At 62.5% G+C, this 55195-nt stretch carries 56 protein-coding genes and 1 pseudogene (1 of these 57 cut by a window edge); 46 read left to right on the top strand and 11 right to left on the bottom strand.

What is annotated here, in order from left to right:
• From queA to BM315_RS19355, 6 genes are all read left to right on the top strand, one after another.
• A protein-coding gene (queA, locus tag BM315_RS19380) for a tRNA preQ1(34) S-adenosylmethionine ribosyltransferase-isomerase QueA (protein ID WP_090504386.1) crosses the window boundary here: on the top strand, window positions 1-125 show its end. The gene continues 925 nt to the left of window position 1, outside the view; the window shows 125 of its 1050 coding nt (coding positions 926-1050); its start codon lies beyond the left edge, outside the window; the stop codon is at window positions 123-125.
• A 14-nt stretch (window positions 126-139) separates the two neighbouring features.
• Entirely contained in the window at window positions 140-1255 is a 1116-nt protein-coding gene (gene tgt, locus BM315_RS19375; protein WP_170862263.1) for a tRNA guanosine(34) transglycosylase Tgt, read from the top strand.
• A gap of 42 nt (window positions 1256-1297) precedes the next feature.
• The gene (gene yajC / locus BM315_RS19370; RefSeq protein WP_090504380.1) at window positions 1298-1630 is read left to right on the top strand and encodes a preprotein translocase subunit YajC; all 333 of its coding nucleotides are present in this window, start codon (window positions 1298-1300) and stop codon (window positions 1628-1630) included.
• A gap of 62 nt (window positions 1631-1692) precedes the next feature.
• Complete coding sequence (gene secD / locus BM315_RS19365; RefSeq protein WP_090504377.1) at window positions 1693-3561, top strand: protein translocase subunit SecD; 1869 nt, start codon at window positions 1693-1695, stop codon at window positions 3559-3561.
• A gap of 9 nt (window positions 3562-3570) precedes the next feature.
• A complete protein-coding gene (gene secF / locus BM315_RS19360) occupies window positions 3571-4476 on the top strand; it encodes a protein translocase subunit SecF (protein ID WP_090504374.1) in 906 nt (301 codons plus the stop codon).
• A gap of 110 nt (window positions 4477-4586) precedes the next feature.
• Window positions 4587-5123 (top strand): glycine zipper 2TM domain-containing protein, encoded by a 537-nt coding sequence (locus tag BM315_RS19355; RefSeq protein WP_090504370.1) that lies wholly within the window; start codon window positions 4587-4589, stop codon window positions 5121-5123.
• Window positions 5124-5210: 87 nt separating this feature from the next.
• On the opposite strand, the gene suhB is transcribed toward BM315_RS19355, so the two are convergent.
• Window positions 5211-6026, bottom strand: coding sequence for a type III secretion system regulator SuhB (gene suhB, locus BM315_RS19350; RefSeq protein WP_090504367.1), 816 nt, complete (start codon window positions 6024-6026; stop codon window positions 5211-5213).
• 145 nt (window positions 6027-6171) lie between these two features.
• On the opposite strand from suhB, the gene trmJ reads away from it, so the two are divergent.
• The 21 genes from trmJ (at window position 6172) to BM315_RS19245 (ending at window position 24929) form a co-directional block, all read left to right on the top strand.
• Window positions 6172-6951, top strand: coding sequence for a tRNA (cytosine(32)/uridine(32)-2'-O)-methyltransferase TrmJ (trmJ, locus tag BM315_RS19345; protein WP_090504364.1), 780 nt, complete (start codon window positions 6172-6174; stop codon window positions 6949-6951).
• Complete coding sequence (cysE, locus tag BM315_RS19340) at window positions 6944-7726, top strand: serine O-acetyltransferase (protein ID WP_090504361.1); 783 nt, start codon at window positions 6944-6946, stop codon at window positions 7724-7726. Before trmJ ends, cysE begins: the two co-directional genes overlap by 8 nt.
• Before the next feature lie 232 nt (window positions 7727-7958).
• The gene (iscR, locus tag BM315_RS19335) at window positions 7959-8450 is read left to right on the top strand and encodes a Fe-S cluster assembly transcriptional regulator IscR (RefSeq protein ID WP_090504358.1); all 492 of its coding nucleotides are present in this window, start codon (window positions 7959-7961) and stop codon (window positions 8448-8450) included.
• A 49-nt stretch (window positions 8451-8499) separates the two neighbouring features.
• The gene (locus BM315_RS19330) at window positions 8500-9714 is read left to right on the top strand and encodes an IscS subfamily cysteine desulfurase (RefSeq protein ID WP_090504355.1); all 1215 of its coding nucleotides are present in this window, start codon (window positions 8500-8502) and stop codon (window positions 9712-9714) included.
• Between the two features lie 41 nt (window positions 9715-9755).
• Window positions 9756-10142: a Fe-S cluster assembly scaffold IscU gene (gene iscU, locus BM315_RS19325; RefSeq protein WP_040261926.1), complete on the top strand. Its 387-nt coding sequence runs from the start codon at window positions 9756-9758 to the stop codon at window positions 10140-10142.
• A gap of 11 nt (window positions 10143-10153) precedes the next feature.
• The gene (iscA, locus tag BM315_RS19320) at window positions 10154-10477 is read left to right on the top strand and encodes an iron-sulfur cluster assembly protein IscA (protein WP_090504353.1); all 324 of its coding nucleotides are present in this window, start codon (window positions 10154-10156) and stop codon (window positions 10475-10477) included.
• A 13-nt stretch (window positions 10478-10490) separates the two neighbouring features.
• Entirely contained in the window at window positions 10491-11012 is a 522-nt protein-coding gene (gene hscB / locus BM315_RS19315; RefSeq protein ID WP_090504350.1) for a co-chaperone HscB, read from the top strand.
• Window positions 11013-11065: 53 nt separating this feature from the next.
• Window positions 11066-12931 carry a Fe-S protein assembly chaperone HscA gene (gene hscA / locus BM315_RS19310; protein WP_090504348.1) on the top strand — a complete coding sequence of 622 codons (1866 nt, stop codon included), beginning with the start codon at window positions 11066-11068 and terminating at the stop codon, window positions 12929-12931.
• A 2-nt stretch (window positions 12932-12933) separates the two neighbouring features.
• Window positions 12934-13272 carry an ISC system 2Fe-2S type ferredoxin gene (gene fdx / locus BM315_RS19305; protein ID WP_090504345.1) on the top strand — a complete coding sequence of 113 codons (339 nt, stop codon included), beginning with the start codon at window positions 12934-12936 and terminating at the stop codon, window positions 13270-13272.
• Between the two features lie 22 nt (window positions 13273-13294).
• Complete coding sequence (gene iscX, locus BM315_RS19300) at window positions 13295-13495, top strand: Fe-S cluster assembly protein IscX (protein WP_090504343.1); 201 nt, start codon at window positions 13295-13297, stop codon at window positions 13493-13495.
• Between the two features lie 153 nt (window positions 13496-13648).
• On the top strand, window positions 13649-14080 hold the full coding sequence (gene ndk / locus BM315_RS19295; protein WP_090504340.1) for a nucleoside-diphosphate kinase: 432 nt from the start codon (window positions 13649-13651) through the stop codon (window positions 14078-14080).
• A gap of 24 nt (window positions 14081-14104) precedes the next feature.
• Window positions 14105-15268 (top strand): dual-specificity RNA methyltransferase RlmN, encoded by a 1164-nt coding sequence (rlmN, locus tag BM315_RS19290; RefSeq protein ID WP_090504335.1) that lies wholly within the window; start codon window positions 14105-14107, stop codon window positions 15266-15268.
• Window positions 15269-15281: 13 nt separating this feature from the next.
• Window positions 15282-16040 (top strand): type IV pilus biogenesis/stability protein PilW, encoded by a 759-nt coding sequence (gene pilW / locus BM315_RS19285; protein ID WP_090504333.1) that lies wholly within the window; start codon window positions 15282-15284, stop codon window positions 16038-16040.
• Window positions 16040-17014: a RodZ domain-containing protein gene (locus BM315_RS19280; RefSeq protein WP_090504331.1), complete on the top strand. Its 975-nt coding sequence runs from the start codon at window positions 16040-16042 to the stop codon at window positions 17012-17014. Before pilW ends, BM315_RS19280 begins: the two co-directional genes overlap by 1 nt.
• A gap of 1 nt (window position 17015) precedes the next feature.
• Entirely contained in the window at window positions 17016-18128 is a 1113-nt protein-coding gene (ispG, locus tag BM315_RS19275; RefSeq protein ID WP_090504328.1) for a flavodoxin-dependent (E)-4-hydroxy-3-methylbut-2-enyl-diphosphate synthase, read from the top strand.
• Window positions 18129-18145: 17 nt separating this feature from the next.
• Complete coding sequence (gene hisS / locus BM315_RS19270) at window positions 18146-19435, top strand: histidine--tRNA ligase (protein WP_090504324.1); 1290 nt, start codon at window positions 18146-18148, stop codon at window positions 19433-19435.
• A gap of 37 nt (window positions 19436-19472) precedes the next feature.
• Entirely contained in the window at window positions 19473-20117 is a 645-nt protein-coding gene (locus BM315_RS19265; protein WP_090504321.1) for a tetratricopeptide repeat protein, read from the top strand.
• Window positions 20110-21261, top strand: a complete 1152-nt coding sequence (bamB, locus tag BM315_RS19260; protein ID WP_090504318.1) for an outer membrane protein assembly factor BamB — start codon at window positions 20110-20112, stop codon at window positions 21259-21261. Before BM315_RS19265 ends, bamB begins: the two co-directional genes overlap by 8 nt.
• Before the next feature lie 128 nt (window positions 21262-21389).
• Window positions 21390-22862, top strand: coding sequence for a ribosome biogenesis GTPase Der (gene der / locus BM315_RS19255; protein WP_090504315.1), 1473 nt, complete (start codon window positions 21390-21392; stop codon window positions 22860-22862).
• 121 nt (window positions 22863-22983) lie between these two features.
• Window positions 22984-24132, top strand: a complete 1149-nt coding sequence (locus BM315_RS19250) for a pyridoxal phosphate-dependent aminotransferase (protein ID WP_090504312.1) — start codon at window positions 22984-22986, stop codon at window positions 24130-24132.
• A 14-nt stretch (window positions 24133-24146) separates the two neighbouring features.
• A complete protein-coding gene (locus BM315_RS19245) occupies window positions 24147-24929 on the top strand; it encodes an amidohydrolase (protein WP_090504309.1) in 783 nt (260 codons plus the stop codon).
• 171 nt (window positions 24930-25100) lie between these two features.
• Here BM315_RS19245 and leuA read toward each other — a convergent pair whose 3' ends face one another.
• Together leuA and BM315_RS19235 are read right to left on the bottom strand one after the other, a co-directional pair.
• The gene (leuA, locus tag BM315_RS19240; protein ID WP_090504305.1) at window positions 25101-26771 is read right to left on the bottom strand and encodes a 2-isopropylmalate synthase; all 1671 of its coding nucleotides are present in this window, start codon (window positions 26769-26771) and stop codon (window positions 25101-25103) included.
• A 319-nt stretch (window positions 26772-27090) separates the two neighbouring features.
• Window positions 27091-28335 (bottom strand): mechanosensitive ion channel family protein, encoded by a 1245-nt coding sequence (locus BM315_RS19235; protein ID WP_090504301.1) that lies wholly within the window; start codon window positions 28333-28335, stop codon window positions 27091-27093.
• A gap of 216 nt (window positions 28336-28551) precedes the next feature.
• On the opposite strand from BM315_RS19235, the gene BM315_RS19230 reads away from it, so the two are divergent.
• Entirely contained in the window at window positions 28552-28983 is a 432-nt protein-coding gene (locus BM315_RS19230; RefSeq protein ID WP_090504298.1) for a DUF6491 family protein, read from the top strand.
• Between the two features lie 63 nt (window positions 28984-29046).
• A complete protein-coding gene (locus BM315_RS19225; RefSeq protein WP_090504295.1) occupies window positions 29047-29589 on the top strand; it encodes a hydrolase in 543 nt (180 codons plus the stop codon).
• Between the two features lie 54 nt (window positions 29590-29643).
• Here the strand turns inward: BM315_RS19225 and BM315_RS19220 are convergent, their stop codons facing one another.
• Together BM315_RS19220 and xseA are read right to left on the bottom strand one after the other, a co-directional pair.
• Window positions 29644-30468, bottom strand: a complete 825-nt coding sequence (locus BM315_RS19220) for a M23 family metallopeptidase (protein ID WP_090504292.1) — start codon at window positions 30466-30468, stop codon at window positions 29644-29646.
• Window positions 30469-30519: 51 nt separating this feature from the next.
• Window positions 30520-31899, bottom strand: coding sequence for an exodeoxyribonuclease VII large subunit (xseA, locus tag BM315_RS19215; RefSeq protein WP_090504410.1), 1380 nt, complete (start codon window positions 31897-31899; stop codon window positions 30520-30522).
• A gap of 134 nt (window positions 31900-32033) precedes the next feature.
• On the opposite strand from xseA, the gene BM315_RS19210 reads away from it, so the two are divergent.
• From BM315_RS19210 to tadA, 5 genes are all read left to right on the top strand, one after another.
• The gene (locus BM315_RS19210) at window positions 32034-32585 is read left to right on the top strand and encodes a sugar ABC transporter ATPase (protein WP_090504289.1); all 552 of its coding nucleotides are present in this window, start codon (window positions 32034-32036) and stop codon (window positions 32583-32585) included.
• Window positions 32586-32713: 128 nt separating this feature from the next.
• A complete protein-coding gene (guaB, locus tag BM315_RS19205) occupies window positions 32714-34183 on the top strand; it encodes an IMP dehydrogenase (protein WP_090504286.1) in 1470 nt (489 codons plus the stop codon).
• Between the two features lie 227 nt (window positions 34184-34410).
• Window positions 34411-35991 carry a glutamine-hydrolyzing GMP synthase gene (gene guaA / locus BM315_RS19200; protein ID WP_090504283.1) on the top strand — a complete coding sequence of 527 codons (1581 nt, stop codon included), beginning with the start codon at window positions 34411-34413 and terminating at the stop codon, window positions 35989-35991.
• 272 nt (window positions 35992-36263) lie between these two features.
• Window positions 36264-37634 carry a multicopper oxidase family protein gene (locus BM315_RS19195; protein ID WP_090504280.1) on the top strand — a complete coding sequence of 457 codons (1371 nt, stop codon included), beginning with the start codon at window positions 36264-36266 and terminating at the stop codon, window positions 37632-37634.
• 55 nt (window positions 37635-37689) lie between these two features.
• The gene (gene tadA, locus BM315_RS19190; protein ID WP_090504278.1) at window positions 37690-38172 is read left to right on the top strand and encodes a tRNA adenosine(34) deaminase TadA; all 483 of its coding nucleotides are present in this window, start codon (window positions 37690-37692) and stop codon (window positions 38170-38172) included.
• A 335-nt stretch (window positions 38173-38507) separates the two neighbouring features.
• On the opposite strand, the gene mltF is transcribed toward tadA, so the two are convergent.
• Window positions 38508-39968, bottom strand: coding sequence for a membrane-bound lytic murein transglycosylase MltF (mltF, locus tag BM315_RS19185; protein WP_090504275.1), 1461 nt, complete (start codon window positions 39966-39968; stop codon window positions 38508-38510).
• A 285-nt stretch (window positions 39969-40253) separates the two neighbouring features.
• On the opposite strand from mltF, the gene purL reads away from it, so the two are divergent.
• The 3 genes from purL (at window position 40254) to BM315_RS19170 (ending at window position 44926) form a co-directional block, all read left to right on the top strand.
• Entirely contained in the window at window positions 40254-44150 is a 3897-nt protein-coding gene (gene purL / locus BM315_RS19180) for a phosphoribosylformylglycinamidine synthase (protein WP_090504272.1), read from the top strand.
• An 85-nt stretch (window positions 44151-44235) separates the two neighbouring features.
• Window positions 44236-44442: a CDGSH iron-sulfur domain-containing protein gene (locus BM315_RS25310; protein WP_342029879.1), complete on the top strand. Its 207-nt coding sequence runs from the start codon at window positions 44236-44238 to the stop codon at window positions 44440-44442.
• 166 nt (window positions 44443-44608) lie between these two features.
• On the top strand, window positions 44609-44926 hold the full coding sequence (locus tag BM315_RS19170) for a YqfO family protein (RefSeq protein ID WP_090504269.1): 318 nt from the start codon (window positions 44609-44611) through the stop codon (window positions 44924-44926).
• 69 nt (window positions 44927-44995) lie between these two features.
• Here the strand turns inward: BM315_RS19170 and BM315_RS19165 are convergent, their stop codons facing one another.
• Both BM315_RS19165 and BM315_RS19160 read right to left on the bottom strand, forming a co-directional pair.
• On the bottom strand, window positions 44996-45499 hold the full coding sequence (locus tag BM315_RS19165) for a L,D-transpeptidase family protein (RefSeq protein WP_090504266.1): 504 nt from the start codon (window positions 45497-45499) through the stop codon (window positions 44996-44998).
• A 19-nt stretch (window positions 45500-45518) separates the two neighbouring features.
• The gene (locus BM315_RS19160; RefSeq protein ID WP_090504263.1) at window positions 45519-46076 is read right to left on the bottom strand and encodes an NUDIX hydrolase; all 558 of its coding nucleotides are present in this window, start codon (window positions 46074-46076) and stop codon (window positions 45519-45521) included.
• Between the two features lie 167 nt (window positions 46077-46243).
• On the opposite strand from BM315_RS19160, the gene BM315_RS19155 reads away from it, so the two are divergent.
• From BM315_RS19155 to purT, 4 genes are all read left to right on the top strand, one after another.
• Entirely contained in the window at window positions 46244-46846 is a 603-nt protein-coding gene (locus BM315_RS19155; RefSeq protein WP_090504260.1) for a CoA pyrophosphatase, read from the top strand.
• A gap of 42 nt (window positions 46847-46888) precedes the next feature.
• Window positions 46889-47413 carry a gamma carbonic anhydrase family protein gene (locus BM315_RS19150; RefSeq protein WP_090504257.1) on the top strand — a complete coding sequence of 175 codons (525 nt, stop codon included), beginning with the start codon at window positions 46889-46891 and terminating at the stop codon, window positions 47411-47413.
• Entirely contained in the window at window positions 47413-47601 is a 189-nt protein-coding gene (locus BM315_RS19145) for a DUF1289 domain-containing protein (RefSeq protein WP_090504255.1), read from the top strand. Before BM315_RS19150 ends, BM315_RS19145 begins: the two co-directional genes overlap by 1 nt.
• A gap of 124 nt (window positions 47602-47725) precedes the next feature.
• Window positions 47726-48907, top strand: a complete 1182-nt coding sequence (purT, locus tag BM315_RS19140) for a formate-dependent phosphoribosylglycinamide formyltransferase (protein WP_090504252.1) — start codon at window positions 47726-47728, stop codon at window positions 48905-48907.
• Window positions 48908-49051: 144 nt separating this feature from the next.
• On the opposite strand, the gene BM315_RS19135 is transcribed toward purT, so the two are convergent.
• Window positions 49052-50338 carry an HlyC/CorC family transporter gene (locus BM315_RS19135; protein ID WP_090504249.1) on the bottom strand — a complete coding sequence of 429 codons (1287 nt, stop codon included), beginning with the start codon at window positions 50336-50338 and terminating at the stop codon, window positions 49052-49054.
• Between the two features lie 9 nt (window positions 50339-50347).
• Window positions 50348-51148: a cytochrome C assembly family protein gene (locus BM315_RS19130; RefSeq protein WP_090504246.1), complete on the bottom strand. Its 801-nt coding sequence runs from the start codon at window positions 51146-51148 to the stop codon at window positions 50348-50350.
• 157 nt (window positions 51149-51305) lie between these two features.
• Between BM315_RS19130 and ffh the strand changes: the two genes are divergently transcribed.
• The 5 genes from ffh (at window position 51306) to rplS (ending at window position 54822) form a co-directional block, all read left to right on the top strand.
• Window positions 51306-52679 (top strand): signal recognition particle protein, encoded by a 1374-nt coding sequence (gene ffh, locus BM315_RS19125; protein WP_090504243.1) that lies wholly within the window; start codon window positions 51306-51308, stop codon window positions 52677-52679.
• Between the two features lie 195 nt (window positions 52680-52874).
• Window positions 52875-53126: a 30S ribosomal protein S16 gene (gene rpsP / locus BM315_RS19120; protein ID WP_090504241.1), complete on the top strand. Its 252-nt coding sequence runs from the start codon at window positions 52875-52877 to the stop codon at window positions 53124-53126.
• A gap of 8 nt (window positions 53127-53134) precedes the next feature.
• Window positions 53135-53671 carry a ribosome maturation factor RimM gene (gene rimM, locus BM315_RS19115; protein ID WP_090504238.1) on the top strand — a complete coding sequence of 179 codons (537 nt, stop codon included), beginning with the start codon at window positions 53135-53137 and terminating at the stop codon, window positions 53669-53671.
• A 5-nt stretch (window positions 53672-53676) separates the two neighbouring features.
• Window positions 53677-54429, top strand: coding sequence for a tRNA (guanosine(37)-N1)-methyltransferase TrmD (gene trmD, locus BM315_RS19110; RefSeq protein ID WP_090504235.1), 753 nt, complete (start codon window positions 53677-53679; stop codon window positions 54427-54429).
• Window positions 54430-54471: 42 nt separating this feature from the next.
• Window positions 54472-54822 carry a 50S ribosomal protein L19 gene (rplS, locus tag BM315_RS19105; RefSeq protein WP_090504233.1) on the top strand — a complete coding sequence of 117 codons (351 nt, stop codon included), beginning with the start codon at window positions 54472-54474 and terminating at the stop codon, window positions 54820-54822.
• A 44-nt stretch (window positions 54823-54866) separates the two neighbouring features.
• Here the strand turns inward: rplS and BM315_RS19100 are convergent.
• Window positions 54867-55195, bottom strand: a pseudogene (locus tag BM315_RS19100) (IS4 family transposase); the annotation flags it as partial.

Raw genomic sequence — 55195 nt, 5'->3', positions numbered from 1 at the left:
GTTACCCCGAAACCATGGCGGCCTATAAAAGTGCGGTCGCCGAAGGCTATCGCTTCTTCAGTTATGGCGACGCCATGTTCATCACCCGCAACCCCGCGCCACGCGGGCCAGAGGATCACCTATGACGCGCACCTGCCGGATGTCTTTCGAATTGCTGGCGACCGATGGCAAGGCGCGGCGCGGGCGCCTTACCTTTCCCCGTGGCGTGGTCGAGACGCCGGCATTCATGCCGGTGGGCACCTATGGCACGGTCAAGGGCATGTTGCCGCGCGACATCGAGGCGATAGGCGCGCAGATGATCCTCGGCAATACCTTTCATCTGTGGCTGCGGCCGGGCACCGAGGTGATCAAGCGTCACGGCGATCTGCACGATTTCATGCAGTGGCAGGGGCCGATCCTCACCGACTCCGGTGGCTTTCAGGTGTTCAGCCTGGGGGCGATGCGCAAGATCAAGGAGGAGGGGGTGTATTTCGCCTCGCCGGTGGATGGCGCCAAGGTGTTCATGGGGCCGGAGGAGTCGATGCAGGTGCAGCGCGATCTGGGTTCGGACATCGTGATGATCTTCGACGAGTGCACGCCTTATCCGGCCGAATTCGATGTGGCCAAGCGTTCCATGGAACTCTCGCTGCGCTGGGCCAAGCGCTCGAAGGAGGCGCACGGCGACAGCACGGCGGCGCTGTTCGGCATCGTTCAGGGTGGCATGCATGAAGAGTTGCGCATGCGTTCGCTGGAGGGCTTGAATGCGCTGGATTTCGACGGTCTGGCGATTGGCGGGCTGTCGGTCGGCGAGCCGAAGGAAGAGATGATCCGCGTGCTGGACTATCTGCCCGCCCAGCTGCCGGCGGACAAGCCGCGCTACCTGATGGGGGTCGGCAAGCCGGAGGATCTGGTCGAGGGCGTGCGCCGTGGCGTCGACATGTTCGACTGCGTGATGCCGACCCGCAATGCACGCAATGGCCATCTGTTCGTCGAGAGCGGAGTGCTGAAGATTCGCAATGCGTTGCACCGACATGACGACTCGCCGCTCGATGCGAGCTGTGATTGTTACACCTGCAAACATTTCTCCCGTGCCTACCTGCACCATTTGGATAAATGTGGCGAAATGCTGGGCAGCATGCTGAATACAATCCACAACTTACGTCACTATCAGCGGCTGATGGCTGGTTTGCGCGAGGCTATCCAACAGGGTACATTGGCCGCCTTTGTCGATGCCTTCTATACCCGTCGTGGCCTGCCGGTCCCGCCGCTGGACTGATAATCAACGTTATTAATAAACAGTTTCCAACAGGAGTGTTACATGAGCTTTTTGATCCCTATGGCTTATGCCGATGGCGCCGCCCCGGCCGGTCCGGCTGGTTCCGGTTTCGAGTGGGTGTTTCTGGTCGGCTTTCTGGTCATCTTCTACCTGATGATCTGGCGCCCCCAGGCCAAGCGCGCCAAAGAGCACAAGAACCTGCTCGGCACCCTGCAGAAAGGTGATGAGGTCGTGACCAGCGGCGGTATCGCCGGCAAAGTGGCCAAGGTCAGCGATGACTTCGTGGTGCTGGAAGTGTCCGACACCGTCGAGCTGAAGATTCAGAAAGTGGCTATCGCCGCGACCCTGCCCAAGGGCACGCTGAAAGCCATTTAAGCTGCACACTCTTACCATCCGACGGGGCGCTTAAGGCGCCCCGCGTCATAACGGGCGGCGTCATGCTCAATAGATTCCCTATCTGGAAGTACCTGCTGATCCTGGCTGTGCTGGCTATCGGCTTTCTTTATTCCGCGCCCAACCTGTATCCAGATGATCCGGCAATCCAGATCAGTGGCAACAGTACGGCCATGCAGGTCGAGCAGGCCGATCTGGAGCGCGCCACTCGTGCTTTGCAGGCGGCAGGGATTGAGGTCAAGGCGTCGAGCCTGGCCGCGCAGGGCCGTGCCGGCTTGCTCCGGTTGACCAGTCAGGCCGATCAGCTGCCGGCCAAGGATGTGGTGCGCAAGGCCTTGGGCGAGGAGTTCGTGGTTGCCTTGAACCTCGCGCAAACCACCCCCGATTGGTTGCGTAACCTGGGCGCGGGGCCGATGAAGCTGGGTCTGGACTTGTCCGGTGGTGTGCACTTCCTGCTGGAAGTGGATATGGACAAGGCGCTGGATGCGCGGCGCAAGGTCTACGAGGGTGAAGTCAAGAGCGTGCTGCGCAAGGAGCGCGTGCGCTACCGCAGTCTGCCTGAGCTCGACGGTGCGATTCAGCTGGGTTTCGTCGACGTGGCAACCCTGGAAAAGGCCGAGAGCCTGATTCGCAAGGAATTCTCCGATTTCGAGTTGAATGCGCTCGAGCGTAACGATTTGCAGGTGCTGCGCTTGACCCTGAGCCAGGCCAAGCTCGCGGAAATCCGCGAATACTCGATCAAGCAGAACCTGACCACCGTGCGCAATCGGGTCAACGAGTTGGGCGTGGCCGAACCCTTGGTTCAGCGTCAGGGTGCCAACCGTATCGTGGTCGAGTTGCCGGGCGTGCAGGATACCGCCGAGGCCAAGCGCATTCTGGGCAAGACGGCCAACCTCGAGTTCCGCCTGGCTGCCGCTCCCGATGCGTCGCGGGCCTCGACCGAGACCTTCGAGTTCCGTGAGGAGGGGCGTCCGCCTGCCGAGTTGGAGCGTGAGCTGATCATCACCGGCGATCAGGTGACCGACGCCCAGGCCAGCTTCGACGAGAATGGCAGCCCGCAGGTCAATATCCGTCTGGATGGGCATGGCGGCGAGTTGATGAACCGGGCGACGCGCAGCAATGTCGGGCGCAGCATGGCGGTGATCTTCATCGAGCAGAAACCGACCGTGCGTTACCTGCGCCAGGTGGTCGACGGGGTCGAGAAAGAAGTCGCCATCCAGAGCTTCGTCGAAGAGAAGAAGATCATCAGCCTGGCGACCATTCAGTCGCCGCTGGGCAGCCAGTTCCGCATTACCGGTCTCGATGGTCCGGGCGAGTCGACCGAGCTGGCATTGCTGCTGCGTGCCGGTGGCCTGGCGGCGCCCATGTACTTCGCCGAGGAGCGCACCATAGGCCCGAGCCTGGGCGCCGACAACATCGCCAAGGGTGTCGATGCCTCGCTCTGGGGCATGCTCTTCGTATCGCTGTTTATGATCGCCATCTACCGCGTCTTCGGGGTGCTGGCGACCATTGCCCTGGGTTTCAACATGGTGCTGTTGCTGGCGCTGATGTCGCTGCTCAGCGCTACTCTGACGTTGCCGGGTATCGCCGGTATCGTGCTGACCATGGGTATGGCGGTCGATGCCAACGTGCTGATCTTCTCGCGGATTCGCGAGGAAATCGCCAATGGCATGTCGGTGCAGCGGGCCATTCATGAGGGCTTCGATCGCGCCTATTCGGCGATTGTCGACGGCAACCTGACCACGTTGTTGGTGGGGGGGATTCTCTTCGCCATGGGTACCGGTCCGGTCAAAGGCTTTGCGGTGACGCTGTCGCTGGGCATTCTCACCTCGATGTTCACCGCCATTCTGGTGACGCGAGCCATGGTCAACCTGAGCTTCGGCGGGCGTGACCTGAAGAAGTTGTGGATTTAAGGGGCTGAGATGAGTCGTGTAATTAACTTCATGGGCGTGCGCAAGATTGCGCTCGTCCTCACCCTGATCGTGACCTTTATCGCGTTGGGCAGTCTGGTCATCAAAGGCCTGAATTTCGGCCTGGACTTTACCGGCGGTACGCAGATCGAACTGGCCTATGAGCAGCCGGCAGACCTCGGCAACATTCGCCAGCAGCTGGCGGGCGCCGACTATGGTGGTGCGGTGGTGCAGAGCTTTGGTGCCACCACCGAGGTGGTGGTGCGCATGCAGGGCGATGACCCGGAGTTGGGCAACAAGATCGCCGCCGTGCTGCAGCAGGGGGGCGACAGGCTCCAGGTGAAGAAGGTCGAGTTCGTCGGGCCGCAGGTGGGTGAGGAGCTACGTGACCAGGGCGGTCTGGGCATGCTCCTGGCGCTGGGCGGGGTCATGCTGTACCTGGCTTTCCGTTTTCAGTGGAAGTTCTCGGTGGGTGCCTTCGTCTCGCTGGTGCATGACGTCATCGTCACCCTGGGCATTCTGTCGTTCTTCCAGGTCACCTTCGACCTCACGGTACTGGCGGCGTTGCTGGCGATCATCGGTTATTCGTTGAACGACACCATCGTGGTATTCGACCGGGTGCGCGAAAACTTCCGGGTGTTGCGCAAGGCCAGCTTGATCGAAAACATCAACATCTCCACCACGCAAACCCTGTTGCGCACCCTGGCTACCTCGATCTCGACCCTGCTGGCGATTGGTGCCTTGTTGATCTTTGGCGGCGACAACTTATTCGGCTTCGCGTTTGCGCTGTTCGTGGGCGTGCTGGTGGGTACCTATTCGTCGATCTATATCTCCAACGCGGCGCTGATTTGGCTCGACTTGACGGTCGAGGATCTGATTCCGCCGGTGGCGACCGAAGAGGTCGACGAGCGGCCCTGAGTTTGGCTGGGCGGGCGCTGTGCGCGGGTGTTGAACTTGCTGGACATCGCCGCGGTCCAAGGTTCGGAGATCAGGCCCGTGCGCCGAATAAGTGAAAATCAGGAGTTCTCATGAACAAATCAATGCTCGTTGGTGCTGTGCTGGGTGCTGTCGGTGTGACGGCAGGCGGCGCGGTCGCAACTTATAGTTTGATAAGTGGCCCCGAGTACGCGGAAGTTCTAGCCGTGCAGCCGATCAAGGAAACGATCAAGACGCCGCGTGAAGTCTGTGAGGACGTCACCGTGACCCGGCAAAAGCCGGTAAAGGATCAGCATCAGATTGCCGGTACGGCTATCGGTGCGGTCGTTGGCGGTTTGCTGGGTAATCAGGTCGGTGGCGGCACTGGCAAGAAGATCGCCACCGTGGCCGGCGCCGTCGGTGGCGGTTACGCCGGTAACAAGGTGCAGGAAAATATGCAGGCCGGAGCCACTTATACCACCACTGAAAACCGCTGCCGTACCGTGACCGATACCAGCGAGGAAGTGATCGGTTATGACGTGAAGTATCAGTTGGATGGTAAAGAAGGGCGGGTGCGCATGGACAACGATCCGGGCAGTCGGATTCCGGTCAAGGACGGGCAGTTGGTCTTGGCCGAAACGGCCGAGTAACCCTGCCAATGGAAAAGCGTCCTGCGGGGCGCTTTTTTCTGGGTAATAAAAAACCGGCCGTTGGCCGGTTTTTTATTTATCGCGCAATCAGCGTTTCATTGAGGCGGAAAGATGCGGCTGGATGGCCGTCAGAACGGCCTTGAAGCACTTGGTGTTGCCGGCGACGATCTGGCCTTTCTCGAGGAATTCGTGGCCGCCGGTGAAGTCGCTGACCAGACCGCCTGCTTCCTGAATCAGCAGGGCGCCGGCTGCCATGTCCCATTCGGACAGGCCGAATTCCCAGAAGGCATCGAAACGGCCTGCGGCCACGTAGGCCAGGTCGAGGCTGGCGGCGCCCGCACGACGAACGCCGGCCGTCTGGCCAACCAGGTTGCGGAACATGCCCAGGTAGTTTTCCAGGTTGTCGAGCTGGCTGTCGCGGAACGGGAAGCCGGTGCCGAGCAGGGCGCCTTCCAGGCTCTTGCGTGAGCTGACGCGCAGGCGGCGGCCGTTGAGGGCGGCGCCACGGCCGCGGCTGGCGGTGAATTCTTCCTGGCGTACCGGGTCGATTACCACGGCGTGCTCCAGGCGACCGCGGTATTTGCAGGCCAGGCTGACGGCGAAATGTGGCACGCCGCGGATGAAGTTGGTGGTGCCGTCCAGCGGGTCGATGATCCACAGGTAGTCGGCGCCGTCGCCGCTGCCTTCGGTCAGGCCGCTTTCTTCGCCGAGGAAGCCGTGGGTCGGGTACGCCTTGCGCAGCGCCTGGATGATCAATTGCTCGGCGGAGCGATCGATCTCGGTCACGTAATCCTTGGCATCTTTCTCGTCGACCGAGATGACGTCCAAGCGTTCGATCGAGCGAAAGATCATTTCACCGGCGCTGCGGGCTGCGCGCAGGGCGATATTCAGCATGGGCTGCATGGATGATTCACCTGGGTCGTTAAAGAAAGCCGGCCATATTAGCAGAAAAGGTTGGTGGATGAAGTGCCGTCTGTGTCTTGCATGGCAATACCTTGGGCGGTTCTGTAAGCTTTGCTGCCCTTGGTTGTCCATGTGAGCGCTTGCGTTGCTGCAAAATATTCGAGTGGTTTTGGTCAATACCAGTCATCCCGGCAATATCGGTGGTGCTGCGCGCGCCATGAAAAACATGGGTCTGTCGCGTTTGGTGCTGGTCGATCCGCTGGACTTCCCCAGTGGCGATGCGGTGGCTCGCGCCTCGGGTGCGACCGATGTGCTCGAGGCTGCGCAGGTGGTCGGCACGCTTGAGGAGGCGCTGGTCGGTTGCAGTCTGGTGCTGGGCACCAGTGCGCGAGACCGCCGCATTCCCTGGCCGTTGCTCGACCCGCGCGAGTGTGGGGTAGCCGCGTGCGAGCAGTCGATGCAGGGGGGGGAGGTGGCGCTGGTGTTCGGCCGCGAGTATGCCGGGCTGACCAACGAGGAGTTGCAGCGTTGCCAGTTTCACGTGCACATTCCGTCGGATCCCGAGTTCAGCTCGCTGAACCTCGCTGCGGCGGTGCAGGTGCTGGCCTACGAGGTGCGCATGGCGTGGTTGGCGGCGCAAAATAAGCCGACCAAGACGGCCAAGCTGGAAACCACGGCCATACTCAATGCGCAGCCGGTGACGGCCGATGAGCTGGAATCCTTCTATGCGCACCTGGAGCAGGCTCTGGTCGAGATCGGCTTTCTCGATCCGGCCAAGCCGCGGCACTTGATGAGCCGCTTGCGGCGCCTGTACGGTCGCAGTGGTATCAGTAAGCTGGAAATGAATATCTTGCGTGGCATTCTGACGGAAACCGTCAAGGCCGCGCGTGGTGAGCACCATAAGCAGGGGGAAACTGATGTTTGAGCGCATGCGGGAAGATATCCAGAGCGTATTCCATCGCGATCCGGCGGCGCGCAATGCGTTCGAGGTGGTTACCTGCTACCCGGGGCTGCATGCGGTCTGGTTGCATCGTCTGGCCCATGTGCTGTGGACGTCCGGTTGGAAGTGGTTGGCGCGGGTGGTGTCCAATCTGGGGCGCTGGCTGACCGGGATCGAGATCCATCCGGGGGCGAAGATCGGTCGGCGCTTCTTTATCGACCATGGCATGGGCATCGTCATCGGCGAGACGGCCGAAATCGGCAACGATGTGACCCTGTATCAGGGGGTGACCCTGGGCGGTACCAGTTGGAACAAGGGCAAGCGTCATCCGACGCTGGAAGATGGCGTGGTCGTGGGGGCGGGCGCCAAGGTGCTCGGGCCGTTCACGGTGGGCGCGGGAGCCAAGATCGGCTCCAATGCGGTGGTGACCAAAGAGGTGCCGGCGGGGGCGACCGCGGTCGGTATTCCCGGGCGGGTTATCGCCAAGGTGGATGACGAGCAGGCAGCCAAGCGCCAGGCCATGGCGGAAAAGCTGGGCTTCGATGCCTATGGTGTCGGCCAGGATATGCCGGATCCGGTGGCGCGCGCCATCGGTCAGTTGCTCGATCATTTGCAGGCGGTCGATGGGCGCCTGGAGGGCATGTGCAGGGCGCTTAACGAACTGGGCAGCGACTATCGCGCCAAGGAGTTGCCGGCACTGCGTGATGAGGACTTCGTCGGTGTGTGCAAGGAGCAGGATGGCAAGCCTGAGGGCTTGTGAAAAAGCGCTCGCCTACTGCGAGCGCACCTGCCGCGAACGCCTGGGGCCGCTCTCGTGACGGCGCCCGGGATTTTCACAATCTCTGGGCTTGATGCGTCAAGGTGAGCGGTTTGCTATGCTGCGCGGCCTCCGATTTGCGCTTAATCCCGAGTAAGACCCTGGGTCTTATAGTTGACTTGAATACTCGGGAATTGCATACTCGCCGCAAATCGCGACTCTCTGGTAACCCTCCATGCGTCTGACCACCAAAGGCCGTTACGCCGTTACCGCCATGCTCGACCTGGCGTTGCATGCTCAGCATGGGCCGGTGTCCCTTGCGGACATTTCCGAGCGTCAGGGGATATCCCTGTCCTACCTCGAGCAACTGTTTGCCAAGCTGCGTCGCGGCAATCTGGTTTCCAGCGTGCGTGGGCCTGGTGGTGGTTATCAGCTGTCGCGCGACATGCGGGGCATTCAGGTGGTAGAGGTGATCGATGCGGTCAATGAATCGGTCGATGCCACGCGCTGTCAAGGGCAGGGCGATTGCCATGGCGGTGATACCTGCTTGACTCATCATTTGTGGTGCGACCTGAGCCAGCGGATTCATGAATTCCTCAGTAGTATCAGTTTGGCTGACCTGGTGATGCGCCGCGAAGTGCAGGAAATCGCGCAGAGTCAGGATCAGCGCCGCAGCAATGGCAAGATGCCGCACCTGGACAAGATAGAAGCATCCACCGTCGATTGAACGTAGGGTGCCGGCCCGCGTGGCCAGAAACCTGATTAGGAGAAGATTAATGAAATTGCCGATTTACCTCGATTATTCCGCCACCACTCCGGTCGATCCGCGAGTGGCGCAGAAAATGAGTGAGTGTTTGCTGGTCGATGGCAACTTCGGCAATCCGGCATCGCGCTCCCATGTGTTTGGCTGGAAGGCCGAGGAGGCTGTCGAGAACGGTCGTCGTCAGGTCGCCGAGCTGGTCAATGCCGACCCGCGCGAGATCGTCTGGACTTCCGGTGCCACCGAGTCGGACAACCTGGCGATCAAAGGCATTGCCCATTTCTACAGTGGCAAGGGCAAGCACATCGTGACCTCGAAGATCGAGCACAAGGCGGTATTGGATACCACCCGCCAGCTGGAGCGCGAAGGCTTCGAGGTAACCTATATCGAGCCGGGTGAAGACGGCCTGATCACGCCGGCCATGGTCGAGGCAGCGCTGCGCGAGGACACCATTCTGGTGTCGATCATGCATGTGAACAACGAGATCGGCACCATCAATGACATCGCCGGTATCGGTGAATTGACCCGCTCGCGCGGTGTGTTCTTCCACGTCGATGCTGCGCAGTCCACCGGCAAGGTGGCAATCGATCTGGAGAAGCTCAAGGTCGACCTGATGTCCTTCTCGGCGCACAAGACCTATGGGCCCAAGGGCGTCGGCGCGCTTTACGTGCGACGCAAGCCGCGGGTGCGCCTGGAAGCCCAGACCCATGGCGGTGGCCATGAGCGCGGTATGCGCTCCGGCACCCTGGCGACTCACCAGATCGTCGGCATGGGCGAGGCCTTCCGTATCGCCAAGGAAGAAATGGCCCAGGAAAACCAACGCATCCAGGCCTTGCGCGACCGTTTCTTCGCCCAGGTCGATGGCCTGGAGGAGCTGTATGTCAACGGCAGCATGACCTCGCGGGTGCCGCACAACCTCAACCTCAGCTTCAACTATGTCGAAGGCGAGTCGTTGATCATGGCGCTCAAGGATCTGGCGGTATCCTCGGGCTCGGCCTGTACTTCTGCTTCGCTGGAGCCGTCGTACGTATTGCGCGCCCTGGGTCGTAACGACGAACTGGCGCACAGCTCGATCCGTTTCACCTTCGGCCGCTTCACCACCGAAGACGAAGTCGACTACGCCGCGCAGAAGGTTTGCGAGGCGGTCACCAAGCTGCGCGAATTGTCGCCGCTGTGGGATATGTTCAAAGAGGGTGTTGATCTGTCCAAAGTCGAGTGGGCGGCACACTAAAGCTGCCGTTGAGCAGTCCCTGATGAGAGAGGAATAACCGCATGGCTTACAGTGAAAAGGTCATTGACCATTACGAAAATCCGCGCAATGTTGGCAAGATGGATGCCGAAGACCCCGATGTCGGTACCGGCATGGTCGGTGCGCCGGCCTGCGGTGACGTAATGCGCTTGCAGATCAAGGTCAACGAGCAGGGTGTCATCGAAGACGCCAAGTTCAAGACCTATGGCTGCGGTTCCGCGATCGCTTCCAGCTCCCTCGCCACCGAGTGGATGAAGGGCAAGACCCTGGACGAGGCGGAAACCATCAAGAACACTCAGCTCGCCGAAGAACTGGCGTTGCCGCCGGTGAAGATTCATTGCTCGGTACTCGCCGAGGACGCCATCAAGGCGGCCGTGCGTGATTACAAGCAGAAGAAAGGTTTGCTCTAAGGAGGTTGTCGATGGCTATCAGCATGACCGAAGCTGCCGCTCAGCATGTGCAGCGTTCGCTTGAAGGGCGTGGCAAGGGTGAGGGTATTCGCCTGGGTGTGCGCACCACGGGCTGCTCGGGCCTGGCTTATGTGCTGGAGTTCGTCGACGCAGCCGACAGCGAAGACCAGGTGTTCGAGACTCACGGGGTCAAGGTGATCATCGATCCCAAGAGCCTGGTGTATCTCGACGGCACCGAACTGGACTTCGTCAAAGAAGGGTTGAACGAAGGTTTCAAGTTCAACAATCCCAACGTGCGTGGCGAATGTGGCTGCGGCGAAAGCTTCAACATCTGAGAGTCAGACCCTAGTGGGTAGTCCTTGTCATTTTGCCCTGTTCGAACTCAAGCCGAGCTTCCGTCTGGATCTTGAGCAACTGGCCGTGCGTTATCGCGAACTGGCGCGCAATGTCCATCCGGACCGCTTCGCCGATGCCTCCGATCGTGAGCAGCGCTTGGCGCTGGAGCATTCGGCCAGCCTCAATGAGGCCTATAGCACGCTGAAGAGCGCACCCAGGCGCGCGCGTTACCTGCTGGCGCTGAGTGGGCCTGAATTGCCGCTGGAGGTCACGGTGCAAGATCCGGACTTCCTGTTGCAGCAGATGCATTGGCGAGAAGAATTGGAAGATCTGCAGGACAGCGCCGACTTGCAGGGCGTGGCGACGTTCAAGCGCCGCCTGAAGATCGCTCAGGATGAGTTGAACGAGCGCTTTGCCGTTTGTTGGGACGATGCGCTGCGTCGCGCAGAGGCCGAGCGCCTGATGCGCCGCATGCAGTTTCTCGACAAGCTTTCCCACGAGGTTCGCCAGCTGGAAGAGCGCCTCGACGATTAACCATCGCGGCGCCAACCTGGCGCGCCTGCTATACAGATAAGCATTTATTAATCATGGCCTTACTGCAGATCGCTGAGCCCGGACAGAGCCCCCAGCCCCACCAGCGTCGGTTGGCCGTGGGCATTGACCTGGGTACCACAAATTCATTGGTCGCTGCCTTGCGCAGTGGTTTGTCCGAGCCGATTGCCGATGCCGCGGGGCAGGTCATACTGCCGTCGGCGGTGCGCTATCACGCCGATCGTGTCGAGGTCGGCGAGGCCGCCAGGCTGGCCGCCTCGGCCGATCCGCTGAATACCGTGCTGTCGGTCAAGCGCCTGATGGGCCGCGGTCTGGCCGACGTCAAGCAGTTGGGCGAGCAGTTGCCCTATCGCTTTGTCGAGGGCGAGTCGCACATGCCCTTCATCGAGACCGTACAGGGGCCGAAAAGCCCGGTCGAAGTGTCCGCCGATATCCTCAAGGTGCTGCGCCAGCGCGCCGAAGCCGCCCTGGGGGGCGAGTTGGTCGGTGCGGTCATCACGGTCCCGGCTTACTTCGATGACGCCCAGCGCCAGGCCACCAAGGATGCTGCGCGTCTGGCCGGTCTGAATGTATTGCGTCTGCTCAATGAGCCGACCGCGGCCGCCGTGGCCTATGGTCTGGACCAGCATGCCGAGGGCGTGGTGGCGATTTATGATCTGGGTGGCGGCACCTTCGACATCTCCATTCTGCGTCTGACCGGCGGTGTGTTCGAGGTGCTGGCCACCGGTGGCGACAGCGCCCTGGGCGGCGATGACTTCGATCATGCGATTGCTGGCTGGATGGTCGAGCAGGCCGGTTTGTCTGCCGATCTCGACCCCGGCGAGCAACGCAGTCTGCTGCAGGCGGCCTGCGCGGCCAAAGAAGCCTTGACCACCTGCGACGTTGCCCGGCTCAGTCATGGCGCCTGGCAAGGGCAGTTGAGTCGTCAGCGCTTCGAGGCGTTGATCGAGCCGATGCTGGCCCGCAGCCTCAAGGCCTGTCGGCGTGCCGTGCGCGATGCCGGTATCGAGTTGGAAGAAGTCGAGGCCGTGGTCATGGTCGGCGGTTCGACTCGTGTGCCGCGGGTGCGTCAGGCTGTGGCTGAGCTGTTCGCGCGTCAGCCACTGACCGATATCGACCCGGATCAGGTGGTGGCCATCGGTGCCGCGATTCAGGCCGATACCCTGGCGGGCAACAAGCGCGGCGAGGGTGAGGAGCTGTTGCTGCTGGATGTGATTCCGCTGTCGCTTGGCCTGGAAACTATGGGCGGATTGATGGAGAAGGTCATTCCGCGCAACACCACCATTCCGGTGGCGCGGGCTCAGGACTTCACCACCTACAAGGATGGCCAGACGGCCATGATGATTCATGTGCTGCAGGGCGAGCGCGAGCTGATCAGCGATTGCCGCTCCCTGGCGCGTTTCGAGTTGCGCGGCATTCCGCCGATGGTCGCCGGTGCGGCGAAAATCCGCGTGACGTTCCAGGTCGATGCCGATGGCCTGCTCAGCGTGGCGGCCCGTGAGCTGGCTTCTGGCGTGGAGGCGAGCATCCAGGTCAAGCCGTCCTACGGGCTGACCGATGGCGAAATCGCGCGCATGTTGCAGGATTCTTTCCGCAATGCCGGTGAGGACAAGGTCGCCCGCGTGTTGCGCGAGCAGCAGGTGGATGCCCAGCGTCTGCTCGAGGCGGTAGAGGCCGCCTTGCAGGCCGATGGCGAGCGTTTGCTGGATGCCGATGAGCGTCTGGCGATCGAGGCGCAGATCCAGCAATTGCGCGAGCTGATGACAGGCAGCGATGGCCTGGCCATCGAGCAGCAAACCAAACGTTTGACCCAGGTGACCGATGCCTTTGCCGCTCGTCGCCTGGATGCCACGGTCAAAGCCGCCTTGGCTGGCCGTAGTCTTAATGAAATCGAGGAATAAGCATGCCGCAGGTGATCTTTCTGCCCAACGCCGAGCACTGTCCTGAAGGGGCGGTGATCGAAGCGCAGCCGGGCGAAACCGTGCTCAACGTCGCGCTGCGCAACGGTATCGACATCGAGCATGCCTGCGAGAAGTCCTGTGCCTGTACCACCTGTCATGTGGTGATTCGTGAGGGCTTCTCCTCCATGGAGCCTTCCGACGAGCTCGAGGACGACATGCTGGACAAGGCCTGGGGCTTGGAGCCTAATTCGCGGCTGTCTTGTCAGGCCGTGGTGGCCGAGCAGGACTTGGTGGTGGAAATTCCCAGGTACACCATCAATCAAGTGTCCGAAGGGCACTGAGAATTCGACAAAGGAGCAGGTCATGAGCCTCAAATGGTCCGATGTGCTGGAAATCGCGATCCAGTTGGCGGAAAGCAAGCCCGATGTCGACCCGCGTTTCGTCAATTTCGTCGATCTGCATAGCTGGGTGTTGGCCTTGCCGGACTTTTCCGACGATCCGCAGCGCGGTGGCGAGAAAGTGCTAGAAGCCATTCAGGCCGCCTGGATCGAAGAGGCGGAGTGAGGCAGCCATAAGCTGCAGGCGAGGCGGTTTTTACTTTGGTTCTTGCTTGGGCTTATGGCTTGTGGCTTGGCGCTGCCCTTATGCTTTCCCCCTAACCCGCGTATAATCCGCGGGTTTAATTTTTCGTATTACCCACCGTTTCTGGAGTTCCACATGGCTGTTCAACGTACTTTTTCCATCATCAAACCCGACGCTGTTGCCAAGAACGTAATCGGCGAGATCGTCAGCCGTTTCGAAAAAGCCGGTCTGCGCATCGTCGCCTCGAAGATGGTGCAACTGTCCGAGCGCGAAGCTGGCGGTTTCTATGCCGAGCACAGCGAACGCGGCTTCTTCAAGGATCTGGTGGCTTTCATGGTCTCGGGTCCGGTCATCGTCCAGGTGCTGGAAGGTGAAGATGCCATCGCCAAGAACCGCGAGCTGATGGGCGCCACCAACCCGAAGGAAGCGGCTGCCGGCACCATTCGCGCCGATTTCGCCGTCTCCATCGACGAGAACGCGGTGCATGGTTCCGATTCCGAGGCGTCCGCCGCTCGCGAAATCGCCTACTTCTTCTCCGCTACCGAGGTGTGCGCGCGCATTCGCTAAGGCGACGCGTGCGAGGGTGAAGCCATGACTGAAGCGACCGGCAAAATCAATCTACTGGGTCTGACCCAGGCAGAAATGGAACAGTTCTTCGAGGACATCGGGGAAAAGCGTTTCCGTGCCGGTCAGTTGATGAAGTGGATTCACCACTTTGGCGTCGATGATTTCGATGCCATGAGCAACGTCAGCAAGGTCTTGCGCGAGAAGCTCAAGACCTGCGCTGAAATCCGCGGCCCGGAAGTGGTCAGCGAAGATATTTCCACCGACGGCACGCGCAAGTGGGTAGTGCGGGTGGCGTCGGGCAGTTGTGTGGAAACCGTGTATATCCCGCAAGGTTCGCGCGGCACTCTGTGTGTCTCGTCGCAGGCGGGTTGCGCCCTGGATTGCAGCTTCTGCTCTACGGGCAAGCAGGGTTTCAATAGCGATCTGACGGCCGCCGAAGTGATTGGTCAGGTGTGGATCGCCAACAAGTCGTTCGGTAGCGTGCCGGCCAAGGTCGATCGCGCCATCACCAATGTGGTGATGATGGGCATGGGCGAGCCGTTGCTGAACTTCGACAACGTGGTCGCCGCCATGCAGATAATGATGGACGACCTCGGCTATGGCATCTCCAAACGCAAGGTGACCCTGTCCACCTCGGGCGTGGTGCCGATGATCGATAAGCTCGGCGAAGTCATCGATGTGTCCCTGGCGCTGTCGCTGCATGCGCCGAACGATGAATTGCGCAACCAGTTGGTGCCGATCAACAAGAAGTACCCGCTGGCGATGTTGCTGGCGGCCTGCCAGCGTTATGTCTCGCGTCTCGGCGAGAAACGTGTGCTGACCATCGAATACACCCTGCTCAAGGACGTCAACGATAAGCCCGAGCATGCTGAGCAGATGATCGCACTTCTCAAAGATGTGCCTTGCAAGATCAATTTAATCCCGTTTAATCCCTTCCCTCATTCGGGTTACGAACGGCCGAGCAACAATGCCATTCGCCGTTTTCAGGATCTGCTGCATAAAGCCGGGCACAATGTCACCGTGCGCACCACGCGCGGCGAAGACATCGATGCGGCCTGCGGCCAGTTGGTCGGTCAGGTGATGGATCGTACCCGCCGTAGCGAGCGCTACATTGCCGTGCGTGAGCTTGCAGTGCGCGATATAAGTGGCGTGGCCGAAACGCCGGGTTCCGCCGCCAATCGAACGTGAAGAGAGGATTCCCATGACCCTGCGTACAGCGCTGTTCTTGTTAATTGCCAGCCTGTTGGCCGGCTGTGTGTCGACTGGCGATGTCGACCCGATGAGAACCGGCAAGGGACGTGAAGAAGCGCGTGATGCCTACATCCAGCTGGGTATTGGCTATCTGCAGCAAGGCGCCAGCGAGCGGGCCAAGGTGCCGCTGCAAAAAGCCCTCGATCTCGACCCGTCCAGTGCCGATGCGCATGCAGCACTGGCACTGGTATTCCAGCAGGAAATGGAATACAAGCTGGCCGATGTACACTACCGCAAGGCGCTATCGCAACGCAGTGGCGATGCCCGCTTGTTGAATAACTACGGTGGTTTCCTGTTCGAGCAGGGGCGCTACCAGGACGCACTGGAGCATTATCAGCAAGCGTCCGTGGACAATATGTACCCCGAGCGTTCCCGGGTGTTCGAGAACCTCGGTTTGACGGCTCTCAAGCTCAATCAGCGCGACCAGGCGAAAGCCTATTTCGAGCGCTCGCTGCGCCTGAATAGCCGCCAACCCCGGGCACTGCTGGAAATGGCCGCGCTGCTCTACGAGGAGCAGCAATATGTGCCGGCGCGCGGCTATTACGACAGCTACAGCCAGCTGGCCGAGCAGAATGCGCGTAGCCTGTTGCTTGGCGCGAGCCTGGCGACCATCTTCGAGGATCGCGACACGGCTGCCAGTCTGGGTCTGCAATTGAAACGTCTTTATCCCGGTACGCCGGAATATCAGCAATATCGGTCGGAGCAATGATGAAAGCGGCGCATCCTGAAGTTGTAGCGGCCCGACGCGTCAACCCCGGTGAGTCTCTGCGCGAGGCTCGCGAGAGCAGGGGCTGGGCCGTTGATGAAGTGGCCGCCCAGCTCAATCTCACACCGTTGCGCCTGAGTCAGATCGAAGCCGGAAGCTTCGATCAATTGCCGGGTAATACCTTTGCCCGTGGCTATGTTCGCGCTTATGCAAAGCTTTTGGGCATGGACCAGAGTCGTCTGGTACAGGAGTTCGATCAGTTCACGGGCAGCGATGCCGTGGGCAGCGATGTACACAGCCTGGGGCATATCGAAGAGCCGGTGCGTTATTCGCAAAGCATCCTGCGTTTCGTCAGTTTTGCCTTGCTGGTGGTGCTTGCTGGTGTCGGCTTTTATTGGTGGCAAGAGCAGGCCGAGCGGCATGCCGATGAGGCCCCCGTTACCAGTCTCGAACAGTTTGAAGTGGAAAGCGCCGATGGCACGACGCAAATCCATCCGCTGGATGAACCCGAGGATCAGGCCGTGCTGGCAGCCCAGGGCGCGACTGAGCTGAGCCTGACGCCCACCAGCGTCGAAGAGGCGGCGGCGCCTGAATTGGATAGCTCTGCTGAGCAGGCGGCGGTCGCGGTGATCGAGTCGACTGCAGAAGTGGCGCAGAGCGAACCGGCTATCGCTACAGAGGCCGCCAATCCTGCGCCTGCCGGCATTGTCGAGCCGCCGGCCGTCGTTGCCGGTGAGGGTAGGGTAAATGTCAGCTTTGTCGCCGACTGCTGGACGCAAGTGACCGATGCCAATGGCAAGGTGCTGTTCAGTGCGCTCAAGCGCAAGGGCGAGACATTGCAGCTGGCCGGCAAGGCGCCGCTGGAGCTGCGTCTGGGCTTTGCCCGGGGCGCGCAAGTCAGCTACAACGGCCAGGCGGTCGATGTGACGCCCCATATCACGGGTGAAACCGCGCGGATAAAGTTGGGTGGGCAGTAACATGCATTGTGAATCACCGATCAAGCGTCGCCTGACGCGCAAGATTTGGGTCGGCTCGGTGCCGGTGGGTGGCGACGCCCCCATCGCCGTGCAGAGCATGACCAATACCGATACCAACGATGTGGCCGCAACAGTGGCCCAGGTTCGTCGCCTGCAAGATGCCGGTGCGGATATCGTGCGCATTTCGGTGCCGGACATGGACGCCGCCGAAGCCTTTGGCAAGATCAAGCAGCAGGTCAGCCTGCCGCTGGTGGCGGATATCCACTTCGATTACCAGATCGCCCTGCGGGTGGCCGAGCTGGGTGTCGATTGCCTGCGCATCAATCCGGGCAATATCGGCCGTGCCGACCGGGTCAAGGCCGTGGTCGAGGCCGCCCGCGATCGCGGTATTCCGATTCGCATCGGGGTCAACGCCGGCTCGCTGGAGAAAGACCTGCAGAAAAAATACGGCGAGCCGACCCCGCAGGCTCTGGTCGAGTCGGCGCTACGCCATGTCGAACACCTGGATCGCCTGAATTTTCCGGACTTCAAGGTCAGTGTCAAAGCCTCCGATGTGTTCATGGCGGTGGAGGCCTATCGGCTGCTGTCCAGGCAGATTGAGCAGCCCCTGCACCTGGGCATCACCGAGGCCGGCGGCCTGCGTTCCGGCACGGTGAAGTCGGCGGTGGGCCTGGGTATGCTGCTGGCCGAGGGGATTGGCGATACCATCCGCATCTCCCTGGCCGCCGATCCGGTGGAAGAGATCAAGGTTGGCTTCGACATCCTCAAGTCGCTGCGCCTGCGTTCGCGCGGGATCAACTTCATCGCCTGCCCGAGCTGCTCGCGGCAGAACTTCGATGTGGTCAAGACCATGAACGACCTCGAAGGCCGTCTGGAGGACCTGCTGGTGCCGCTGGATGTCGCGGTGATCGGCTGTGTGGTCAACGGTCCGGGCGAAGCCAAGGAAGCGGACGTCGGCCTGACTGGCGGTTCGCCGAGCAACCTGATCTATATCGATGGCAAGCCGGCGCAGAAACTGAACAACGACAACCTGGTGGATGAGCTGGAAAAGCTGATACGCCAGAAGGCGGCCGAGAAAGTCGCTGCTGACGCCGCGCTGATCGTGCGCAGCTAACCCGTTAAGGAAATGAATTGAGCAAGCCCCTGCAAGCCATCCGTGGCATGAACGACATCCTGCCCGAGCAGACCCCGCTTTGGCGTTACTTCGAAGACAGCGTGGCGCGTCTGCTCGATGGCTACGGCTATCGGCAGATGCGCATGCCGATCGTCGAGTTCACCGAGCTGTTCAAACGCTCGATCGGCGAAGTGACCGATATCGTCGAAAAAGAGATGTACACCTTCGAGGATCGCAACGGCGACTCCCTGACCCTGCGCCCCGAAGGCACCGCCGCCTGCGTGCGGGCCGTGCTCGAACATGGTCTGGCCGGTGGCGGACAGACGCAGAAACTCTGGTACATCGGGCCGATGTTCCGCCATGAGCGTCCACAGAAGGGGCGTTACCGCCAGTTCCACCAGATCGGCGTGGAAGTCTTCAATATCGATGGTCCGGATATCGACGCCGAGTTGATCGTGCTGACCTGGCGCCTGTGGGGCCTGCTCGGTATTCGCGACGCGGTCACCCTGGAGCTGAACAGCCTGGGCACCAGCGCCGCACGGGCGGTGTACCGCGAGGCCCTGGTCGAGTACCTGTCGGCGCGTGCCGAGCGGCTCGACGAGGACAGCCGCCGGCGCCTGAGCAGCAACCCGCTGCGCGTGCTCGACAGCAAGTCGCCGGAGACCCAGGCGCTGCTGGCCGATGCGCCGAAGATGGCGGATTTCCTGGACGAGGAGTCGCGCCTGCATTTCGATGGACTGAAGGCCCGCCTGGATGCCGCTGGCATTCCTTATGTGATCAACCCCAAGCTGGTGCGTGGCCTGGATTACTACAGCAAGACCGTGTTCGAGTGGGTGACCGATCAGCTCGGTGCCCAGGGCACGGTCTGTGCCGGCGGTCGCTACGATGGCCTGGTCGAGCAGATGGGCGGCAAGCCGACGCCGGGCGTGGGTTTCGCCATGGGCATCGAGCGTCTGGTGTTGTTGATCGAAACCCTGGACAAGGTGCCGACAGCAATCGCCCGGCAGGTCGATGTCTATCTCTGTGCCCTGGGCGAGCCGGCGGAATTGGCTGCCCTGGTCCTGGCCGAACGCTTGCGCGATCAATTGCCAGCCCTGCGTCTGCAGGTCAATGCCGGCTCGGGCAGTTTCAAGAGTCAACTGAAGAAGGCCGACAAGAGCGGCGCGCTTTACGCCTTGGTCATGGGTGAAGACGAACTGGCCCGGCAAGTGGTAGGTTGCAAGCCGCTACGGGGCCAGGGTGAACAGCAAAGTATCGCCTGGGCGGCATTGGCCGAGCATTTGGCGACCTGCGCCTTGCAGGCCTGACAGGCTGTTAAGCGATTTAGCGAATAGGAGTATCTGGGTGGTTTCGCGTACCGATGAAGAAGAGCTGGCGGTAATCAAGGACTGGTGGCAGCGCAACGGCAAGCCATTGCTCACCGGCAGCGTATTGGCGCTGGTGCTGGTGTTCGGCTGGCAGGCCTGGCAGAAATACCAGGCCAGCCAGGCTCATGGCGCTTCGCTGGTTTATCAGCAACTGCTGGAAACCGCGTTGAACCCGAGTGGCCAGCCCGATCCGGCCAAGGTTGCCGAACTGGCCAACAGGCTCAAGAGCGATTTTGCCGGCAGCCACTATGCCCAGTACGGCAGCCTGTTCGTCGCCAAGGTGGCGGTCGAGTCCGGCAAGCTGGACGACGCTGCGGCCGAGTTGCAGGCGATCGTCGACAAGCCGGTGGACGACACCCTGGCTGAATTGGCCCGTCAGCGTCTGGCCCGTGTACTGGCTGCCCAGGACAAGGTCGAGGAGGCGCTCAAGCTGCTCGAGGGCGATGCCGATCAGGCCTATCTCGCCAGCCGTGAAGAGCTCAAGGGCGACCTGTTGGTGGCCTTGGGTCGCAGCGATGACGCCTATGCCGCCTATGTAAAAGCCAAGGCAGCGCTTGCCGAAGAGGCTGCTGTGGGTGGCTTGCAAATGAAGCTCGACGATTTGGCCAAAGGGGATGCGTGACGTGATGCGTTGGAAAAATGCCGCACTGCTGGCCCTGGCCGTTTTGGCTGTGGGTTGCAGCAGCAACAGTAAGAAGGAACTACCCCCCGCCGATCTGCCTGACTTCGAAGAAGAAGTGGTATTGCAGAAAGAGTGGAGCCGCTCGATCGGTGAAGGTCAGGGCGAAACCTTCAACATGCTGGTACCCGCTGTCGACGGTGACAGCATCTACGCGGCCGATGTCGAAGGCCTGGTCATGGCGCTCGAGCGCATGACCGGCAAGGTGCTCTGGAAACAGGACCTGGACCTGCCGGTTTCGGGTGCGGTCGGTGCCGGTTACGGCCTGGTGGTCGTCGGCACGCTGAAAGGCGAGATCATTGCCCTCGATGCCAGCTCCGGCGAGGAAAAGTGGCGCGCGCGAGTGGCCAGCGAGGTGCTTGCCGCCCCGGCGATCAATGGCGACATCGTGCTGGTGCAGACTCAGGACGATCGGCTGATTGCCCTGGATGCCAACAGCGGCAGCCAGCGCTGGCTGTTTGACAACACCCCGGCGGTCCTGACCCTGCGCGGCACCGGCAGTCCGGTGCTGACCAACCGTCTGGCGATTGCCGGCCTGTCGAGTGGCAAGGTCATTGCCCTCGATGCCCAGCGCGGTCTTCCGGTTTGGGAGCAGCGCGTGGCTGTTCCGCAAGGGCGCTCCGAGCTCGAGCGTGTGGTGGACATCGACGGCGGCCTGCTGCTGTCGGGTGGCAGCCTGTACGCGGTCAGCTACCAGGGCCGTGTCGCGGCGCTGGATATGGAAAGCGGACGGGTGCTGTGGCAGCGTGAGGCTTCCAGTTCGGTCGGCGTGGCCCAGGGCTTCGGCAACGTCTATGTCAGCCTGGCCAACGGTACGGTAGAAGGCATCGACGAGCGTTCCACCTCGGCGTTGTGGAGCAACGATGCCTTGGCCCGTCGCCAGCTATCGGCTCCGGAAGTGTTCTCCAGCTACCTGGCCTTCGGCGATCTGGAAGGTTATCTGCACCTGATCAGCCAGGTAGATGGGCGTTTCGTTGGCCGTGAGCGTATCGACAGCGATGGTCTGCGTGCTCGTCCGCTGGTGGTCGGTAACTGGCTGTATGCCTTTGGTAATAGTGGCAAACTGGTCGCACTGACCATCAAGTGACCCACTGCTAGAGCGTTTGGCTCTGCTGCACCGCGAGGCGGTGTAGCTGGCCATCTCGTAGTGTGAATTCCGGCCGCTGCCCCTGCAGCGGCTTTTGTATTTTCTGAAATAACGAAGTGGAGAGCCTAATGGTTCCCGTAATTGCCCTGGTGGGCCGCCCGAACGTCGGCAAGTCCACCCTGTTCAATCGCTTGACCAAAAGCCGCGACGCGATTGTCGGCGACCTGTCCGGTCTGACCCGAGATCGTCAATACGGCGAGGCCAAGTGGCAGGGCCGTACCTACATCGTCATCGACACCGGGGGTATCTCCGGTGACGAGGAGGGCATCGACGCGAAGATGGCCGAGCAGTCGCTGCAGGCCATCGAAGAAGCCGATGCCGTGCTGTTCATGGTGGATGCGCGGGCCGGCTTGTCGGCCTCCGATCAGATGATCGGCGAGCACCTGCGTCGGCGTAACAAGCGCAGCTTCCTGGTGATCAACAAGGTCGACAACCTCGACCCCGACCTGGCCCGCGCCGAGTTCGCCAGCATGGGCATGGGCGAGTCCCTGGCGATTGCCGGCGCCCACGGCCGCGGCATCACCCAGATGCTCGAAGCCGTGCTGGGTTCCTTTCCCAAGGATGAAACCGAGCCTGCGGAGGGCGAGGAAGAAGAAGTCGTGCTCGAAGGTCAGGAAGCCAAGCGCATTCCCGGCCCGAGCGAGAAGGACGGGATCAAGCTGGCGATCATCGGCCGGCCCAACGTCGGCAAGTCGACCCTGGTCAACCGCATGCTCGGTGAAGACCGGGTGATCGTCTATGACCAGGCCGGCACCACCCGCGACAGCATCTATATTCCCTTCGAGCGCGATGGCGAGAAGTACACCCTGATCGACACCGCCGGCGTGCGCCGGCGCGGCAAGATCTTCGAGGCGGTGGAAAAGTTCTCGGTGGTCAAGACCCTGCAGGCGATCCAGGACTCCAACGTCGTGGTGTTCGTCATGGATGCCCGTGAAGGGGTGGTCGACCACGACCTCAACCTGCTCGGCTTCGTTCTGGAAAGCGGTCGCGCCCTGGTCATCGCCCTGAACAAGTGGGACGGCATGGAGCCCAGCGAACGCGACTACGTGAAGACCGAGCTGCAACGCCGGTTGTTCTTCGTCGACTTCGCCGACATCCACTTCATCTCGGCCCTGCACGGCACCGGCGTCGGTCATCTGTACAAGTCGGTGCAGGACTCGTTCAAGTCGGCTATCACCCGCTGGCCGACCAACCGCCTGACCCAGATTCTCGAAGACGCGGTCGGCGATCACGCGCCGCCCATGGTCAACAACCGGCGGATCAAGCTGCGCTACGCCCACCTCGGTGGCGCCAACCCGCCGCTGATCGTGATCCACGGCAACCAGGTCGAGGCGGTGCCCAAGTCCTATGTGCGCTACCTGGAGAACACCTACAGGCGCGTGCTCAAGCTGGTCGGTACGCCGATCCGCATCGAGTTCAAGGGCGGCGAGAACCCCTACGAGGGCAACAAGAACACCCTCACCGACCGTCAGGTGAACAAGAAGCGCCGTCTGATGAGCCACCACAAGAAGGCCGAGAAGAAGCGCAAGGACAAGCGCTAGGCGTGCGACTGAACGCTCCATAAAGGCACCTGCGGGTGCCTTTTGCCTTTCCGGGGGTTGGGCTATCCTGCCGCATCAGTCGCGCTCACGCCCGGCGCTTGATCCAGGGATATCGTCATCGATGATCATCAGCAAACTACCCAACGTCGGCACCACCATCTTCACCCGCATGTCGCAGCTCGCCATGGAAACCGGGGCACTCAACCTGTCCCAGGGCTTTCCCGACTTCGACGGCCCGCAGGCCTTGCGCGAGGCGGTTGGCCGGCATGTGCTGGCCGGGCATAACCAGTACGCGCCCATGACCGGCCTGCCGGCGTTGCGCGAACAGGTGGCGGCGAAGATCGCCCGCTGCTATGGCCGCACGGTCAGCGCCGACAGCGAAGTGACCATCACCCCGGGGGCGACCCAGGCGATCTTCTGTGCGATCCAGGCGCTGATCCGGCCAGGCGACGAGGTCATCGTCTTCGACCCCTGTTACGACAGCTACGAACCCTCGGTCGAGCTGGCCGGAGGGCGCTGCGTGCATGTGCCGCTGGCCTTGCCCGGTTTCGCCATCGACTGGCAACGCCTGGGCGAGGCGCTGAGCGACAGGACCCGGCTGATCATCCTCAACAGCCCGCACAATCCCAGCGGCGCGCTGATCTCGGCGGCCGAGCTGGAGCGCTTGGCGGTGCTGATCCGTGAGCGCGATATCTACCTGATCAGCGACGAGGTCTACGAGCATCTGGTGTTCGACGGCGTCAGGCATGCCAGCGTGCTGGCCCACGAGGAACTGTACCAACGTGCCTTGGTGGTCAGCTCGTTCGGCAAGACCTATCACGTCACCGGCTGGAAGACCGGCTATGTGGTGGCGCCGCCGGCCTTGAGCGCGGAGCTGCGCAAGGTCCATCAGTACGTCAGCTTCTGCGGCGTCACCCCGCTGCAGTGGGCGCTGGCCGACTACATGGCCGAGCATCCCGAGCATGTCGAAGAGCTGCCGGCCTTCTACCAGGCCAAGCGCGACCTGTTTTGCGATCTGTTGGCGGGTTCGCGCTTCAGTTTCAGTTGCGCCGCCGGCACCTATTTCCAGCTGGCCGACTACTCGGCGATTCGCGATGACCTGGATGATCTGGCGATGGCCGAGTGGCTGACCCGCGAGCATGGCGTGGCGGCCATTCCGGTGTCGGTGTTCTACCAGCAGCCGCCCAAGGATCTGCGTCTGGTGCGGTTCTGCTTCGCCAAACGCGAGGAAACCCTGGCGCAGGCGGCGGAAAAACTATGCGTGGTGTAGGCAGTGGAGTCCCGATGAGCGATAAACCCGATCTCGAACTGGCGCTGATCCAGAGCGAACTGGCCTGGCAGGATCCGGCCGCCAATCGCGCGCAGTTTCAGCTGTTGCTGGAGCAGGCTCGAGGCGCCGACCTGATCGTGCTGCCGGAGATGTTCAGCACCGGTTTCTCGATGGACTCGGCGGCCTTGGCCGAGCCGGAAAATGGCCCGACCAGCCAGTGGTTACTGGAGCAGGCGGCGCACCTGCAGGCGGTGATCTGCGGCAGCCTGATCATCCAGGCGGCTGACGGCTCCTACCGCAATCGTCTGCTCTGGGCGCGACCGGATGGCAGCCTGGCCCACTACGACAAGCGCCACCTGTTTCGTATGGCCGGCGAACACAAGCACTACGCGGCGGGTGAGCACCAGCTGCTGCTGGAACTGAACGGTTGGCGCATCCGCCCACTGATTTGTTACGACCTGCGTTTCCCGGTCTGGAGCCGCGACCCGCACAGCACCGACCTGCTGCTGTATGTCGCCAACTGGCCGGCGGCGCGGCGCCAGCACTGGAACCGCCTGCTGCCGGCGCGGGCCATCGAGAACCTCTGCTACGTGGCGGCGGTGAACCGCATCGGTCAGGACGGCAAGGGCCATGCCTACAGCGGCGACAGCCAAGTGCTGGATTTTCAGGGCGATACGCTATTGGCGGCCGGCGATGCAGGCGGCGTGTTCCGGGTAACGCTCAGGGCCCATGAGTTGGCCGCCTATCGTCAGCGTTTTCCGGCTGATCGGGATGCCGATGCTTTCGTATTGACGTAGCCCGGATGCAGTGGAGGGTGGATCGGGGCGCGTAGCTGACGCTTTTTTCATCCACCATCGCAGTTGGTGGATGAATCAAGCGTCATCCACCCTACGGCCCCGTAGGGCTTGCATAGGTGCGGATAAGCAAGACGTCGGGTAATGCCCGGCGTTTTGCTGTTGCGGTCTGTGTCAGGCCGCCTGCGCCTCGGCCTGGGCCAGGGCGCGGTTGAGGGCGCTGAACAGGGCGCGGAAGCTCGCGGTGGTCAGGTTCTCGTCGATGCCGACGCCATGCAGGGCGCGGCCGCCGCCCACCCGCAGTTCGATATAGGCCGCGGCCTTGGCGTTGGTGCCGGCGCCAATGGCGTGCTCGCTGTAGTCCATTATCTCCACGGTCATCGGCAAACCGGCGACCAGGGCCTCCAGCGGGCCCTTGCCGATGCCGCGCCAGTGCTGGCTTTCGCCCTCGCTGACAACTTCCACGTCGACCGCGCAGGTCGCGTTCTCTTCCTGCAGGCGATGGCCTTGCAGGGCATAGGGCGTGGTGGCTTGCAGGTATTCGCGGTCGAGCAACTGGTGGATCTGCGCGGCGCTCATTTCCAGGCCGAGTCGGTCGGTTTCCTTCTGCACCACCTGGCTGAACTCGATCTGCATACGCCGCGGCAGGCAGATGCCGTATTCCTGCTCCAGCAGGTAGCTGATGCCGCCCTTGCCGGACTGGCTGTTGACGCGGATCACCGCCTCGTAGCTGCGACCGATATCGGCCGGGTCGATCGGCAGGTAGGGCACTTCCCAGATGCCGTTCGGGTCCTGCTGGCTGAAGCCCTTGCGGATCGCGTCCTGGTGCGAGCCGGAAAACGCGGTGTGTACCAGGTCGCCGACATAGGGGTGACGCGGGTGCACGGGAATCTGGTTGCACTCCTCGACCACCTTGCGCACGTTGTCGATGTCGGAAAAGTCCAGGCCCGGGTGGATGCCCTGGGTGTAGAGGTTCAGCGCCAGGTTGACCAGGTCGACGTTGCCGGTGCGCTCGCCGTTGCCGAACAGGCAGCCTTCGACACGGTCGGCGCCGGCCATCAGGCCCAGCTCGCTGGCGGCCACGCCGGTGCCACGGTCGTTATGGGTGTGCAGGCTGATCAGCACGCTGTCGCGGCGGCTGATATGGCGGCCGAACCATTCGATCTGGTCGGCGTAGACGTTCGGCGTGGCCACTTCCACGGTGGCCGGCAGGTTGAGGATCGCCTTGTTGTCCGGAGTCGGTTGCCAGACATCGAGCACCGCATCGCAGACTTCCACGGCAAATTCCAGCTCGGTGGAGGTGAAGATCTCCGGCGAATACTGGAAGGTCCAGCGGGTCTGCGGCTGGCGGGCGGCGAGGTCCTTGATGATCTGCGCGGCATTCACCGCGATAGCGACTACCCCGGCCTTGTCCTGGTTGAACACGATGCGGCGGAAGCTCGGCGCGGTGGCGTTGTAGACGTGAACGATGGCCTGTTTGGCGCCGACCAGGGATTCGAAGGTGCGAGTGATCAGGTCTTCGCGGGCCTGGGTCAGCACCTGGATACAGGTGTCGTCGGGGATATGGCCGCCTTCGATCAGCTCGCGGACGAAGTCGAAATCGGTCTGCGAAGCGGAGGGGAAGCCTACTTCGATCTGCTTTATGCCGACCTGCACCAGGGTCTTGAAGAAGCGCATCTTCTTCGCCGCATCCATCGGCTCGATCAGCGACTGGTTGCCGTCGCGCAGGTCCGAGCTGCACCAGATCGGCACCTGGCTGATGGTCTTCGACGGCCAGGTGCGATCCGGAAGGTCGATGGTCGGGAAGGCGCGGTACTTGCTGGACGGGTCTTTGAGCATGCTCATGGTGTAATCCTTTTAGCGGCGGCCGCAGGAGGGTGGCCAGGCAAAATCGAGGTAAGTGAGGCGGTGCGGTTCAGTCACGCAGTCGCTGGCCGACCAGGCAGAGGCTGGCGTGTTGGCGCAGGAGAAGGAGGCGGTGGTTAGCGTTCATGGCGTCAACCCTAACCAGCTAGGGCTAAAGCTGGCAAGCATTGCTGGAAAATTGGTGATAAAGCGCGTTTAGCTTGCTTTAGTGGTTTTTAATTGCGCTGAGGTGGGTAAGGTTTTGGATTGATTGCGCGCTGTGATTGCGCCGCCCGCGAGGCGCAATCACAGCGGCGCGTCAGGCCGGCGATCCGGCATGCCATGCGCGCAGGTCGGCGCCGCTGGGGTGCTGGAACACCCGCAGGCCGAACTCGGGGAGGATCGCCAGCAGGTGGTCGAAGATATCCGACTGGATGCTCTCGTAGCTGCCCCAGGCGGTGGTGTTGGTGAAGCAATACAGCTCCAGCGGCAGGCCATCCGCTGTCGGGTGCAGTTGCCTGACCAGCTGGGTCATCTCCTGATGGATGCCCGGGTGCTGACGCAGGTAGTGTTCGACATAGGCGCGGAAGGTGCCGATGTTGGTGACCCTGCGGGTATTCGCCGGCTCTTGGCTGGCCTCGGCCAGTGCAGTGTTCCAGCTGAGCAGCTCGCTCTGTTTGCTGCTTAGGTACTGACCGAGCAGCAGAAAGCGCTGCAGGCGGGCAATCTGTTCCGGGCCGAGGAAGCTGATGCTGGTCTGGTCGAGCAGCAAGCTGCGCTTGATCCGCCGCCCACCGCACTCCTGCATGCCGCGCCAGTTCTTGAACGGGTCGCTGATAAAGCGCTTGGTCGGGATGCTGGTGATGGTCTTGTCCCAGTTCTGCACCTTGACCGTGTGCAGGGCGATGTCGATCACGTCGCCATCGGCATTCAGTTGCGGCATCTCGACCCAGTCACCGACCCGGATGATGTCGCTGGAGGTGATCTGCACGCTGGCCACCAGCGACAGCAGGGTGTCTTGGAAGATCAGCATCAGCACCGCGGCCATGGCGCCGAGGCCCGAGAGCAGGATCAGCGGCGAGCGGTCGATCAGGGTGGCGATGATGAGGATGGCGGCGATGACGAACACCAGGATCTTGACCACCTGGACGTAGCCCTTGATCGGCTTCAGGTGGGCATTCGGGCGGCGCCGGTAGAACAGGTTCATCAGGCTCAGGCTGGCGCTGATCGCCAGGGCGACGGTCAGCACGATAAAGGCGCTGCAGACGTTGCGCGCCACCGTGACCGCGGCGGCGGGCAGGTGCGGCACCAGGCCGATCCCGGCGGAGAGGATCAGCGCCGGCACTACATTGGCCAGGCGGGCGATGATCCGCGAGTCGGAGAGTGCCTGGTCCTGGCCCAGGGGCGTGGCCTTGAGTACCCGGTACAGGCCGCGCACGAGGATGCGCTTGACTACCCAGTTGCCGAGCCAGGCCGCCAGCAGCAACAGGATCAGGCTGATCAGCGTATGCAGTTCGGGGTAGCGTTCAAGCCACTCGAGGGTAGTGGCGTAATGTGCTTGCATGGCGATCCTCGCTTGCTCCGTGGACTGATGGCGTCTTCCTGGCGTCCCGCATCGGGAGTAGGCTATTGCTTGAACGAGGACTCCGGAAGGCGACGAGGGCGTACCTTAACAAACGACCGTCCGTTTGCCTGGGCGGTTTTCTTTCCGGGCATGTCTGCGGGCCGTCGGCAGTCCAGCGAGGCGGCCGGTTATGTGCAACCGGCCAGGAGGCACAGCATGCACAAGCCAAAGTTTTTCAGCATTCTTCTGGTGAACTCTCTGCTGGCGTCCATGTTGCTCACCGCCTGCAGCCAGCAGGCACTGCGCGACGAGACCCTGCCGTTAGCGGAGCGTCTGGCCGTGCTCGGCTTTCGCCAGGGCGAACCGGTGAAGTCGGTGTGGCAGGTCGATATCGATGGTTGGCAGTACCTCGACAAGAGTCACATGGTATTGGGCTCCGGGCCGGGGCGCTCTTATCTGGTCGAGTTCTCCTACCCCTGCCGCAACCTGAACTTCAGCAACCTCATTACCTGCAGCACCACGGTCGACTCCCTGACCACCCTGGACAAGATCGTTTCGATCGACTCCGGCGGTTTCCCCGAGCATTGCCTGATCGGCGAGATCTACCGGCTGGAACAAGTGCCAAGGGTCAAGGCGGCAGCTAGCTGAGCCGGTGCCGGAGAAGAGCTTGAAGCAACTGCGCCGTGACCTGTCCATGACGAGGGACTGTTGATGCGAATCAAAGCCGAGACTTCGATCCTGCTGATCATCGATATCCAGGAGCGCCTGTTCCCGGTCATCGATGACTGCCAGGCGCTGGCCGACCATGCCCTGTGGCTGCAGCAGGTGGCGCGGCGCATCGGTGTGCCGGTGCTGCTCACCGAGCAGTACAGCAAGGGCCTGGGGCAGACGATCCCGGCCCTGCGCGCTGGCCATGAGCCTGCGGCCATCATCGAGAAGCTGCACTTTTCCGCGGTCAGCGAGGGCGAGTTGTTCAAGCGCCCCGGCGGTGAGCGGCCGCAGTTCGTGGTTTGCGGCAGCGAAGCCCATGTCTGTGTGTTGCAGAGCGTGCTCGACCTGCTCGCCGCGGGCCGTAGCGTCTACGTGGTAGCGGAGGCGGTCGGCTCGCGTAGGGTCTCGGACAAGGCGCTGGCCCTGACCCGCATGCAGCAGGCGGGTGCGAGCATAGTGTCGCGTGAGATGGTGGCCTTCGAATGGCTGGAGCAGGCCGGCAGCGAACTGTTCCGCGAAGTGAGCAGGGCGTTCATTCGCTGACGCACGCGGGCATGGCCCGCCCTCGGCTAGCCAGGTGCGGTCCCACCCGCAGGATCAGGGCTTGAAGGCGCCGATAAAGATCGCCGGATCGACGCGGGCGTCGTTCAGGCTGACGTTCCAGTGCAGGTGCGGCCCGGTGGCGCGGCCGGTGGCGCCGACCTTGCCGAGCACGCCGCCGCGGGGTAGTTCGTCGCCGACCTTCACCCCGATCTCCGACAGGTGACAGAACATGCTGATCAGGCCTTGGCCGTGGTCGACGAACACCGTCTTGCCGTTGAAGAAGTAGTCGCCGGTGAGGATCACCGTGCCGGCCGCCGGGGCCTTGATCGGGGTGCCGCGGTTGGCGGCGAAATCCAGCCCCGAGTGCGGGTTGCGCTCCTCGCCGTTGAAGAAGCGGCGCAGACCGAAGGGGCTGGACAGCGGGCCGTTGACCGGCTTGTCGAACAGCAGGTTGCTCGGCTGGCGCGGGCTGAACTGCCGGTAGGCGCGGGTCTGCTCGGCCAGTTCGCGCTCGATGCGCGCAAGGTTCTCGGCGTTCGGGGTGACGTGCTGCGGGTTCTTGACGGTGATGCGTTGCTCGACATAGTGCTTGCTGGCGACCTGGAAACTCAGGGGCTGACGGCCATTGACCTGGATCTGCTGGTTGCCCGGCTTGCTGCTCAGGGGCAGGCCGACGATGGCGATCCAGCGCTGGCCGTCCTCCCGGATCACCAGCAGCGGCTTGCCCTGGTAGCTGGCGCGCGGTGCGCTGGCAGCCGGGCCCAGGTCGACCACGGCGATGCCGCCGGGTACCGGCTTGTGCAGCAGGCGGCTGATAAAGCCTTCGGCCTGCACGGGCAGGGCGAGGGCCAGGGTGAGCAGCAGCAACAGCAAGCGCATGCGGTATTCCTGAGCAGGGCGGATGAGGCTGTTCATCCGCCGGGGTAATCGTCAATCCAGCAACGACAGGGTCGCCGGCTGCACATGGTTGTCCTCGACCCGCACATCCAGTTCGCCCTCGGCCAGCCGCGCTTTCAGGCGCTGGCCGCTGTGGGTGTCGGCGGCGCGGCGCACGGCCCGACCGCGCTCGTCGAAGAGGATGCTGTAGCCACGGCCGAGGGTGGCCAGCGGGCTGACGACCTGCAGTGTCTGCACCTGGCTTTGCAGCTGCAGGCGGCGTTGCTTCAGGCCTTCGCGCATGGCCCGCGGCAGGCGTTCGGCGAGGCTGCCCAGGCGCTGGCGCAACAGTTGCAACATGCGCTCGGGGTGCTGGCCGGCCAGGCGGGTGTGCAGGCGCGCCAGGCGCTCGCGGCGAGTGTTCAGTTGGCGTTCGAAGGCTCGCGCCAGGCGCATTTCCAGATCATCCAGGCGCTGGGCGTGCTGGCGCAGGCGTTCGCCGGGGTGACGCAGGCGCCGGCTCAGGCCGTCCAGGCGCAGGCGTTCGCGCTCCAGGTGGTTGTGCATGCGCATGATCAGGCGGCGCTGCAGGCTGTGCAGGCGCTGCACCAGCTCGCTGGCGTCGGGGGCCAGCAGTTCGGCGGCGGCCGAGGGGGTTGGCGCGCGCACGTCGGCGACGAAGTCGCAGATGGACACGTCGGTTTCGTGGCCCACGGCGCAGACTATCGGCGTGACGCAGGCCGCTACCGCGCGGGCCACGGCTTCCTCGTTGAAACACCAGAGGTCTTCCAGCGAGCCGCCGCCGCGGGCCAGGATCAGCGCGTCGAAGCCCTGGCGGTCGGCCAGTTGCAGGGCACGGATGATCTGGTCGCAGGCCTCGCGGCCCTGCACGGCGGTGGGGATCAGGCTCAGGGCGACCTGTGGGGCGCGGCGGCGGAACACGCTGATGATGTCGCGGATCACCGCGCCGGTCGGCGAGCTGACGATGCCGATGCGCCTGGGGTGGGCAGGCAGGGCTACTTTGCGTTCGCTGGCGAACAGGCCTTCGGCGCCGAGCTTTTCCTTCAGCGCTTCGAAGGCCAGGCGTAGGGCGCCGTCGCCGGCCGGCTCGAGCGCGTCGACAATCAACTGGTAATCGCCGCGCCCTTCGAACAGCGAGACCTTGCCGCGCACCTTGACCGCCAGGCCGTCGCGCAGCGCCTGCCGCACCCGCGCGGCGTTCTGTCGGAACAGCGCGCAGCGCACCTGGGCCTGACTATCTTTAAGGGTGAAGTAGATATGCCCGGAAGCCGGCTTGGCCAGGTTGGAAATTTCCCCTTCGACCCAGATGCTGGAAAATACATCCTCCAGCAGAAGACGCGCGCGGTTGTTGAGCTGGCTGACGCTGAGCACTTCGCGGTCGAGGTTCAGGCGTTGGAACGGGTCTTTGATCATGTTCGGCATGATAAAGGCTTTGCCGGGCCGGCCATATAGCGAAAGTTGCGCAGCAGCGGATGAGCGCGGTTTGCCTTGACCACTGCCCCGCGCTCTTTAAGCTGCGCGGCTTTCAGTCAGTTCGAGGGGGCGCCATGCGCGAACAGCAAGCCATCATAGTGCCGAAAATCTCCAGTTTCCCCGCTCATGAAGCCAGGGCGCGGGCGATCGTGCGCTGGCTGGTGCAGCAGAATGTCATCGAGGCGCAGTTGAGCACCTGTGGTCGGACGTTCAACAAGATGGCCCATGGCGTTGCCCCGGGTGCCCGGCAGGTGGTCGAGCAGCCGCAGTTGTTGCCTTTCGGTCAGCCGGTCAATGGCCTGGAGATCGTCTACAAACGCTGCATATATACCCCGCTGCACGACTTTCACGAGGAGGCCGGTTGTCCGCAGTGTCGCCAGGAGGTCGGTGTCGAGCTGTTCGATCGTCTGGAGGAGTGGATGCCCGGCCATAGCGATACCTTCAGCTGTCCCCAGTGCGGGCACGAAGACGATATCAATGGCTTCCTGTTTCTGCAGCCCTGCGGCTTTTCCAATCTGGGCTTTATCTTCAATAACTGGGCCGAGGCGGTGTTCAAGCAAGATTTTCTCGACGAATTCGCCGCTCGACTGGGTTATCCGCTGTCCGTGGTCGAGGTCAGGCTCTGAGTCAGGCTGACGGCCGCGTACGCGGACTGCGGCAGGCCGCGGCATTACGGCCAATTCTTTGCATTGAGTGCAAGGGCTTGCCTGAGTATAATGGCGCGCTTCCAATTTCCCGCCTGGGAGCCCCCGCCATGCTGCGTATCAGTCAAGAAGCTCTTACCTTCGACGACGTTCTACTTGTTCCTGGTTACTCCGATGTTCTGCCGAAGGATGTCAGTCTCAAGACTCGCTTGACTCGTGGTATCGAGCTGAATATTCCCTTGCTCTCCGCTGCAATGGACACTGTCACCGAGGCCCGTCTGGCGATTGCCATGGCCCAGGAAGGCGGCATTGGCATCATTCACAAGAATATGACCATCGAGCAGCAGGCTGCCGAGGTGCGCAAGGTCAAGCGTTACGAGTCCGGCGTGGTCAAGGACCCGATTACCATCGAGGCCGATGCCACTGTGGGCGATCTGTTCGACCTGACCCGGCAGAACAACATCTCCGGCGTACCGGTGCTGCACCACGGTGATCTGGTCGGCATCATCACCTCGCGTGACGTGCGTTTCGAGACCGACATGAGCGCCAAGGTGCGCGAAGTGATGACGCCCAAAGAGCGTCTGGTCACGGTCAAGGAAGGCGAAGACACCCAGGTGGTGCGCAAGTTGTTGCACAAGCACCGCATCGAGCGCGTGCTGATCGTCGATGACCAGTTCCGCCTCAAGGGCATGATGACCGTCAACGATATCGAGAAGGCCAAGGCCTACCCGCTGGCCAGCAAGGACGACCAGGGTCGTTTGCGCGTCGGCGCGGCGGTTGGCACCGGTGCCGATACCGGCGACCGGGTAGCCGCCCTGGCGGCGGCCGGCGTCGACGTGATCATCGTCGACACCGCCCACGGTCACTCCAAGGGCGTGATCGACCGGGTGCGCTGGGTCAAACAGAACTTCCCCGAAGTGCAGGTGATCGGCGGCAATATCGCCACCGGCGATGCGGCCAGGGCCCTGGTCGAAGCCGGCGCCGACGGGGTCAAGGTCGGTATCGGCCCTGGTTCGATCTGCACCACGCGGATCGTCGCCGGGGTCGGCGTGCCGCAGATATCCGCCGTGGCCAATGTCGCCGCCGCGCTGGAAGGCACCGGTGTGCCGCTGATCGCCGATGGCGGTATCCGCTTCTCCGGTGACCTGTCCAAGGCCATAGTCGCGGGCGCCTCCTGCGTCATGATCGGCTCGATGCTGGCCGGCACCGAAGAGGCGCCGGGCGAAGTCGAGTTGTTCCAGGGCCGCTCCTACAAGGCCTATCGCGGCATGGGCTCGCTGGGCGCCATGTCCCAGGCGCAGGGTTCCTCGGACCGTTATTTCCAGGATTCCTCCGCCGGTGCCGAAAAGCTGGTGCCCGAAGGCATCGAAGGCCGCGTGCCTTACAAGGGGGCGATGAGCGCCATCGTCCATCAGATGATGGGCGGTTTGCGCGCCTCCATGGGCTATACCGGCTGCGCCACCATCGAAGAGATGCGCACCAAGCCGCAGTTCGTGCGCATCACCGGCGCCGGCATGGCCGAGTCCCACGTTCACGATGTGCAGATCACCAAGGAGGCGCCGAACTACCGGGTCGGCTAAAAAATCGCCGGATCGCTGCTGCGCTGGCTCATGCGGCGTTGGAAAGCAGCTCGCAATGCTCATTGGCTCCAGCCAACTGCGCTTGCTCGCTACTTTCCGCCTTGCCTGAGCTGCGCTCGCGACGCGAATCCGACGATTTTTAATACTGTTGAGTACACGGGGCTGCTGCTGTTGAGAACGATGGGGCAGCCCCTTGCCATTTGTGAATTCCGCTACGAGAGACGGCCATGGCTCATCCTGACATTCACGCCCACCGCATCCTGATCCTGGATTTCGGTTCCCAGTACACCCAACTGATCGCCCGCCGCGTGCGCGAGATCGGTGTGTACTGCGAGTTGCACCCGTTCGATATGAGCGACGAGGATATCCGCGCCTTCGCTCCGCGCGGGATCATTCTCGCCGGCGGTCCGGAGTCGGTGCATGAGCTCGACAGCCCGCGCGCCCCGCATGCGGTGTTCGACCTCGGTGTGCCGGTGCTGGGCATCTGCTATGGCATGCAGACCATGGCCGAGCAGCTTGGCGGCAAGGTGCAGGGTTCGGATATTCGCGAGTTCGGTTACGCCCGCGTCGATGTGGTCGGCAAGGCCCGCTTGCTCGACGGCATCGAAGACCATATCGACGACGACGGCGTGTTCGGTCTGGACGTGTGGATGAGCCATGGCGACAAGGTCACCACCTTGCCGGAAGGTTTCCATATCCTTGCCAGCACCCCGAGCTGCCCGATTGCCGCCATGTGCGACGACAAGCGCGGTTACTACGGCGTGCAGTTCCACCCGGAAGTGACTCACACCAAGCAGGGCGGCCGGATTCTTTCGCGCTTCGTCCTGGACATCGCCGGTTGCCAGGCGCTGTGGACGCCGTCGAATATCGTCGAAGATGCCATTGCCCAGGTGCGTGCCCAGGTCGGTAGCGCCAATGTATTGCTCGGCCTGTCCGGCGGCGTGGATTCCTCGGTGGTCGCGGCCTTGCTGCATAAGGCGATCGGCGATCAGCTGACCTGTGTATTCGTCGACAACGGCCTGTTGCGCCTGCACGAAGGCGAGCAGGTGATGGCCATGTTCGCCGAGAACATGGGGGTCAAGGTGATCCGCGCCAATGCCGAGGAGCAGTTCCTCGGCAACCTGGCCGGCGAAGCCGACCCGGAGAAGAAGCGCAAGATCATCGGTCGCACCTTTATCGATGTGTTCGATGCCCAGGCCAGCAAGCTGGACGACATCCGTTTCCTCGCCCAGGGCACCATCTACCCGGACGTGATCGAGTCGGCCGGTGCCAAGACCGGCAAGGCCCACGTGATCAAGTCGCACCACAATGTCGGCGGCCTGCCCGAGGAAATGAACCTCAAGCTGGTCGAGCCGCTGCGCGAGCTGTTCAAGGATGAAGTGCGGCGCATCGGCCTGGAGCTGGGCCTGCCCTACGACATGGTCTACCGCCACCCGTTCCCGGGCCCCGGCCTGGGCGTGCGCATCCTCGGCGAAGTGAAGAAGGAGTACGCGGACCTGCTGCGCCGCGCCGACCATATCTTCATCGAAGAGCTGCGCAACTTCGACTGGTACCACAAGACCAGCCAGGCCTTCGTGGTGTTCCAGCCGGTCAAGTCGGTCGGCGTGGTCGGCGACGGCCGTCGTTACGCCTGGGTCGTGGCCCTGCGCGCGGTGGAAACCATCGACTTCATGACCGCGCGCTGGGCGCACCTGCCCTACGAGCTGCTGGAGAAGGTCAGCAACCGCATCATCAACGAGATCGAAGGCATCTCCCGCGTCACCTACGATGTGTCGAGCAAGCCGCCGGCGACCATCGAGTGGGAGTGATGCATTAGCGGGACGGCTTCCTGGTCGTCGGCCATGCTGCGTTGCGTCCTCGCTTTTAATGCTCACGTACTGCAGTACGCTGCGCTTAAAAGCTCCGGGGCGCCTTGCCTGGCCTTAGCCCAGTAACCCTTTTTCTGCATCGCCTGTTCGATTTTAAAGCCTCTAAAAAGCCGGTCCATCAGAGACCGGCTATTACATGCCTACCTTGATTTCCCCGATGGGCCCAGCGTGTTGTTCTAGAAAGTCCCCCTTATCTAGAGGTGTCTGTACCCATGTCATTTACACGTCGACAAATTATCGGTGGCCTGCTCGGTTTGACTGCCGTAGGCCTCGGTGCCGGCGGCGCGCGCTACTGGCTGGGGCGGCCGCTGGTGGCCGCCGAATACGACTACGAGTTGATCGCCGCGCCGCTGGATCTCGAGCTGGTGCCGGGGCATCTCACCCCGGCCTGGGCCTATGGCGGCCAGGCGCCGGGCATGGAAATTCGCGCCAGGCAGGGCGAGTGGTTGCGTGTGCGCTTTATCAACCGGCTCGAGGTGCCGACCACCATCCACTGGCATGGCATCCGCCTGCCGCTGGCGATGGACGGCGTGCCCTACGTCTCGCAGTTGCCGGTGCTGCCCGGCGAATACTTCGACTACCAGTTCAAGACCCCGGATGCCGGCAGTTTCTGGTATCACCCGCATACCGCCAGCGGCGAGCAGTTGGGTCGCGGCCTGGTTGGGCCGCTGATCGTCGAGGAGCGCGAGCCGACCGGCTTCAGGCATGAGCGCACGCTCAGCCTGAAAAACTGGCATGTCGACGCGCAGGGTGCCTTCAGCGATTTCAGCGTGCCCCGTGAAGCCGCGCGCGGCGGCACCCCGGGGCGGCTGAGTACGGTCAACGGCGTGCATGCGCCGACCCTGGAATTGCCGGCCGGGCAGGTGGTGCGCCTGCGTGTTCTGAACCTGGACAATACCCTGACCTACCGCCTCAATCTGCCGGGCGCCGAGGCGCGCATCTATGCGCTGGACGGCAACCCGGTCGCGCCGCGGCCGCTGGGCAAGGAGTACTGGCTGGGGCCGGGCATGCGTATCGAGTTGGGGCTGCAGGTGCCGGCGGCGGGTATCGAATTGTCGCTGCGCAACGGTCCGCTGCGTCTGGCCACCCTGCGTTCTATTGCCGGCGATGATAGGCCGGGCCAGTGGCCTCCAGCGCTGCCGGCCAATCCGATTGCCGAGCCGGACCTGGCCACTGCCGAAACCCTGAGCTTCAACTTCGAGTGGGTGGGCGCGTTGTCGCAGGGGTTGGCACAGGGCGCGGCGCACAGTTTCTGGCAGATCAACGGCCGGGCCTGGGACAGCAAGGACAAGGGCTGTACCGATAAGCCCATCGCCCGCCTGCAGTTGGGCAAGAGCTATATCTTCGAGCTGCGCAACCTCAGCCAGTACCAGCACCCGATCCACCTGCATGGCATGACCTTCAAGGTGCTGGCCTCGAACCGCAAGCAGATCATTCCCTACTTCACCGACACCTACCTGCTGGGCAAGAACGAGCGCGCGCGGGTGGCGTTGGTCGCCGATAATCCCGGGGTGTGGATGTTCCACTGCCATGTGATCGACCATATGGAAACCGGCCTGATGGCCTCCATCGAGGTGGCGTGAACATGCTCGTAGGGTGCGCCGTGCGCACCATTGCCAGGAATGCTTCGGCGAGACTATGAAAAGAGCACAGATCATCGACCGCAGTCGCGACGCGCACTTCATGCGCGAGGCCCTGGCCCTGGCCGCCGCGGGCGCGGCCCTGGGCGAGGTGCCGGTCGGCGCGGTACTGGTGCAGGATGGCGCGATCATCGGTCGCGGCTTCAACTGCCCGATTTCCAGTCATGACCCCAGCGCCCATGCCGAAATGGTGGCGATTCGTGCGGCGGCGCAGGCCGCCGACAACTACCGTCTGCCGGGCAGCACCCTGTACGTGACTCTGGAACCGTGCAGCATGTGCGCCGGACTGATCGTGCACGCGCGGATTCAGCGGGTGGTGTATGGCGCCACCGAGCCCAAGGCCGGTGTGGCCCTGAGTCGTGGCGAGTTCTTCAGTCAGGCGTTTCTCAATCATCGGGTGCTGATCGAGGGCGGGGTGCTGGCGGAGGAGTGCGGCGCGGTGCTCAGCGAGTTCTTCAAGGCGCGCCGGGCAACGCGCTAGCGACCTTCGCCACTTCTGAGCGCCGGCATATAGCTTGAATAAGCCAGGTGTCGAAACGGCGTTGAAACCTCGTTTCAGTACCCGGCCATAGTGGGAGTAGGGCAGACGTGGAGCACGTAAGTTGACCGTGGGAGACGCTTTAGCGGCGCTGGCGCGCAGCGCCCTCGAACCAGGCCGTCGCGGTTAAAGCCCCTCCCACCAGTGCCTCGCTATCGGTCAAGTTCGAGCGTTGCAGGCGTTCCCCGGATTGCATCCGGGCTACCTGGCTGAGGCGAATCGCCGCTGCGCCCAGCCTGCGGGTCGGTAGGGGGCAGCGCCGGGTCATCCGATATGCGCTACAGCGGCGGCAGTTCTTCCGGCGGCGGCGTCTTGTTCACCCCGGGGGTATGCAGGTTGCTGGCGGCCATCTGGGCGCCCTCCAGCTGCGGCTGGGTGACCCAGGTGAGGATGTCGTAGTAGCGGCGGATGTTGCGCACGAAATGCACCGGTTCGCCGCCGCGGGCGTAACCGTAGCGGGTCTTGCTGTACCACTGTTTCTGCGCCAAGCGCGGCAGGATCTTCTGCACATCCAGCCATTTGTCCGGGTTGAGCCCCTCGGCTTCGGTGAGCTTGCGCGCATCTTCCAGGTGGCCGCCGCCGACGTTGTAGGCGGCCAGGGCGAACCAGGTGCGATCCGGCTCCTTGATGCTCGCGGGCAACTGATCCTTGACGTGAACGATGTACTTGGCGCCGCCGGCGATGCTCTGCTTGGGGTCGAGGCGGTTGGACACCCCCATGGCCTGGGCGGTGCGCAGGGTCAGCATCATCAGGCCGCGCACCCCGGTCTTCGAGGTGGCGGTCGGCTGCCAGAGCGATTCCTGGTAGCCCATGGCGGCCAGCAGGCGCCAGTCGACCCGATTGGTCTGTGCCGCCTGGCGGAAATCCTTCTCGTAACGGGGCAGGCGCTGCTGCAGGTGCTTGGCGAAGGTGTAGGCGCCGACGTAACCGAGTACGTCGACATGGCCGTAGTAGCGTTCCTTCAGGCGTTGCAAGCTGCCGTTGTGCTGGGCGCGCTCGAGAAAGTTGTTGATTTCGTCGAGCAGGCTACTGTCTTCGCCGGGGGCGACGGCCCAGGCCAGGCCTTGCGAGTCGCCGAGGTCGAAAGCCACCCGTACGTTGGGGAAGTACACCTGATTCATCGCCAGCTCGTTGGAGTCGACCAGAGTCAGGTCGATCTGCCCCTCGTCGACCATGCGCAACAGGTCGACCACTTCCACTTCTGCCGATTCTTCGTAGTTCAGCTCAGGTAGCTGGACCTTCAGCCCGGCCAGTTGCTCGGCGTGGCTGCTGCCCTTGAGTACCAGGATGCGCTTGCCGATCAGGTCGGCCGGGCGAGTGGGGCGCCGCTGGCCGTCACGGTAGATGATTTGCGGGGTGACTTGCAGATACGGCAGGGAAAAGCGCGCGACCTGCTGCCGTCCGTCGCTTGCTACCAGACCGGCGGCAGCCAGCACCGGACCCTGCTCCTTGCCGAGGCTGGCGAACAGCTCGTCGAGGTTGTCGGCGGTCTCGATTTGCAGTTCCAGGCCCAGGTCGTCGGCAAAGCGTTTGACCAGTTCGTACTCGAAGCCGGTTTCGCCGTTGCGATCCTGGAAGTAGGTGGCCGGGCTGTTGCGGGTGATCACCCGCAGTACACCCTCCGCCTTGACGCGCTCGAGGGCGCTGGGTTCTTCAGCGCAGCTGGCGAGCAGCAGGAGGATTCCGATCGCCAGCAGCCAGTGGGCGCAGCGTGTGCGGAACGCAGATTGAGCAAACATTGGCGCAGTATACGCAAAGCTCGTTGCTCGCCATATCTTGACAGTGCAGATGATAGTTCTGGCGCCGCCACGGGTGCCGCGGCGAGCGCTTTAGGCTAGAATGCACGGCCTCAAAGAACCTGTTTCGGGGCTCGCGAGCTAGGGCCGGGCAAGGCGAAGGTGGGCGAGGACGCGGAGTTTACGAGTTGTAAATGAGCAGTCCGAACCCGCCTTCAACGCAGGCCGGCCGACGCGCAGCAGACCCGAGACGGTTCGAAGTACACCCCCTTCCCAGAGGCTGTTTCCATGTTGATCCTGCGCGGCGCTCCCGCCCTTTCTGCTTTCCGCCACGGTAAATTGCTCGAGCAACTGACCAGCAAGGTACCCGCTGTGACTGGGCTGTATGCCGAGTTCGCGCATTTTGCCGATGTCACCGGGGTGCTCAGCGCCGATGAAGAACAGGTGCTGGCCCGTCTGCTCGAGTACGGCCCGAGTGTGCCGGTGCAGGAGCCTGGCGGCCGCCTGCTCCTGACCATTCCGCGTTTCGGCACCATCTCGCCCTGGTCGAGCAAGGCCAGCGACATTGCGCGCAACTGCGGCCTGGCGAAGATCCAGCGCATCGAGCGCGGTATCGCCTACTACGTCGCCGGCGAGTTGAGCGAAGCCGAGCTGCAGCTGGTCGCAGGCTTGCTGCATGACCGCATGACCCAGCTGGTGTTGACCGATGTGCAAGACGCCGCGGCGCTGTTCAGTCACGCCGGGCCCAAGCCGCTGACCGCGGTGGATGTGCTCGGTGGTGGCCGCGCCGCCCTGGAGCAGGCCAACGTCGAGTTGGGCCTGGCCCTGGCCGAAGACGAAATCGATTACCTGGTCAGCAGTTTCAATGATCTGGGACGCAACCCCCACGACATCGAATTGATGATGTTCGCCCAGGCCAACTCAGAGCATTGCCGGCACAAGATCTTCAATGCCAGCTGGGACCTCGACGGCGAGAGCCAGGACAAGTCGCTGTTCGGCATGATCAAGAACACCCATGAGCTGCACAGCGAAGGCGTGCTCTCGGCCTATAAAGACAATGCCGCGGTGATCGTCGGTCACACGGCCGGGCGCTTCTACCCGAACGCCGAAACCCGTCAGTACGCCGCCCATCAGGAGCCGGTGCACATCCTGATGAAGGTGGAAACCCACAACCACCCGACCGCCATCGCACCCTTCCCTGGTGCCGCCACCGGCTCCGGCGGCGAGATTCGCGACGAGGGCGCTACCGGCCGCGGCGCCAAGCCCAAGGCCGGGCTGACCGGTTTCAGCGTATCCAACCTGCAGATCCCGGGCTTCGAACAGCCGTGGGAAGTGCCCTATGGCAAGCCGGAGCGCATCGTCACCGCGCTGGACATTATGATCGAAGGCCCGCTCGGCGGCGCGGCGTTCAACAACGAGTTCGGTCGTCCGGCGCTGACCGGCTATTTCCGCACCTTCGAGCAGGCGGTCGATACCCCGCGCGGCCTCGAGGTGCGTGGCTACCACAAGCCGATCATGCTCGCCGGCGGTATGGGCAACATCCGCGCCGATCACGTGCAGAAAGGTGAAATCAGCATCGGCGCCAAGCTGATCGTGCTCGGTGGCCCGGCCATGTTGATCGGTCTGGGCGGCGGCGCCGCCTCGTCGATGGCCACGGGTGCCAGCTCGGCCGACCTGGATTTTGCCTCGGTGCAGCGCGAAAACCCGGAAATGGAGCGGCGCTGCCAGGAAGTGATCGACCGCTGCTGGCAGCTGGGCGAGCACAACCCGATCAGCTTCATCCATGACGTCGGCGCCGGCGGCCTGTCCAATGCCTTCCCCGAACTGGTCAACGATGGCGGTCGCGGTGGACGTTTCGAGCTGCGCAATGTGCCCAATGACGAGCCGGGCATGGCGCCCCACGAGATCTGGAGCAACGAATCCCAGGAACGCTACGTGCTGGCTGTCGACGCCGCCGAATTCGAACGCTTCAAGGCGATCTGCGAGCGCGAGCGTTGCCCGTTCGCGGTGGTCGGCGAGGCCACCGAAGAGCCGCACCTGACCGTCGCCGACAGCCATTTCGGCAACAAGCCGGTGGACATGCCGCTCAATGTGCTGCTCGGCAAGGCGCCGCGCATGCACCGTGCGGCCAGCCACGAAGCCGGGTTGGGCGATGATTTCGATGCCAGCGGCCTGGCGCTCGACGACGCCCTGACCCGCGTGCTGCATCACCCGGCGGTGGCCAGCAAGAGCTTTTTGATCACCATCGGCGACCGCACCATCACCGGCCTGGTCGCCCGCGACCAGATGGTCGGCCCGTGGCAGGTGCCGGTGGCCGATTGTGCGGTTACCGCCACCAGCTTCGACGTCTATACCGGCGAAGCCATGGCCATGGGCGAGCGCACGCCGCTGGCCTTGCTGGATGCGGCCGCCTCGGGGCGGATCGCCATTGGCGAGACCCTGACCAACCTGGCCGCGGCGCGGATCGAGAAGATCTCCGACATCAAGCTGTCCGCCAACTGGATGTCCGCTGCGGGCCACCCGGGCGAAGACGCCCGGCTGTACGACACGGTCAAGGCCGTGGGCATGCAGCTGTGCCCAGAGCTGGGAATCTGCATCCCGGTGGGCAAGGATTCGATGTCGATGAAAACCCGCTGGCAGGATGACGGCGCGGAGAAGAGCGTGACCTCGCCGCTGTCGCTGATCGTCACCGGCTTCGCTCCGGTCGCCGACATTCGCCAGACCCTGACCCCGCAACTGCGCATGGACAAGGGCGAAACCGACCTGATCCTGATCGACCTGGGTCGCGGGCAGAACCGCCTGGGCGCCTCTATTCTGGCCCAGGTGTACGGGCAGATCGGCAAGCAGGCCCCCGACGTCGACGACGCCGAAGACCTCAAGGCTTTCTTCGCGGTGATCCAGGGGCTGAACGCCGATGGCCACCTGCTGGCCTATCACGATCGCTCCGACGGCGGCCTGCTGGTCAGTGCGCTGGAAATGGCCTTCGCCGGTCACTGCGGCCTCAATCTGGCGCTCGACTCGCTGGCCGGCAGCCAGGATGAACTGGCTGCCGTGCTGTTCAACGAAGAGCTGGGCGCACTGATCCAGGTGCGTCAGGACGCCACCCCGGACATCCTGGCGCAATTCAGCGCGGCCGGTCTGGGTGACTGCGTCGCGGTGATCGGCCAACCGGTCAACAATGGCGAGGTGCGCATCAGCTTTGCCGGTCAGCCGGTATTCGCCGGCCAGCGCCGCCTGTTGCAGCGCCAGTGGAGCGAAACCAGCTACCAGATCCAGCGCCTGCGCGACAACGCTCAGTGTGCCGAGCAGGAGTTCGATGCGCTGCTCGAGGAAGACAATCCCGGCCTGAGCGTCAAGCTGGCTTTCGACGTCAATCAGGACATCGCCGCGCCCTACATCAAGAAGGGCCTGCGTCCACAAATCGCGGTGCTGCGCGAACAGGGCGTCAACGGCCAGGTGGAAATGGCCGCCGCCTTCGACCGTGCCGGTTTCAGCGCGATCGACGTGCATATGAGTGACATCCTCAGTGGCCGCGTCAGTCTCGACGAATTCAAGGGGCTGGTCGCCTGCGGTGGCTTCTCCTACGGCGACGTGCTCGGCGCCGGTGAGGGCTGGGCCAAGTCGATCCTGTTCAACAACCGTGCCCGCGATGGCTTCCAGGCTTTCTTCGAACGTAGGGACAGCTTCGCCCTCGGCGTGTGCAACGGCTGCCAGATGATGTCCAACCTGCACGAATTGATCCCCGGTAGCGAGTTCTGGCCGCACTTCGTGCGCAACCGTTCGGAGCAGTTCGAGGCGCGGGTAGCTATGGTCCAGGTGCAGGAGTCGGCGTCGATCTTCCTCCAGGGCATGGCCGGCTCGCGCCTGCCGATCGCCATCGCCCATGGCGAGGGGCATGCCGAGTTCGAGAACGAAGAAGCCCTGCTCGAGGCCGATCTGTCCGGTTGCGTGGCCATGCGCTTCATCGACAACCACGGCAAGGTCACCGAAACCTATCCGGCCAACCCCAACGGCTCGCCGCGCGGGATTACCGGCCTGACCAGCCGCGACGGCCGGGTGACCATCATGATGCCGCACCCGGAGCGGGTGTTCCGCGCCGTGCAGAACTCCTGGCAGCCGGACGAGTGGCAGGAAGATGCCGGCTGGCTGCGCATGTTCCGCAATGCGCGGGTCTGGGTGGATTGATGCCGGGGCGCAGGCTTATGGTCCATAAGTCTGCGCCTGTTGTGCCCGAGGTGCGCCAGGTCAAGCCTGGCGAAACCCATCCGCTATGCCGCTGCGGGCGTTCCCCGTGCTTGCCGATTGTCCTTGCACCTACCCGGCGGGGCTGCGGCTCGAGCCGGTCCGCGCGCAGTCGTTGTTGCTCTGTCGTTGCGGCCAGTCGCAGCGCTTGCCCTATTGCGATGGCGGGCACAATCCGCCGGTGCCTGGTTTGAAAGCCAAGTGGCGGCGTTTCTGGAGTGGTGCTTGCGGTTGATCTGCTGGCGGCAAAAGGTGTATTGCCGCGATCGAACGCCGAGGCGATTCGGCAGTCATACACAGAGTGTGTGATCGACGCCACGCATCCGATTAAGGCAAAGTGCCATTATCTTGTGGCATCATTATCCGGCCGTTTTCCATCTGCCCAGCCTGCGGAGCCTTTGATGTACAAGCTGTGTTTTTATGTCCCGGAAACCCACCTGGACGAGGTGAAAAAAGCAGTGTTTGCCGCGGGTGGCGGGCGCATTGGTCGCTACGACAGCTGCTGCTGGCAGGTGATGGGCCGCGGGCAGTTTCGCCCGCTGCAAGGCAGTCAGGCGTTTCTCGGCCAGATCGGCCAGGTCGAGCAGGTGGTGGAGTGGAAGGTGGAGTTGGTGGTGGCCGACGAACTGATCCATGACGCGGTCAAGGCCCTGAAGCAGAGCCATCCCTATGAGACGCCGGCTTTCGATGTCTGGCGTTTGTCGGATATTCAGTTTTAAGCCGCAAGCCACAAGCTGCAAGAGAAACGCTGACGGTGGTGGGTGTGCTGCGAAGCTCGCTTGCAGCCGTCAGGGTCTTATTTCGATCAGGGTGCCGTCCTTGACCAGCTTCCAGATTTCGCGCATGTCGTCGTTCTTCAGGGCGATGCAGCCTTCGGTCCAGTCCAGGGTGTGGAAGAACCACTCCGGGTACTCCTCATCCAGCGGCGTGCCGTGAATCATGATCATGCCGCCGGGGGCTACGCCTTGTGCGCGGGCGTGGGCCTGGTCGCGGGCATTGGGGTAGGAAATGTGCAAGGACAGCTGGTATTTCTCGCTGGTCTTGCGCCAGTCGATCCAATAGATGCCTTCCGGCGTGCGCAGATCGCCCTCGCGCTGTTTGGCGCCTTTGGCCTGCTTGCCGAGGGACACCCGGTAGGACTTGAGTGTTTCGCCGCGGCGCATCAGGTGCAGGCTGCGCTCTGACTTGATCACCAGCACCTTGTCGATTGACGGGACATCCTGCGCGGCTGTGGCAGTGGCGTTAGCGCTAGCGGTAAAGGACAGGCAGAGCAGAATGAGCAACCAGCGCATCGGAACGGTATCCCAGGGATCAAAGAACTTTCTTGTGGTGTGCGCGCAAGGCTTCCAGCGGCTCGTTGCGGACCGGGTAGATGTGTTGCCGGCGGTCCGCGAAGTAGCATTCTAAGGTACGCCCGACGGTCGGGAAAGCCAGCTCGGACCAGGGGATCTCGGATTCCTCGAATAGTTGCACCTCCAGGCTCTCTGCGCCGATGGCAAAGTTCAGGTCAACCAATTCGGCGCGGAAGAACAGGTACACCTGATTGATATGCGGCAGGTCGAACAGGGTATAGAGGCTCAAGTCGCGCACCCGGGCGCAGGCTTCCTCGTGGGTTTCGCGTGCCGCGGCCTGCTCCAGGGTTTCGCCGTTCTCCATAAAGCCGGCCGGCAGGGTCCAGTAACCGCGCCGCGGCTCGATGGCGCGTCGGCACAACAATATGCGCTGGCCCCACACCGGCAAGCAGCCGGCAATGATGCGCGGGTTCTGGTAGTGAATGGTGTGGCAGTGCTCGCACACATGGCGCAAGCGGTTGTCGCCCTCGGGAATTCTCAGGGTCACGGGGCTGCCGCACTGGCTGCAGAACTTCATGGCGAATCCTCTTGGCTCCCCCATATCTTGGCGCGCGATGGAGGGGACGGCAAGCACGGTCAGGCGCCGCATCGACATCCCGAATGATCGTTGCAAGCGTTGCAGTGCTTGGGCTGGGGGCGACTTTCATGCAATCATCGAAACAAGAATAAAGGCTGAGAATCTCCATGCTGGACGAATTGCTCCAACGCGTGCGCGGCTACAGCCCGCGTCTTCTGGAGACCGACCGCAGCTTCCCCGAAGCGGCGGTATTGGTTCCGCTCACCCGTAGCGACGAGCCGGAAGTGATCTTGACCCTGCGCGCCAGTGGGCTGTCCACGCACGGCGGCGAGGTGGCGTTCCCTGGTGGCCGACGGGATCCGGAAGATGTCGATCTGATTCGTACCGCACTGCGTGAGGCCGAAGAGGAAATCGGCCTGGCGCCGGGGCTGGTCGAGGTGGTCGGGCCGCTCAGTACCCTGGTGTCGCGTCACGGTATTCAGGTCACGCCCTATGTCGGGCTGGTGCCGGATTACGTCGAGTACCTGGCCAACGATGACGAAATCGCCTCGGTGTTCTCGGTGCCTCTGGAGTTCTTTCGCAACGATCCGCGCGAGATGACCCATCGTATCGACTACCTTGGGCAGAGCTGGTACGTGCCGAGTTACCGTTATGGCGAATACAAAATCTGGGGGCTTACTGCGATCATGCTGGTGGAGTTGGTCAACCTGCTCTATGAGGCTGGCATCGAGCTGCACCGGCCACCCGAGCATTTCATCACGCTGCGCTAATTGTGTGAATGCGCAGATCAATCGCGAGACGAGGATCAAGCAATGAAATACCGCCTGGGGCAATCCAGCGTCGACGCCCATCCCGAGAGCTGGGTGGCGCCGAATGCCACGCTGGTCGGCAAGGTCAAGCTGGAGCAGGGCGCGAGCGTCTGGTTCGGTGCGGTGTTGCGTGGCGACAACGAGCTGATCCACATCGGCGAGCAGAGCAACGTGCAGGACGGCACCGTGATGCACACCGACATGGGCTCGCCGCTGACGGTCGGCAAGGGCGTGACCATCGGTCATAACGCCATGCTGCATGGCTGCACGGTCGGCGATTACAGCCTGATCGGCATCAATGCGGTGGTACTCAATGGCGCGAAAATCGGCAAGTACTGCATCATCGGCGCCAACACCTTGATCGGCGAAGGCAAGGAAATTCCCGACGGCTCGCTGGTGGTCGGTTCGCCCGGCAAGGTGGTGCGCGAGCTGAGCGAGGCGCAGAAGAACATGCTCGAGGCCAGCGCTGCGCACTATGTGCATAACGCCCAGCGATATGCTCGCGACCTGGCCGAGCAGGACGACTGATGCAGCAAGAACGCCCCGTTGCCTCGCCCTGTGTGCAGGTCTGTGCGCTGGACGATGACGACATCTGCATCGGTTGCCAGCGTAACGTTGCCGAAATCACCCGCTGGGGGCGCATGGACAATGCCGAGCGCCGCCAGGTGCTACTGCTCTGTCATGCGCGGGCGCAGGCCAAGGGTGTGTTGCTATAGGGCGGTTCGGCGGGACTTGAGAGGCATGGGGAATGAGGTTGTGCCGGCCCCGCTGGCGGGGCACGACCCCATTCCCCATTCCCCATTCCCCATCCCCCTATCCCCGCTAACTCGAGGACCTGTTATGCCCCGTATCGGTACCCCATTGTCGCCGAGTGCGACCCGCGTCTTGCTTTGCGGCTCTGGTGAGCTGGGCAAGGAAGTAGTGATCGAACTGCAGCGCCTTGGCGTCGAGGTGATCGCCGTGGATCGCTACGCCAATGCCCCGGCCATGCAGGTGGCGCACCGCAGCCATGTGCTCGATATGCTTGATGGTGCGGCCTTGCGTGCAGTGATCGAGTTGGAGCAGCCGCATTACATCGTGCCCGAGATCGAGGCGATCGCCACCGCGACGCTGGTCGAGCTGGAGGGCGAGGGTTTCACCGTGATCCCCAGCGCGCGTGCCGCGCAGTTGACCATGAACCGCGAGGGCATTCGCCGCCTGGCGGCCGAAGAGCTGGGTTTACCGACCTCACCCTACCAGTTCGCCGACACACTGGAGGCGTGCCGGGCGGCGGTGCAGCAGATCGGCTTTCCCTGTCTGATCAAGCCGATCATGAGTTCCTCGGGCAAGGGCCAGTCGCTGCTGAAAGCCATCGATGAGCTGCCGGCGGCCTGGGAGTATGCCCAGGCGGGTGGTCGCGCCGGCAAGGGGCGGGTCATCGTCGAGGGTTTTGTCGATTTCGACTACGAAATTACCCTGCTGACGGTGCGGCATGCCGGCGGCACCAGCTTCTGTGCGCCGGTCGGCCATCGTCAGGTCAAGGGCGACTACCAGGAATCCTGGCAACCGCAGCCGATGAGTGCGAAGGCCCGGGCAGAGGCCGAGCGCATTGCCCAGGCCGTCACGGACTCTCTGGGCGGTCGCGGTCTGTTTGGCGTCGAGTTGTTCGTCAAGGGCGATCGGGTCTGGTTCTGCGAGGTCTCGCCGCGGCCCCACGACACCGGCCTGGTCACCCTGATTTCCCAGGATCTGTCCGAGTTCGCCCTGCATGTGCGGGCCATTCTCGGCCTGCCGATTCCGCGTATTCGTCAGCTCGGCCCCTGCGCTTCGGCGGTGCTGCTGGTGCAGGGTGATTCGCGGCAGGTCGGTTTCGCCAATCTCGGTGCGGCGCTGGCCGAGCCGGACACGGCGTTGCGTTTGTTCGGTAAGCCGGAAGTCAGTGGTCAGCGGCGCATGGGGGTGGCTCTGGCGCGCGATGAGTCGCTGCCGGCGGCGCGGGCCAAGGCCGCTCGCGCGGCGCAGGCGGTTAGCGTCGAATTTTGAGCCCTCGGCGCGCCTATGTCTGGTGGCTGGCTGTGCTGGCGCGGTCGCCGGTGACAGGGGCCATATCGCGGCTAAAGCGGAACGCCGCCCGGCCCCTCCCGCCCTGGGCTGGCATTTAACCGGTATTTCAATGTTGCCGTGAGACTAGTCCGCCGCTGTTTCGCTCGGCGCGGTGGTGCTGGTCTTCCAGACGCGTACACTCTTCACCCGGTTCTCCGACGATTGCAGGATTTCCAGGCGGTAGGGGCCGATTTTCAGGCATACGGCGCTATCGGGAATGCTTTCCAGCGCTTCGGTGATCAGGCCGTTGAGGGTCTTGGGGCCGTCGCAGGGCAGGTGCCAGCCCAGTGTCTTGTTCACTTCGCGGATGTAGGCGGCGCCATCGATGACCTGGGTGCCATCTTCCTGCGGATGAATATCCGGGCTGCGCAGGGTGTCCTGATTACTGAAGTCGCCGACGATTTCTTCGAGGATGTCTTCCAGGGTGACGATGCCGATCACATCGCCGTATTCGTCGACGACTATGCCGATCCGGCGTTTCTGTTTCTGGAAATTGATCAACTGAGTCGACAGTGGCGTGTTCTCCGGCACGAAGTAGGGTTCGTTGCAGGCGGCGAGCAAGGCTTCCTTGGTCAGTTGGTTGTGGCTCATCAGGCGCGCGATCTGGCGCATGTGCACGATGCCTTCGACCTGGTTGATGTCGTGACGAAACACCGGCAGGCGGGTATGGGTCGTGGTGGTGAGCAGGTTGATGATGGTTTCGAGATCGTCTTCCAGGTCGATGCCGGTGACTTCGTTGCGCGGGATCATGATGTCGTCGACCGTGACGTTTTCCAGGTCGAGGATGCCGAGCAGCATGTTCTGACGGTTCTTCGGCAGTTCATGGCCGGACTCGCGGACCACGCTGCGCAGTTCCTCGGTGGTCAGGCTGTCGTTGCTTTTGCTGGCCGGGTCGATGCCCAGCAGCCTGAGCAGGCCGTTGCTGATCCAGCCGAGCAGGATGACCAGCGGGTAGAACAGCTTGAGCAACAGCAGCAGTGGCAGGCTGAACGGGTAGGCGACCCTTTCCGGGTGCAGGGCGGCGAGGGTTTTCGGGGTGATTTCACCGAAAATCAGCAGCGCCAGGGTCAGGCCTATGGTGGCGATCGCGATCCCGGCTTCGCCCCAGAGCTGAATGGCCAGCACGGTGGCGATGGCCGAGGCGAGGATGTTGACGAAGTTGTTGCCGATCAGAATGGTGCCGAGCAGGCGATCCGGGCGGCTGAGCAGGTCGCTGACCCGCTTGGCGCCACGGTGTCCTTCCTTGGCCAGATGGCGCAGGCGGTAGCGATTGAGGCTGAGGATGCCGGTTTCCGAGCTGGAGAAAAAGGCCGAGCAGGCGAGCAGGAAGATCAGCAGGCCAATCAGAAAGCCAGGGTGAGCGTTGTCCACGGAAATGGCCTAGATATGCAGAATGAATTCGCGAACCAGCTTGCTGCCGAAGTAGGCCAGCATCAGCAAACAGAAGCCGACCAGGGTCCAGCGGATCGCCTTGTGCCCGCGCCAGCCGAGCTGGTGTCGACCCCAGAGCAGTACGGCGAAGACGATCCAGGCAAAACAGGAAAGGATGGTTTTATGCACCAGGTGTTGGGCAAACAGGTTGTCGATGAAGATCGCGCCCGACAGCAGCGACAGTGACAGCAGCACCCAGCCGGCCCAGAGGAAGCCGAACAGCAGGCTTTCCATGGTTTGCAGAGGCGGGAAGTTCTTGATCAGTCCGGACGGGTGCTTGTTCTTGAGCTGATGGTCCTGCAGCAACAGCAGTAGCGCCTGGAATACGGCGATGGTCAGCATGCCGTAGGCCATGATCGACAGCAGGATGTGAGCGAGGATGCCCGGTGCTTCGTCGATCGACTGCAGGGTGCCGGTCGGCATGAACTGCGCCAACAATACCGTCAGGCAGCCCAGTGGAAATAGCAGCAGCAGCAGGTTTTCCACCGGGATGCGCATGCAGGCGAGCAGGGTCAGTGCGATCACGGCATAGGCGATCAGGCTGGCGGCATTGAAGAAGTCGAGCGACAGGCCGGATGCCTGGCTCATCTGCAAGAACAGGCTGGCGCCATGGAACAGCAGGGCGAGCACGCCGAGTGACGCCAGCAGGCGTTTGTCAGGCGCGCTGCGCTGGCTGAGGCGCAGGCCTTGATAGAGGGTGGCGCCGGCATAAAGGCTGGCAGCTGCGAGACTGGGAAGCAGAGGGTGCATAAATCCTTGTTAGGCAAGCCCGAAAGGCGCTGAGTGTGGCATACAACGAGCGTTCTACGAAAGACCGCTGACAGTGTCGGTGGCGTGGAGTCTTCGATATAATCGCCGGTCTGTTGCAAGCCCACCCTCGGCTCGATAGGGCCCGAAAGGAACGTGCATGTTCGAAAATCTTACCGACCGCCTCTCGCAGACGCTGCGCAATGTCACTGGCAAGGCCAGGCTGACCGAAGACAATATCAAGGACACCCTGCGCGAAGTGCGCATGGCGTTGCTCGAGGCCGACGTCGCGTTGCCGGTGGTCAAGGACTTCGTCAACAAGGTCAAGGAGCGTGCGGTCGGTACCGAGGTGTCGAAAAGCCTGACGCCGGGCCAGGCCTTCGTGAAGGTCGTGCGCGCCGAGCTGGAAGAGCTGATGGGGGCGGCCAACGAAGACCTGGTGCTGAATGTCACGCCGCCGGCCGTGGTGTTGATGGCGGGTTTGCAGGGCGCGGGTAAAACCACCACGGTCGGCAAGCTGGCGCGCTTCCTCAAGGAGCGCAAGAAGAAGACCGTGCTGGTGGTGTCGGCCGACGTCTACCGGCCGGCGGCGATCAAGCAGCTGGAAACCCTGGCTGGCGATATCGGCGTGACCTTCTTCCCGTCCGATATCAGCCAGAAGCCGGTGGCGATCGCCGAGGCGGCGATCAGGGAGGCCAAGCTCAAGTTCATTGATGTGGTGATCGTCGATACCGCCGGTCGTCTGGCCATTGATGCCGAAATGATGGCGGAGATCCAGGCGCTGCATGCCGCGATCAAGCCGGTCGAGACCCTGTTCGTGGTCGATGCGATGACCGGCCAGGATGCGGCGAACACCGCCAAGGCCTTCGGCGATGCGCTGCCGCTGACCGGCGTGGTGCTGACCAAGGTCGATGGCGATGCGCGTGGCGGTGCGGCCTTGTCGGTGCGGCATGTCACTGGCAAGCCGATCAAGTTCATCGGCATGGGCGAGAAGAGCGACGCGCTGGAGCCTTTCCACCCGGAGCGGATCGCCTCGCGCATTCTCGGCATGGGCGATGTGCTCAGCCTGATCGAGCAGGCCGAGCAGACCCTCGATCGCGAGAAAGCCGACAAGCTGAGCAAGAAGCTGAAGAAGGGCAAGGGCTTCGACCTGGAAGACTTTCGCGACCAGTTGCAGCAGATGAAGAACATGGGCGGTCTTGGCGGTCTGATGGACAAGCTGCCGCAGATGGGTGGGGTCAACCTGGCGCAGATGGGCAACGCTCAGGGTGCAGCTGAAAAGCAGTTCAAGCAGATGGAGGCCATCATCAACTCGATGACCCCGGGCGAGCGCCGCGATCCCGAGATCATCAGCGGTTCGCGTAAGCGCCGTATCGCCATGGGCTCAGGGACTCAGGTGCAGGACATCGGCCGCCTGATCAAGCAGCACAAGCAGATGCAGAAGATGATGAAGAAATTCACCGCCAAGGGCGGCATGGCCAAGATGATGCGCGGCATGGGCGGTATGCTGCCGGGCGGCATGCCGAAGATGTAAGCGTGAATAGCAAGCCTGAGAGGCTGTGAGCTTGCCGCTTGTGGTCTGAGGCTTGCGGTTTGCCGTGCCTTTTTCGGTTCTCGGAAAAAGGCTTTGCAAAAGTAGTGATAATCCTTAGAATATGCGGCCTTTCGGGCCTAGTGCCCTATGCTTGCATTTTTTAGTTTGCAGCACCGACTACAGGAAAGAAGTTCAATGGTAACCATCCGTCTTGCCCGTGGCGGCTCCAAAAAGCGCCCGTTCTACCACCTCACCGTGACCAACAGCCGCAATGCGCGCGACGGTCGTTTCGTTGAGCGTATTGGTTTCTTCAACCCGGTTGCTTCGGGTGCCGAAGTCAAGCTGTCTGTCGACCAAGAGCGTGCCACTTACTGGCTCGGTCAGGGTGCGCAGCCGTCTGAGCGTGTTGCTCAGCTGCTCAAGGAAGCTGCCAAGGCTGCTGCCTAAGCAACCTTATGAGCATGACGCCAGCTCCCGCCGAGGACTTAGTGGTCCTTGGCAAGATTGTCTCGGTGCATGGCATAAAAGGCGAGGTGAAGGTGTTTTCCTTTACTGATCCTTTGACCAACGTGCTCGATTACCCTCGCTGGACGCTCAGGCGTGACAACGAGGTAAAGCAAGTCGAAGTGGCCAGTGGACGCCTGCAAGGCAAGGTCCTGGTGGCAAGGCTCAAGGGTCTCGATGATCGCGAGGTAGCGCGTACCTTTGCCGGTTTCGAGATTTGTGTGCCGCGCAGCCAGCTGCCTGAGCTGAGCGAAGGCGAGTTCTACTGGTATCAGTTGGAAGGTCTCAAGGTCATCGATCAGGCGGGGCAGTTGCTCGGCAAGATCGACCATTTGTTCGAGACCGGCGCCAACGATGTGATTGTGGTCAAACCCTGCACCGACAGCCTGGATGATCGTGAACGCCTGTTGCCCTATACGGAACAATGCGTGTTGTCGATTGACCTTGCTGCTGGCGAGATGCGGGTCGACTGGGATGCGGACTTCTAAGCCTGATGCCAAATCTGCGCGTTGAAGTCATTACGCTGTTCCCGGAAATGTTTGCCGCAATCAGCGATTACGGCATCACCAGCCGTGCGGTGAAACAGGGCTTGCTGCAATTGACCTGTTGGAACCCGCGGAGCTACACCACGGACCGTCATCACACAGTCGATGATCGGCCTTTCGGTGGCGGTCCGGGCATGGTGATGAAGATCAAGCCGCTTGAGGATGCCTTGGCCGATGCCAGGCAGGCCGCAGGTGTAAAAGCGAAGGTGATCTACCTTTCGCCGCAGGGTCGTCAGCTGACGCAGTCAGCCGTGCGCGAACTGGCGAACGAGGAGGCTTTGATCCTCATTGCCGGGCGCTACGAAGGCGTCGATGAGCGTTTCATTGAAGCGCATGTCGATGAAGAATGGTCGATCGGGGATTACGTCCTGTCTGGCGGTGAGCTGCCGGCCATGGTGCTGATCGATGCGGTAACGCGCCTTTTGCCTGGTGCATTGGGTCATGCTGGTTCGGCCGAGGAGGATTCGTTTACGGATGGCCTGCTCGACTGCCCGCATTACACCCGTCCGGAGGTGTATGCGGATAAACGTGTTCCTGAGGTGCTGCTCGGCGGCAACCACGAACACATCCGGCGCTGGCGTTTGCAGCAGTCCCTCGGTCGGACCTGGGAACGCCGTGTCGATCTTCTGGATAGCCGCTCGCTTTCTGGAGAAGAGAAAAAGCTGCTGGAGGAATACATCCGCCAGCGGGACGATAGTTAATGTATCGATGACCGGCCAGGCGGCTGGTCTTAGGAGCGCAGCATGACCAACAAGATTATTCAGCAAATCGAAGCTGAGCAGATGAGCAAAGTCATTCCTCCTTTCGCGCCGGGCGACACCATCGTCGTTCAGGTGAAGGTTAAGGAAGGCGACCGTCAGCGTTTGCAGGCATTCGAAGGCGTGGTAATCGCCAAGCGCAACCGTGGTCTGAACAGTGCCTTCACTGTTCGCAAGATCTCCAACGGTGTTGGCGTCGAGCGTACTTTCCAGACCTACAGCCCGCTGGTCGACAGCCTGGCCGTCAAGCGTCGCGGTGACGTGCGCAAAGCCAAGCTGTACTACCTGCGTGACCTGTCCGGTAAGGCAGCACGTATCAAGGAAAAGCTGGGCTAAGCCTCGGCTTCCTTACAGAAAAGCAGCCTTCGGGCTAATGCCAGTCAGTTAAGCTGACTGGCATTTTTTTTTCTGATCGGATACTTCGAGGATTTGAGCCTGATCGCCCGGGGATAAACACGCTCTTCTCGTCGATGCGGCAGGACATAGTGCAAGGCTGAAGCATGAAGCTCGGCCAGGTACTTGGGTATGTTCCCGGAGCGGTCCGCGGAAACGCTGTTGATAAAACCTAAAATCGCCCAGGTACACGCGGTAAAGCTCATTTCGCACGGGTAAATACCTGGGCAATGGCGGCTCATCTCCACCATCTGATAGCGCAGCAGGTTGTAGCCCAATAACACGCCCCACAGTTCCTGCTCGATCATCTCGGGCG

It is taken from the genome of Pseudomonas borbori (assembly GCF_900115555.1).
Lineage (GTDB): Bacteria > Pseudomonadota > Gammaproteobacteria > Pseudomonadales > Pseudomonadaceae > Aquipseudomonas > Aquipseudomonas borbori.
Note: the sequence above shows the minus strand (reverse complement) of the source record. Positions and strands in the feature narration are given on the sequence as shown.

What these genes read in the sequence shown, in the direction of transcription:
- tgt (WP_170862263.1), top strand. Translation starts at nt 140, where the DNA reads ATGTCTTTCGAATTGCTGGCGACCGATGGCAAGGCGCGGCGCGGGCGC.
- yajC (WP_090504380.1), top strand. Translation starts at nt 1,298, where the DNA reads ATGAGCTTTTTGATCCCTATGGCTTATGCCGATGGCGCCGCCCCGGCC.
- secD (WP_090504377.1), top strand. Translation starts at nt 1,693, where the DNA reads ATGCTCAATAGATTCCCTATCTGGAAGTACCTGCTGATCCTGGCTGTG.
- secF (WP_090504374.1), top strand. Translation starts at nt 3,571, where the DNA reads ATGAGTCGTGTAATTAACTTCATGGGCGTGCGCAAGATTGCGCTCGTC.
- BM315_RS19355 (WP_090504370.1), top strand. Translation starts at nt 4,587, where the DNA reads ATGAACAAATCAATGCTCGTTGGTGCTGTGCTGGGTGCTGTCGGTGTG.
- suhB (WP_090504367.1), bottom strand. Translation starts at nt 6,026, where the DNA reads ATGCAGCCCATGCTGAATATCGCCCTGCGCGCAGCCCGCAGCGCCGGT.
- cysE (WP_090504361.1), top strand. Translation starts at nt 6,944, where the DNA reads ATGTTTGAGCGCATGCGGGAAGATATCCAGAGCGTATTCCATCGCGAT.
- iscR (WP_090504358.1), top strand. Translation starts at nt 7,959, where the DNA reads ATGCGTCTGACCACCAAAGGCCGTTACGCCGTTACCGCCATGCTCGAC.
- BM315_RS19330 (WP_090504355.1), top strand. Translation starts at nt 8,500, where the DNA reads ATGAAATTGCCGATTTACCTCGATTATTCCGCCACCACTCCGGTCGAT.
- iscU (WP_040261926.1), top strand. Translation starts at nt 9,756, where the DNA reads ATGGCTTACAGTGAAAAGGTCATTGACCATTACGAAAATCCGCGCAAT.
- iscA (WP_090504353.1), top strand. Translation starts at nt 10,154, where the DNA reads ATGGCTATCAGCATGACCGAAGCTGCCGCTCAGCATGTGCAGCGTTCG.
- hscA (WP_090504348.1), top strand. Translation starts at nt 11,066, where the DNA reads ATGGCCTTACTGCAGATCGCTGAGCCCGGACAGAGCCCCCAGCCCCAC.
- fdx (WP_090504345.1), top strand. Translation starts at nt 12,934, where the DNA reads ATGCCGCAGGTGATCTTTCTGCCCAACGCCGAGCACTGTCCTGAAGGG.
- iscX (WP_090504343.1), top strand. Translation starts at nt 13,295, where the DNA reads ATGAGCCTCAAATGGTCCGATGTGCTGGAAATCGCGATCCAGTTGGCG.
- ndk (WP_090504340.1), top strand. Translation starts at nt 13,649, where the DNA reads ATGGCTGTTCAACGTACTTTTTCCATCATCAAACCCGACGCTGTTGCC.
- rlmN (WP_090504335.1), top strand. Translation starts at nt 14,105, where the DNA reads ATGACTGAAGCGACCGGCAAAATCAATCTACTGGGTCTGACCCAGGCA.
- pilW (WP_090504333.1), top strand. Translation starts at nt 15,282, where the DNA reads ATGACCCTGCGTACAGCGCTGTTCTTGTTAATTGCCAGCCTGTTGGCC.
- BM315_RS19280 (WP_090504331.1), top strand. Translation starts at nt 16,040, where the DNA reads ATGAAAGCGGCGCATCCTGAAGTTGTAGCGGCCCGACGCGTCAACCCC.
- ispG (WP_090504328.1), top strand. Translation starts at nt 17,016, where the DNA reads ATGCATTGTGAATCACCGATCAAGCGTCGCCTGACGCGCAAGATTTGG.
- bamB (WP_090504318.1), top strand. Translation starts at nt 20,110, where the DNA reads ATGCGTGACGTGATGCGTTGGAAAAATGCCGCACTGCTGGCCCTGGCC.
- der (WP_090504315.1), top strand. Translation starts at nt 21,390, where the DNA reads ATGGTTCCCGTAATTGCCCTGGTGGGCCGCCCGAACGTCGGCAAGTCC.
- BM315_RS19250 (WP_090504312.1), top strand. Translation starts at nt 22,984, where the DNA reads ATGATCATCAGCAAACTACCCAACGTCGGCACCACCATCTTCACCCGC.
- BM315_RS19245 (WP_090504309.1), top strand. Translation starts at nt 24,147, where the DNA reads ATGAGCGATAAACCCGATCTCGAACTGGCGCTGATCCAGAGCGAACTG.
- leuA (WP_090504305.1), bottom strand. Translation starts at nt 26,771, where the DNA reads ATGAGCATGCTCAAAGACCCGTCCAGCAAGTACCGCGCCTTCCCGACC.
- BM315_RS19235 (WP_090504301.1), bottom strand. Translation starts at nt 28,335, where the DNA reads ATGCAAGCACATTACGCCACTACCCTCGAGTGGCTTGAACGCTACCCC.
- BM315_RS19230 (WP_090504298.1), top strand. Translation starts at nt 28,552, where the DNA reads ATGCACAAGCCAAAGTTTTTCAGCATTCTTCTGGTGAACTCTCTGCTG.
- BM315_RS19225 (WP_090504295.1), top strand. Translation starts at nt 29,047, where the DNA reads ATGCGAATCAAAGCCGAGACTTCGATCCTGCTGATCATCGATATCCAG.
- BM315_RS19220 (WP_090504292.1), bottom strand. Translation starts at nt 30,468, where the DNA reads ATGCGCTTGCTGTTGCTGCTGCTCACCCTGGCCCTCGCCCTGCCCGTG.
- xseA (WP_090504410.1), bottom strand. Translation starts at nt 31,899, where the DNA reads ATGATCAAAGACCCGTTCCAACGCCTGAACCTCGACCGCGAAGTGCTC.
- BM315_RS19210 (WP_090504289.1), top strand. Translation starts at nt 32,034, where the DNA reads ATGCGCGAACAGCAAGCCATCATAGTGCCGAAAATCTCCAGTTTCCCC.
- guaB (WP_090504286.1), top strand. Translation starts at nt 32,714, where the DNA reads ATGCTGCGTATCAGTCAAGAAGCTCTTACCTTCGACGACGTTCTACTT.
- guaA (WP_090504283.1), top strand. Translation starts at nt 34,411, where the DNA reads ATGGCTCATCCTGACATTCACGCCCACCGCATCCTGATCCTGGATTTC.
- BM315_RS19195 (WP_090504280.1), top strand. Translation starts at nt 36,264, where the DNA reads ATGTCATTTACACGTCGACAAATTATCGGTGGCCTGCTCGGTTTGACT.
- tadA (WP_090504278.1), top strand. Translation starts at nt 37,690, where the DNA reads ATGAAAAGAGCACAGATCATCGACCGCAGTCGCGACGCGCACTTCATG.
- mltF (WP_090504275.1), bottom strand. Translation starts at nt 39,968, where the DNA reads ATGTTTGCTCAATCTGCGTTCCGCACACGCTGCGCCCACTGGCTGCTG.
- purL (WP_090504272.1), top strand. Translation starts at nt 40,254, where the DNA reads ATGTTGATCCTGCGCGGCGCTCCCGCCCTTTCTGCTTTCCGCCACGGT.
- BM315_RS25310 (WP_342029879.1), top strand. Translation starts at nt 44,236, where the DNA reads ATGCCGCTGCGGGCGTTCCCCGTGCTTGCCGATTGTCCTTGCACCTAC.
- BM315_RS19170 (WP_090504269.1), top strand. Translation starts at nt 44,609, where the DNA reads ATGTACAAGCTGTGTTTTTATGTCCCGGAAACCCACCTGGACGAGGTG.
- BM315_RS19165 (WP_090504266.1), bottom strand. Translation starts at nt 45,499, where the DNA reads ATGCGCTGGTTGCTCATTCTGCTCTGCCTGTCCTTTACCGCTAGCGCT.
- BM315_RS19160 (WP_090504263.1), bottom strand. Translation starts at nt 46,076, where the DNA reads ATGAAGTTCTGCAGCCAGTGCGGCAGCCCCGTGACCCTGAGAATTCCC.
- BM315_RS19155 (WP_090504260.1), top strand. Translation starts at nt 46,244, where the DNA reads ATGCTGGACGAATTGCTCCAACGCGTGCGCGGCTACAGCCCGCGTCTT.
- BM315_RS19150 (WP_090504257.1), top strand. Translation starts at nt 46,889, where the DNA reads ATGAAATACCGCCTGGGGCAATCCAGCGTCGACGCCCATCCCGAGAGC.
- BM315_RS19145 (WP_090504255.1), top strand. Translation starts at nt 47,413, where the DNA reads ATGCAGCAAGAACGCCCCGTTGCCTCGCCCTGTGTGCAGGTCTGTGCG.
- purT (WP_090504252.1), top strand. Translation starts at nt 47,726, where the DNA reads ATGCCCCGTATCGGTACCCCATTGTCGCCGAGTGCGACCCGCGTCTTG.
- BM315_RS19130 (WP_090504246.1), bottom strand. Translation starts at nt 51,148, where the DNA reads ATGCACCCTCTGCTTCCCAGTCTCGCAGCTGCCAGCCTTTATGCCGGC.
- ffh (WP_090504243.1), top strand. Translation starts at nt 51,306, where the DNA reads ATGTTCGAAAATCTTACCGACCGCCTCTCGCAGACGCTGCGCAATGTC.
- rpsP (WP_090504241.1), top strand. Translation starts at nt 52,875, where the DNA reads ATGGTAACCATCCGTCTTGCCCGTGGCGGCTCCAAAAAGCGCCCGTTC.
- rimM (WP_090504238.1), top strand. Translation starts at nt 53,135, where the DNA reads ATGAGCATGACGCCAGCTCCCGCCGAGGACTTAGTGGTCCTTGGCAAG.
- trmD (WP_090504235.1), top strand. Translation starts at nt 53,677, where the DNA reads ATGCCAAATCTGCGCGTTGAAGTCATTACGCTGTTCCCGGAAATGTTT.
- rplS (WP_090504233.1), top strand. Translation starts at nt 54,472, where the DNA reads ATGACCAACAAGATTATTCAGCAAATCGAAGCTGAGCAGATGAGCAAA.